Source organism: Kitasatospora sp. NPDC057936, assembly GCF_042887525.1.
Lineage (GTDB): Bacteria > Actinomycetota > Actinomycetes > Streptomycetales > Streptomycetaceae > Kitasatospora.
On sequence record NZ_JBHVPD010000002.1, the window covers coordinates 125,085 to 181,554 of the forward strand.

50 protein-coding genes (1 of these 50 running past the window's edge) are annotated in these 56,470 nt (G+C 73.7%); 24 read left to right on the plus strand and 26 right to left on the minus strand.

From position 1 onward, the window contains the following. Nucleotides 1-294: 294 nt before the first annotated feature. Nucleotides 295-1,311, minus strand: coding sequence for a medium chain dehydrogenase/reductase family protein (locus ACFVU9_RS01715; RefSeq protein WP_380447350.1), 1,017 nt, complete (start codon nt 1,309-1,311; stop codon nt 295-297). A gap of 193 nt (nt 1,312-1,504) precedes the next feature. Between ACFVU9_RS01715 and ACFVU9_RS01720 the strand changes: the two genes are divergently transcribed. The 6 genes from ACFVU9_RS01720 to ACFVU9_RS01745 all read left to right on the plus strand — a co-directional run bounded on the left by ACFVU9_RS01720 (nt 1,505) and on the right by ACFVU9_RS01745 (nt 6,435). Further along, nucleotides 1,505-2,083 (plus strand): helix-turn-helix domain-containing protein, encoded by a 579-nt coding sequence (locus tag ACFVU9_RS01720; protein WP_380447352.1) that lies wholly within the window; start codon nt 1,505-1,507, stop codon nt 2,081-2,083. After that, complete coding sequence (locus tag ACFVU9_RS01725) at nt 2,080-3,387, plus strand: MFS transporter (RefSeq protein ID WP_387588887.1); 1,308 nt, start codon at nt 2,080-2,082, stop codon at nt 3,385-3,387. Before ACFVU9_RS01720 ends, ACFVU9_RS01725 begins: the two co-directional genes overlap by 4 nt. 13 nt (nt 3,388-3,400) lie before the next feature. Beyond that, nucleotides 3,401-4,126: a class I SAM-dependent methyltransferase gene (locus ACFVU9_RS01730; protein WP_387588889.1), complete on the plus strand. Its 726-nt coding sequence runs from the start codon at nt 3,401-3,403 to the stop codon at nt 4,124-4,126. A gap of 131 nt (nt 4,127-4,257) precedes the next feature. Continuing rightward, the gene (locus ACFVU9_RS01735) at nt 4,258-4,731 is read left to right on the plus strand and encodes a carboxymuconolactone decarboxylase family protein (RefSeq protein ID WP_380491915.1); all 474 of its coding nucleotides are present in this window, start codon (nt 4,258-4,260) and stop codon (nt 4,729-4,731) included. Between the two features lie 48 nt (nt 4,732-4,779). Further along, on the plus strand, nt 4,780-5,703 hold the full coding sequence (locus ACFVU9_RS01740) for an RNA polymerase sigma-70 factor (protein ID WP_387588891.1): 924 nt from the start codon (nt 4,780-4,782) through the stop codon (nt 5,701-5,703). Nucleotides 5,704-5,964: 261 nt separating this feature from the next. After that, nucleotides 5,965-6,435, plus strand: a complete 471-nt coding sequence (locus tag ACFVU9_RS01745; RefSeq protein WP_380445715.1) for a nuclear transport factor 2 family protein — start codon at nt 5,965-5,967, stop codon at nt 6,433-6,435. Here the strand turns inward: ACFVU9_RS01745 and ACFVU9_RS01750 are convergent. Further along, on the minus strand, nt 6,416-6,727 hold the full coding sequence (locus ACFVU9_RS01750; protein WP_387589009.1) for a DUF6928 family protein: 312 nt from the start codon (nt 6,725-6,727) through the stop codon (nt 6,416-6,418). The genes ACFVU9_RS01745 and ACFVU9_RS01750 overlap by 20 nt on opposite strands. A gap of 442 nt (nt 6,728-7,169) precedes the next feature. Here ACFVU9_RS01750 and ACFVU9_RS01755 point away from each other — a divergent pair, with 442 nt between their 5' ends. After that, complete coding sequence (locus tag ACFVU9_RS01755; RefSeq protein WP_387588893.1) at nt 7,170-8,642, plus strand: helix-turn-helix domain-containing protein; 1,473 nt, start codon at nt 7,170-7,172, stop codon at nt 8,640-8,642. Between the two features lie 42 nt (nt 8,643-8,684). Here the strand turns inward: ACFVU9_RS01755 and ACFVU9_RS01760 are convergent, their stop codons facing one another. From ACFVU9_RS01760 to ACFVU9_RS01780, 5 genes are all read right to left on the minus strand, one after another. Next, complete coding sequence (locus ACFVU9_RS01760) at nt 8,685-9,329, minus strand: hypothetical protein (RefSeq protein ID WP_387588895.1); 645 nt, start codon at nt 9,327-9,329, stop codon at nt 8,685-8,687. A 59-nt stretch (nt 9,330-9,388) separates the two neighbouring features. Beyond that, complete coding sequence (locus ACFVU9_RS01765) at nt 9,389-10,765, minus strand: DUF58 domain-containing protein (protein WP_387588897.1); 1,377 nt, start codon at nt 10,763-10,765, stop codon at nt 9,389-9,391. Further along, entirely contained in the window at nt 10,762-11,808 is a 1,047-nt protein-coding gene (locus ACFVU9_RS01770) for an AAA family ATPase (protein WP_387588899.1), read from the minus strand. Before ACFVU9_RS01770 ends, ACFVU9_RS01765 begins: the two co-directional genes overlap by 4 nt. A gap of 95 nt (nt 11,809-11,903) precedes the next feature. Beyond that, nucleotides 11,904-12,434, minus strand: a complete 531-nt coding sequence (locus ACFVU9_RS01775; RefSeq protein WP_380501330.1) for a hypothetical protein — start codon at nt 12,432-12,434, stop codon at nt 11,904-11,906. Next, nucleotides 12,431-13,498, minus strand: a complete 1,068-nt coding sequence (locus ACFVU9_RS01780) for a DUF4129 domain-containing protein (RefSeq protein ID WP_387588901.1) — start codon at nt 13,496-13,498, stop codon at nt 12,431-12,433. Before ACFVU9_RS01780 ends, ACFVU9_RS01775 begins: the two co-directional genes overlap by 4 nt. A gap of 414 nt (nt 13,499-13,912) precedes the next feature. Between ACFVU9_RS01780 and ACFVU9_RS01785 the strand changes: the two genes are divergently transcribed. Next, the gene (locus ACFVU9_RS01785) at nt 13,913-14,350 is read left to right on the plus strand and encodes a universal stress protein (RefSeq protein WP_380445723.1); all 438 of its coding nucleotides are present in this window, start codon (nt 13,913-13,915) and stop codon (nt 14,348-14,350) included. A 32-nt stretch (nt 14,351-14,382) separates the two neighbouring features. On the opposite strand, the gene ACFVU9_RS01790 is transcribed toward ACFVU9_RS01785, so the two are convergent. Continuing rightward, complete coding sequence (locus ACFVU9_RS01790) at nt 14,383-15,081, minus strand: hypothetical protein (RefSeq protein ID WP_387588903.1); 699 nt, start codon at nt 15,079-15,081, stop codon at nt 14,383-14,385. 139 nt (nt 15,082-15,220) lie between these two features. On the opposite strand from ACFVU9_RS01790, the gene ACFVU9_RS01795 reads away from it, so the two are divergent. Continuing rightward, nucleotides 15,221-15,523 (plus strand): hypothetical protein, encoded by a 303-nt coding sequence (locus ACFVU9_RS01795; RefSeq protein ID WP_387588905.1) that lies wholly within the window; start codon nt 15,221-15,223, stop codon nt 15,521-15,523. Nucleotides 15,524-15,750: 227 nt separating this feature from the next. Further along, a complete protein-coding gene (locus ACFVU9_RS01800; RefSeq protein ID WP_380445726.1) occupies nt 15,751-16,989 on the plus strand; it encodes an AI-2E family transporter in 1,239 nt (412 codons plus the stop codon). On the opposite strand, the gene ACFVU9_RS01805 is transcribed toward ACFVU9_RS01800, so the two are convergent. The 5 genes from ACFVU9_RS01805 to ACFVU9_RS01825 all read right to left on the minus strand — a co-directional run bounded on the left by ACFVU9_RS01805 (nt 16,876) and on the right by ACFVU9_RS01825 (nt 22,341). After that, nucleotides 16,876-17,214 carry a hypothetical protein gene (locus ACFVU9_RS01805; RefSeq protein ID WP_380445727.1) on the minus strand — a complete coding sequence of 113 codons (339 nt, stop codon included), beginning with the start codon at nt 17,212-17,214 and terminating at the stop codon, nt 16,876-16,878. The two genes, ACFVU9_RS01800 and ACFVU9_RS01805, sit on opposite strands and share 114 nt — an antisense overlap. A 371-nt stretch (nt 17,215-17,585) precedes the next feature. Next, complete coding sequence (locus ACFVU9_RS01810) at nt 17,586-18,416, minus strand: alpha/beta fold hydrolase (protein WP_387588907.1); 831 nt, start codon at nt 18,414-18,416, stop codon at nt 17,586-17,588. A 162-nt stretch (nt 18,417-18,578) separates the two neighbouring features. After that, on the minus strand, nt 18,579-19,364 hold the full coding sequence (locus ACFVU9_RS01815; protein ID WP_387588909.1) for an HAD family acid phosphatase: 786 nt from the start codon (nt 19,362-19,364) through the stop codon (nt 18,579-18,581). 1,274 nt (nt 19,365-20,638) lie between these two features. Next, entirely contained in the window at nt 20,639-21,214 is a 576-nt protein-coding gene (locus ACFVU9_RS01820) for an HD family hydrolase (protein ID WP_387588911.1), read from the minus strand. Further along, on the minus strand, nt 21,211-22,341 hold the full coding sequence (locus ACFVU9_RS01825; RefSeq protein WP_387588913.1) for a helix-turn-helix domain-containing protein: 1,131 nt from the start codon (nt 22,339-22,341) through the stop codon (nt 21,211-21,213). The genes ACFVU9_RS01820 and ACFVU9_RS01825 overlap by 4 nt, the downstream gene beginning before the upstream one ends. Before the next feature lie 319 nt (nt 22,342-22,660). Here ACFVU9_RS01825 and ACFVU9_RS01830 point away from each other — a divergent pair, with 319 nt between their 5' ends. From ACFVU9_RS01830 to ACFVU9_RS01845, 4 genes are all read left to right on the plus strand, one after another. Continuing rightward, entirely contained in the window at nt 22,661-22,837 is a 177-nt protein-coding gene (locus ACFVU9_RS01830) for a hypothetical protein (RefSeq protein WP_380445734.1), read from the plus strand. A 116-nt stretch (nt 22,838-22,953) separates the two neighbouring features. Then, a complete protein-coding gene (locus ACFVU9_RS01835) occupies nt 22,954-23,880 on the plus strand; it encodes a hypothetical protein (protein ID WP_380445735.1) in 927 nt (308 codons plus the stop codon). 35 nt (nt 23,881-23,915) lie between these two features. Then, nucleotides 23,916-25,157 carry a tetratricopeptide repeat protein gene (locus tag ACFVU9_RS01840; RefSeq protein ID WP_387588916.1) on the plus strand — a complete coding sequence of 414 codons (1,242 nt, stop codon included), beginning with the start codon at nt 23,916-23,918 and terminating at the stop codon, nt 25,155-25,157. 227 nt (nt 25,158-25,384) lie between these two features. Beyond that, on the plus strand, nt 25,385-28,729 hold the full coding sequence (locus ACFVU9_RS01845) for an AAA domain-containing protein (RefSeq protein ID WP_387588918.1): 3,345 nt from the start codon (nt 25,385-25,387) through the stop codon (nt 28,727-28,729). A gap of 79 nt (nt 28,730-28,808) precedes the next feature. Here the strand turns inward: ACFVU9_RS01845 and ACFVU9_RS01850 are convergent, their stop codons facing one another. Next, on the minus strand, nt 28,809-29,213 hold the full coding sequence (locus ACFVU9_RS01850; RefSeq protein WP_380445739.1) for an SgcJ/EcaC family oxidoreductase: 405 nt from the start codon (nt 29,211-29,213) through the stop codon (nt 28,809-28,811). An 86-nt stretch (nt 29,214-29,299) separates the two neighbouring features. Between ACFVU9_RS01850 and ACFVU9_RS01855 the strand changes: the two genes are divergently transcribed. Further along, complete coding sequence (locus tag ACFVU9_RS01855) at nt 29,300-29,827, plus strand: GNAT family N-acetyltransferase (protein WP_380445741.1); 528 nt, start codon at nt 29,300-29,302, stop codon at nt 29,825-29,827. Nucleotides 29,828-29,937: 110 nt separating this feature from the next. Here ACFVU9_RS01855 and ACFVU9_RS01860 read toward each other — a convergent pair whose 3' ends face one another. Then, complete coding sequence (locus ACFVU9_RS01860; RefSeq protein ID WP_380501312.1) at nt 29,938-31,080, minus strand: LLM class flavin-dependent oxidoreductase; 1,143 nt, start codon at nt 31,078-31,080, stop codon at nt 29,938-29,940. Between the two features lie 486 nt (nt 31,081-31,566). Here ACFVU9_RS01860 and ACFVU9_RS01865 point away from each other — a divergent pair, with 486 nt between their 5' ends. From ACFVU9_RS01865 to ACFVU9_RS01880, 4 genes are all read left to right on the plus strand, one after another. Beyond that, nucleotides 31,567-32,451 carry an ABC transporter substrate-binding protein gene (locus tag ACFVU9_RS01865; protein ID WP_387588921.1) on the plus strand — a complete coding sequence of 295 codons (885 nt, stop codon included), beginning with the start codon at nt 31,567-31,569 and terminating at the stop codon, nt 32,449-32,451. 42 nt (nt 32,452-32,493) lie between these two features. Next, entirely contained in the window at nt 32,494-33,303 is an 810-nt protein-coding gene (locus tag ACFVU9_RS01870; RefSeq protein WP_387588923.1) for an amino acid ABC transporter permease, read from the plus strand. Next, nucleotides 33,296-34,051: an amino acid ABC transporter ATP-binding protein gene (locus tag ACFVU9_RS01875; protein WP_380445746.1), complete on the plus strand. Its 756-nt coding sequence runs from the start codon at nt 33,296-33,298 to the stop codon at nt 34,049-34,051. Before ACFVU9_RS01870 ends, ACFVU9_RS01875 begins: the two co-directional genes overlap by 8 nt. Nucleotides 34,052-34,114: 63 nt before the next feature. Further along, a complete protein-coding gene (locus ACFVU9_RS01880; RefSeq protein ID WP_380501306.1) occupies nt 34,115-34,798 on the plus strand; it encodes an esterase/lipase family protein in 684 nt (227 codons plus the stop codon). A gap of 21 nt (nt 34,799-34,819) precedes the next feature. On the opposite strand, the gene ACFVU9_RS01885 is transcribed toward ACFVU9_RS01880, so the two are convergent. Together ACFVU9_RS01885 and ACFVU9_RS01890 are read right to left on the minus strand one after the other, a co-directional pair. Next, nucleotides 34,820-36,004, minus strand: coding sequence for an erythromycin esterase family protein (locus ACFVU9_RS01885; protein ID WP_387588925.1), 1,185 nt, complete (start codon nt 36,002-36,004; stop codon nt 34,820-34,822). A 43-nt stretch (nt 36,005-36,047) separates the two neighbouring features. Continuing rightward, complete coding sequence (locus tag ACFVU9_RS01890) at nt 36,048-36,977, minus strand: NADP-dependent oxidoreductase (RefSeq protein ID WP_387589011.1); 930 nt, start codon at nt 36,975-36,977, stop codon at nt 36,048-36,050. Nucleotides 36,978-37,056: 79 nt separating this feature from the next. On the opposite strand from ACFVU9_RS01890, the gene ACFVU9_RS01895 reads away from it, so the two are divergent. Beyond that, nucleotides 37,057-37,707, plus strand: a complete 651-nt coding sequence (locus tag ACFVU9_RS01895; protein WP_387588927.1) for a TetR/AcrR family transcriptional regulator — start codon at nt 37,057-37,059, stop codon at nt 37,705-37,707. A gap of 16 nt (nt 37,708-37,723) precedes the next feature. Here ACFVU9_RS01895 and ACFVU9_RS01900 read toward each other — a convergent pair whose 3' ends face one another. After that, nucleotides 37,724-39,016: an MFS transporter gene (locus ACFVU9_RS01900; protein ID WP_387588929.1), complete on the minus strand. Its 1,293-nt coding sequence runs from the start codon at nt 39,014-39,016 to the stop codon at nt 37,724-37,726. A 212-nt stretch (nt 39,017-39,228) separates the two neighbouring features. On the opposite strand from ACFVU9_RS01900, the gene ACFVU9_RS01905 reads away from it, so the two are divergent. The 3 genes from ACFVU9_RS01905 (at nt 39,229) to ACFVU9_RS01915 (ending at nt 43,624) form a co-directional block, all read left to right on the plus strand. Beyond that, nucleotides 39,229-39,681, plus strand: a complete 453-nt coding sequence (locus ACFVU9_RS01905; RefSeq protein WP_380501298.1) for a hypothetical protein — start codon at nt 39,229-39,231, stop codon at nt 39,679-39,681. Between the two features lie 227 nt (nt 39,682-39,908). After that, nucleotides 39,909-40,475: an RICIN domain-containing protein gene (locus ACFVU9_RS01910; protein WP_380501296.1), complete on the plus strand. Its 567-nt coding sequence runs from the start codon at nt 39,909-39,911 to the stop codon at nt 40,473-40,475. 155 nt (nt 40,476-40,630) lie between these two features. Beyond that, nucleotides 40,631-43,624 (plus strand): BTAD domain-containing putative transcriptional regulator, encoded by a 2,994-nt coding sequence (locus tag ACFVU9_RS01915; RefSeq protein ID WP_387588932.1) that lies wholly within the window; start codon nt 40,631-40,633, stop codon nt 43,622-43,624. 267 nt (nt 43,625-43,891) lie between these two features. On the opposite strand, the gene ACFVU9_RS01920 is transcribed toward ACFVU9_RS01915, so the two are convergent. Together ACFVU9_RS01920 and ACFVU9_RS01925 are read right to left on the minus strand one after the other, a co-directional pair. Further along, nucleotides 43,892-45,181, minus strand: coding sequence for a nucleotidyl transferase AbiEii/AbiGii toxin family protein (locus ACFVU9_RS01920; RefSeq protein WP_387588934.1), 1,290 nt, complete (start codon nt 45,179-45,181; stop codon nt 43,892-43,894). Then, the gene (locus ACFVU9_RS01925) at nt 45,178-45,927 is read right to left on the minus strand and encodes a hypothetical protein (RefSeq protein WP_380448950.1); all 750 of its coding nucleotides are present in this window, start codon (nt 45,925-45,927) and stop codon (nt 45,178-45,180) included. The genes ACFVU9_RS01920 and ACFVU9_RS01925 overlap by 4 nt, the downstream gene beginning before the upstream one ends. A gap of 222 nt (nt 45,928-46,149) precedes the next feature. On the opposite strand from ACFVU9_RS01925, the gene ACFVU9_RS01930 reads away from it, so the two are divergent. Further along, nucleotides 46,150-46,656, plus strand: coding sequence for an SRPBCC family protein (locus ACFVU9_RS01930; protein ID WP_380448948.1), 507 nt, complete (start codon nt 46,150-46,152; stop codon nt 46,654-46,656). An 81-nt stretch (nt 46,657-46,737) separates the two neighbouring features. Here the strand turns inward: ACFVU9_RS01930 and ACFVU9_RS01935 are convergent, their stop codons facing one another. From ACFVU9_RS01935 to ACFVU9_RS01960, 6 genes are all read right to left on the minus strand, one after another. Further along, nucleotides 46,738-48,141: a hypothetical protein gene (locus ACFVU9_RS01935; protein ID WP_387588936.1), complete on the minus strand. Its 1,404-nt coding sequence runs from the start codon at nt 48,139-48,141 to the stop codon at nt 46,738-46,740. A 249-nt stretch (nt 48,142-48,390) separates the two neighbouring features. Beyond that, nucleotides 48,391-48,717: a DUF3040 domain-containing protein gene (locus ACFVU9_RS01940; protein WP_380448944.1), complete on the minus strand. Its 327-nt coding sequence runs from the start codon at nt 48,715-48,717 to the stop codon at nt 48,391-48,393. A 146-nt stretch (nt 48,718-48,863) separates the two neighbouring features. Further along, nucleotides 48,864-49,769 carry a hypothetical protein gene (locus ACFVU9_RS01945; protein ID WP_387588938.1) on the minus strand — a complete coding sequence of 302 codons (906 nt, stop codon included), beginning with the start codon at nt 49,767-49,769 and terminating at the stop codon, nt 48,864-48,866. 416 nt (nt 49,770-50,185) lie between these two features. Next, nucleotides 50,186-54,385 (minus strand): SAV_2336 N-terminal domain-related protein, encoded by a 4,200-nt coding sequence (locus ACFVU9_RS01950; protein WP_387588940.1) that lies wholly within the window; start codon nt 54,383-54,385, stop codon nt 50,186-50,188. 7 nt (nt 54,386-54,392) lie between these two features. Continuing rightward, nucleotides 54,393-55,451, minus strand: a complete 1,059-nt coding sequence (locus tag ACFVU9_RS01955; protein WP_380501282.1) for an AAA family ATPase — start codon at nt 55,449-55,451, stop codon at nt 54,393-54,395. After that, nucleotides 55,448-56,470, minus strand: the 3' portion of a protein-coding gene (locus tag ACFVU9_RS01960; protein WP_380501468.1) for a hypothetical protein. It continues 693 nt past the right edge of the window; only the last 1,023 of its 1,716 coding nucleotides appear in the window; its start codon lies beyond the right edge, outside the window; it ends in the stop codon at nt 55,448-55,450. The genes ACFVU9_RS01955 and ACFVU9_RS01960 overlap by 4 nt, the downstream gene beginning before the upstream one ends.

The following is a 56,470-nucleotide window of genomic DNA, read 5'->3' on the forward strand; positions in this document are numbered from 1 at the left end:
GGGGGGGGCGGGGGGGGTTGGCCGCCGGGCTGGCGGTCGGGGCGCGGGCGGTGGGGCCGGGCGGCACGGCCGCCGCCACGCGGGCCCGCGCGGCGGCGGCCAGGGCCAGGCGGCGGCCCCGGGCCGCGGGGGTGTTCGTCGTGCTGGTGCTGGTGCTGGTCGTCATGGCTCTCCGGCCTTCCGTACGTCCTGCGGTCGTTGTGGGGACGACAGTGCACGGCGCCGGTCAGCCGCTCGGCAGAGCGGCGGCAAAGGCGGGTAAGAACTCGCCGCCCGGCCGGATCCTGCGGGCGGTCAGGGCGTCAGCACGATCTTGCCGGTGACGGTGCCGGACTCCGCGAGGCGCAGCGCCTCCGCGGCCCGGGTGAGCGGGAGGCGGGCGGCGATCGGGGCGGAGACCTCGCCGTTGTGCAGGGCGGTGAGCACCTGGGTGAGGTCGGTGCGCAGGCGGGCCCGGAAGCGGTCCTTGGCGAGGGCGCGGCCGGCCCAGATGTTGTAGAAGTGGGCCCGGCGTCCGTTGGGCAGGCTGTTCCAGAGCCAGGTGCGGGCGAGGATCTTCAGGACGGGCCACTGCTTGGAGCCGGTGTCGTCGCGGGTGGAGGCGCTGCCGTAGGCGACGAGGGTGCCGCCGGCGGCCAGGAGGTGCCAGGAGTCGATCACGCTGCGGCCGCCGACGTGGTCGAAGACGGCGTCGACGCCGCCCGGCGCGAGTTCCCGGACGCGGGCCGGGACGTCACCGGAGCGGTAGTCGACGGGGATGACGCCGCGTTCCCGCAGGGCGTCGTGGTGCCGGGCGGAGGCCGTGCCGATCACCGTGACGCCCGCCGCCAGGGCGAGCTGGACGAGGACGGAGCCGACCCCGCCGCTCGCGCCGTGCACGAGGATCGTCTGGCCGGCCCGCACCCGCGCCTGACGGTGCAGCATCTGCCAGGCGGTGATGCCGTTGACGACGACGGTCTCCGCCTCGTCGGCGGCGAGCCCCTCGGGGACCTCGACGGCGTCGGCCGCGTCGAGCACGACGTGGCTGGACCAGCCGCCGGTCTTCACCAGAGCAGCCACCCGCCGGCCGGCGAGGCGCGGGTCGACGTCCTCGCCGGTGGTCAGGACGCGGCCCACGAGGTCGTAGCCGGGGACGAACGGGAAGGGCGGCTGGTCGTAGTACCGCCCCCGCCGCATCTGCTGCTCGGCGAACGAGACGCCGCTCGCCTCCACCGCCACCACGACCTGTCCGCGACCGGCCTCGGGCACCCGGCCTTCCCGGATCTCCAGTCCCTCCGGCGCCACGATGCCCGGCAGAACGACCTGGATCATGCGGTCGGTCTCCATGCTGACCGCCCCCTTTCGTAGAGCTTGTTGCCTTCGTTAGAAGTTATAACTCTCGACGGAAGTGAGAGTCAAGAAGAAGAGTGAGAGGTTCTAACTCTGCGATCGAACGGGGATGTTGCAGAGAATTCTCTGCAGATGGACCTATGCAGAGAGTTCTCTGCACCCTAGAGTGATCACCATGACCGACCAGCCCCGCCGCCGGATCGACGCCACGAGCCTGCGCGGCCTCGCCCACCCCCTGCGGATGCGCCTCCTCGACGAGCTGCGCACCAACGGGCCCGCCACCTCCGCCCGCCTCGCCGAGCGGCTCGGCGAGAACACCGGCACCGTCAGCTGGCACCTGCGCCACCTCGCCGAACACGGCTTCATCGAGGAGGAGACGGACCGCGGCACCCGGCGCGAGCGCTGGTGGCGGGCCGTGCGCAGCCGCAACGTCCTCAACACCACCGACTTCGACCGCGACCCCGCCACCAAGGGCGCCCTCGACGTCTACCTGGGCGAGATGCTCCGCGAGCAGTTCCGGCGCGTCGCGGACGCCATGGCCGCCGAGCTGCCCGAGGAGTGGCGCGGCGTCGGCACCGTCTCCGGCTGGTCGAACCTGCGCCTCACGCCCGCCCAGCTGCGCGCCCTCAACGCCGACCTGATGGCCGTGATCGACCGTCACACCCCCGACCCGGACGCCGAGCCCGACCCCGCGGCCCGTCCGGTGATCCTCCAGATCCAGTCCCTGCCCCGCAAGGAGTCCGACCCGTCATGAGCGACGCCGCCGTCCCGACCGAGCGCCCCACCACCGGGCTGCTGCGCCGCCACCACGACTTCCGGCTGTTATGGACAGGCGAGACCGCCAACAAGTTCGGCTCCGCCGTCACCGGCCTGGCCATGCCGCTCATCGCGGTCACCACCCTGCACGCCTCCACCCTGGAGGTCGGCGTCCTGAGCGCGGCCGGCTGGCTGCCCTGGCTGCTGATCGGCCTGCCCGTCGGAGCGTGGGTCGACCGGATGCGCAGCCGCCCGATCATGCTGGCCGCCTCCGCCGTCTCGCTGGTCCTCTTCGCGACCGTCCCGCTGGCGGCTCGCGCCGGGATCCTGACGATGGCCCAGCTCATCGCCGTGGCGCTCGCCACCGGCGTGGCCACGGTGTTCTTCCAGACCGCGTACACCGCCTACCTCCCCAAGCTCCTCTCCCCCGCCGACCAGGCCGAGGGCAACGCCAAGCTGCACGGCAGCGCCTCCGCCGCGAGCATCACCGGCCTCGGCGCGGGCGGGCTGATCGCCCAGCTCACCGGGCCCGTCAACGGCGTGCTCGCCAACAGCGTCACCTTCGTGCTCTCGCTGGTGTGCACCGGACGGATCCGGCACCGCGAACCCGTCAAGGCGGCACGGGAGAGGCGCCCGCTGCGCCAGGAGATCGGCGAGGGGCTGCGTCTGGTGTCCGGGGACGTCTGGTTCCGCACGTTCACGCTGTTCGGAGCCGCCGCGAACCTGACGCTGACGGGCTACCAGTCGATCCAGGTGGTCTTCCTGGTCCGGGACGTGGGACTGCCGGAGGGCGCCGTCGGCGCGCTGGTCGCGGCCGCGTCGACCGGAGGCATCGTGGGCGCCGCGGTGGCCCGCCGGGTCGCCGCCCGGATGGGCACGGCGCGGGCGATGCTCTTCTTCGAGCTGGTGCTGCCGGCCCTCACCCTCCTCGTCCCGCTCACCACGCCCGGCGCCGGCCTGGCGCTGTTCGTCCTCGGCGGGTTCGGAGCCTCGGCCGGTGTCGTCGCCGGAAACATCATCAAGTCGACCTTCCAGCAGCAGTACTGCCCCCCGGAGCTCCTCGGACGGCTCTCCGCGAGCGCCGCGATGCTCAACTACGGCACGATCCCGGTGGGCGCGCTGCTCGGCGGCCTGCTCGGCACCTGGCTCGGCGTGCGGCCCACCATGTGGCTGCTGACCGCCGGCGTGCCGCTGTCGGCGCTGATCCTCTGGTTCTCGCCGGTGCGCAAGCACCGTGACCTGCCGACCGAACGGCCGGTGCAGCCGGCCGGGTCCGGTGCCACGGCCGCCATCCCGGCCTGAAAGGACGTGCAGCATGACGGATGCATCCTTCGCCCATCCCCGGCTGGCCGCGATCTACGACCCGCTCGACCCCGACCGCACCGATCTCGACGCCTACGTCCGGATCGCGGAGGAGTTCGGGGCCCGCCGGGTCCTCGACATCGGCTGCGGGACGGGGGTGTTCCCCCTCCTGCTCGCCGACCAGGGGGTCGAGGTCGTCGGCGTCGAGCCCGCCGGGGCGTCCCTCGACGTGGCGCGGGCGAAGCCGGGCGCCGAGCGGGTGCGCTGGATCCACGGCGACGCGACGGCATTGCCGCCCCTGCGGGTCGACCTCGTGACGATGACGGCGAACGTCGCCCAGGCCATCGCCGACCCGGAGGCCTGGCGGCAGACCCTGCGGGGCGCGTACGAGGCGCTGCGGCCCGGCGGGCACCTGGTCTTCGAGACCCGCGACCCGGCCCGCCGCGCCTGGGAGGAGTGGAACCGCGCGTCCTCGTTCGGGACGACCGAGGTCCCGGGCGTCGGCGCCGTCGAGACGTGGGTGGAACTCCTTGGCGTGGACGGGCCGTTGGTGACGTTCCGGTGGACGTACGCGTTCGCCTCGGACGGACGGGTGCTGACCTCGGACTCCACGCTGCGCTTCCACGAGCGGCACGAGGTCGAACGGGACCTGGCCGAGCTCGGCTTCGAGCTGCAGGAGGTCCGTGACGCGCCCGACCGGCCGGGCAGGGAGCTCGTCTTCCTCGCGCGTCGCCCGTGATCCCGGGCCGGGGCCGAGTCTGAGACGCGGGTCACAGTCCGCCTCGCAGTCCGCCGTGTCACAACACGGCGGGCTGTCCCGTCTCAGGGTGTAGCCACGCACGATCACCCCCGATCACGGAGGAGCACCCCATGGACGCCCGACTCGACTACTTCGCCAACGCGACCGTCGGCAAGAGCTTCAAGCACATCATGGCGGCGGGCAGGAGCATCAAGGAGTCGTCGCTGCCGCCCGCCACCCAGGAGCTCGTCGCCCTGCGGATCAGCCAGATCAACGGCTGCGCGGTCTGCGTCGACATGCACACCAAGGACGCCGCCGCGGCCGGCGAGAGCGCGGTACGGCTCAACCTGGTGGCGGTGTGGCGCGAGGCCACCGTCTACACCGAGGCCGAGCGCGCCGCCCTGGCCCTCGCCGAGGCGGGCACCCGGGTCGCGGACGCGGCCGGCGGAGTGGCCGACGACGTGTGGGCCCGCGCCGCCGAGCACTACGACGGGGACCAGATCGCCGCGCTGGTGCTCCTCGTCTCGTTCATGAACATGGTCAACCGGCTCAACGTCATCACGCAGCAGCCGGCTGGGAGCTACGAGGCCGGACAGTTCCACTGACGGGACGGACCAGGCGACGAACGAGGCAACGGACGAGGGGAGACCGACATGAGCAGGGTCGACGACTTCGAGGAGCTGCGGCCGCTGCTGTTCTCGATCGCCTACCGGATCCTCGGCAGCGTGAGCGAGGCCGAGGACGCCGTGCAGGAGACGTGGCTGCGCTTCGACGCCGCCGCGGCGCAGCCCGTCTCCGCCAAGGCCTACCTGTCGGCCGCCGTCACCCGGATCTCCATCGACGTCCTGCGGTCCGCGCGGGTGCGGCGCGAGGCGTACGTCGGGCCGTGGATCCCCGAACCGCTGCTCAGCGATCCGTACCAGGACCCGGCGCGGGCGGCCGAGTTGGCGGACTCCGTGTCGATGGCGGCGCTGCTGCTCCTGGAGCGCCTCAGTCCGCTGGAGCGGGCGGTGTTCGTGCTGCGGGAGGTGTTCGCCTTCGGGTTCGACGACATCGCGGCGGCGGTGGGGCGCTCGGAGGCGGCCTGCCGGCAGCTGGTGGTGCGGGCACGGCGGCACATGGCGGAGGGGCGCCCCCGGTTCGCGGCGGACCGCCAGGAGCGGCAGGAGCTCGCGACGCGGTTCTTCGACGCGCTGACGGACGGCGACGTGGGCGCGCTGAGCGCCCTGCTCGCCGCCGACGTCCAACTGGTCGGGGACGGCGGCGGCAAGGCGCCGCAGCTGGCCAACGCCGTCGTCGGGGCGGACAACGTGGCCCGGGTGCTGGCCGCGTTCTTCCCGCTGCTGCGGCGGATCGACGCGACGTGCGCGCCGCAGGAGGTCAACGGGCAGCCCGGCGCGGTCGTCCGCGACCGGGACGGCCGGGTGCTCCACGCGATGACGCTCGACGTGCTCGACGGGCAGGTCCAGGCCGTCCGGGTCGTGATCAACCCCGACAAGCTCGGCCACCTCGGACCGGTGGCCGACGCCTGGGCCGTCACCCGGGAGCTGCAGGCCGTCCGTCGGCAGCGGGACTGACCGGGGCGGTGGTGGGGCGGCCCCCCCCGGCGGGGGGGCCCCCCCCCCGCCCGGGCCGCCCCGGGGCCCCCCCCCCCGCCCCCGGTCGGGGCGCCCGCCCGGCGGGCGCGGGTGCTGCGGGGGGGTGGGGGGCGCGCCCCCCACGCGGGCGGCGCCCCCCCACCGCGGCGCGGCCGGCCCGGCTGCCCGCCGACCGGAAACCCGCGCGGACGCCCGACTAGCCTGTGCAGCGAAGATCGTCCGCCGTACGAGGGGGAGCCCATGACCGCACTCACCGACCCGGCCCTCGCCCACCGGGCCATCGAGAACCTGATCGCCCGCTACGCCGAGCTCGTCGACGACGGCGACTTCGCCGGACTCGGCGACCTCCTCGCCCACGCCACCTTCACCGGCAGCGGCGAACCGGTGAGCGGGCGCGCGGCGATCGAGCGGCGGTTCCGTGACACGGTGATCCTCTACCCCGACGGCACACCGCGCACCCAGCACGTCACCACGAACACCGCCATCGACCTCGACGGCCCCACCGCTACGGCTCGCTCCTACGTCACCGTCCTCCAAGCCGCCCCGGGCCTCCCCCTCCAGACCATCGCCGCCGGCCGCTACCACGACCGCTTCGAACACACCGAAGGCCAGTGGCACTTCACCGAACGACGCGTCCGCATCACCCTCCTCGGCGACCTGACCCACCACCTCCACCAGGCGAAACGGGGAACTACGGAGCCCCCTGCCTGACCCAGTTGCCATCCGCCCCCACCACGTAGGTACGCCGCGGCCCCATGGCCGCGACCCTGGCCCGCAGCTCGGCCTCCACCACCGCGGGATCCGGAGCACCCGGATCCCGCACGAGGAAACCGTGCAGCCCGACAGCGTCGGCATCCACGTCGTCGGGCGCCGGCAGCCCCTCCAGGACGAACCCGCAGAGCGCGCGCAACGCGTCCTCGCCCATCTCCAGCGGGTGGAACGGCAGCGGGTACGGTCTGTCGTCCCTGTCCGGCCACGGAATGCCGGCGGCGGCTAGTTCCAGCCGGTGTCGGAGCCGGAGGTGTCGTGCTCGTCGGGCGATGCGGTCGTGGTGGCGGTGTGCGGCGTGTACGTCGTTGTGATCATCTCTCGTCCTTTCTCGAATGAAGGCGCGGTCGGCCCACGCAGGCACCCTTTGGACGGAAACGGGAAAACCAATCGGGCGTCATTGTCCACCCGCCGCTCCCGCCCTGACATTCCGGCCAAGGGGAATCGAGCCTCCCCGTGCGGCCGGTCTTCGACTCCTCGCCTCGCCCGGCCTCGGTAAGGAATCTACGGCCGCGGGCAAGGGGGCAACAGTGCCTTTCTGCACAGTTGAAGGCTTCGTACGGTGCCGAAGTGCACAGTGTTCCCGCCGTCCCCCGAATTACCACCGCGTGTATTCTGCGGAGTGACGTACCGAACGTTCCGGGGGGAATGGCATGAAGGTCGACAACACTCGGGTTTTGACCGGGGCTCGACAGGCCGAACGGGCGGACGACATCCTCGCGCTGTACCGCGCCGCCCGCAAGGGCGGGACGGCGCAGGTGCTCCGCCGGCTGGCCCACCGCACCGGGACGGTCGCCTTCCTGCTGAACCGGTCGGGCACCCCGGCCAGTCCGGCCGCGCCGCCGCCGGGGAGCGCCGCGCACGGGCTCTGCCTGCGCGGGGCGCGCGAGATCGCCGGCCGGAGGCTGCGGTCCGTCGCCGTCGACGACGGCGCCCTCACCGGCCTCGTACTGACCCTCGACGACACCGGGGAGACGCCCCTCCTCGCCGTGGTGGCGCCGCGCCCGGCCCCGCCCGGGCTGCCGGCCCTTGTCGCGGACGCCGCGTCCGTGCTCGGCCTCGCGTGGCAGGCGGAGGACGTCCGCCGCCGTCAGCGCCGGCTGCGCGCGGCCGACGACCGGGTCCGGGAGGCGGTCCTCCAGCTGCTGATGAACGGTCAGACCGCCACGGCGCGCCAGATCTCCGGCGCTCTGCAACCCGCGCTGCCCGAAGTGGTGCAGGTGTACGTCGTCGAGGGTCGGCGCGGTGCGCGCGACGAGGTGGCGCACCGGCTCGCCGCGTCGGGCGGCGGCGCGTGGGCCGTGCCGTGCCCCGTCTACAGCGACCACATGATCGTCCTCGCACCCGCGGCGCCCTCCCTCCCGGCCTGGGCCACCGCCCGGCCCGCGGCGGCGCACCCCTGCCGGATCGGGGTCAGCAACGCCGTACCCCTGCGGGAGACCGTCACGGGCTACGCGCAGGCGTTCCACGCGCTGGCCGCCGCGCGCCACCGCCCCGACCGGGTCGCGACCTTCGCCTCCGACCAGGACCTCCCGCTCACCATCGGGACGGCCGCGGCGGTGTGGGCGGACACCTTCCTGTCGCCCCTCCGGCTCCACCGCCCCAGGCGCCTCCAGGACCCGGACGGCGCCGAGCTGTTGGCCACCGCCTCCTCCTGGCTACGGTTCTCCTCCGGCGCGGCGGCCCACCTGAGGATCCACCGCAACACCCTGGCCGCCCGCCTGGCGTCCGTCCAGGAGCTGCTCCAGCTGGACCTGGCCCGGCTCGCCAACCGGTCCGCCCTGGCGCTCGCCCTGCACGCGGCCCCGGCCACTCCCCACTGCGCCGACGACGCCCCGGGCGACGACCGACCCGCACCCGCCCTCGACGACCTCCTCGCCCTGCCCCGCGTCGAGGCCTGGGCCGAGCAGCAGCTCCGGCCGCTCCACGGACCCGACGCCCCGACGGCCGTGGCGCAGACGCTCGCCACCTGGCTGCACCTGGACGCCCGCCTCGTGCCGACGGCCGAGGCGCTGTCCGTCTCGCCCTCGGCCGTCCGCAAACGCCTGGCCAGGGCCGAGGAGTTGCTGCAGCGCTCGCTGGTCCGCTCCCCCACGTCCGTCCACGACCTCTGGCTCGCCGAGCGGGCCCTCGAACTGGCCGAGCACTGACCCTGGTGCCGTGGCACCGGCGGGCGTCGGCACGCACCGGGCTCACCCCCGGGCGGCCGGCTCGGAGGTCGCGTCCTCGGGCTTCCCGGACGCGGCGGTCCCGTCCTCGGCGGTCTCGGACGCGGCGGTTTCGGACGACGCGGACGGGCGCAGCCCGAGGCCCACGCCCCAGGCCGCGGCCGCCACGCCCAGCAGCGCGATCGGGCGCGCCCACTCCCCCGCCCCGGTCGGCGCGAAGGCGACCGGCAGCACCAGCAGCGACGCCGCGACGGCGGCACAGGCCGCGGCCGGGCGGACGGTCCGGCGCTGCGGGCCGAACGCGTCGAGGAGCAGCAGGTAGGCCGCGAGGAGGACGGTCACCGCGAGCGCCTGCCACACCCGCGGCTCGCACAGAGCGGCGAGCACCACCGCACCGACGGCGAGGAGGGTCGTGCGGGACGCGGCGAGGCGCGCGGGCCAGGTCGCCGGCCGGCTCGGCGGATCGTCCTGCGGCGGCGCGGCCCAGAGCGCGAGGCCGGTGGCGACGACGGCCGCCGCGGGCCCGAACCGGTCGGTCGCGCCACCGCTGCGGGGGAGGCCGACCGCGGCGAGGGCCAGGGCGGCGCCGGTGCCCCGCAGGACGGCCCGTTCGAGCCGCGGGGCCCACCGGACGGCGCCGGGCGGGGGTGCCGCTTCCGTCGCACTCACGGGCGGTGCCGGAGTCGTCGAGGCCGTCGGAGTCGTCACGGTCGTCGGGGTCGTCGGGGTCATCGGGCCGCTCCCGTGATCGTGCGACGCAGCAGCGGCGCGAGTGCCAGGTCGAGCGTCTCGCCCGGCGTGTGGCGGGCCACCGGGATGCCGCGCCCGCGCAGCGTCGAGCGCATCGCCTCGCGTTCGGCGTGCCACAGGCGCAGGGCGAGGGCGTCGGTCTCGTCGTCCGGGCGCGCGGCCGGTTCGCCGGCCGGGACCTCGACCACGACCAGCGGGTTGCCGCGTTCGCGCACCTGGCCGAGCACGTCGAGGATCCGCTGGTCGGCGAGCGGAGTGAACGCGTACACCAGGGCGTGGCCGGGCAGGACCGGCAGCGGGATGCGGGGTACGGCGGCGCCGCGCTGGGGGCGGTCCTGACGGACCTCCAGCACGCTCTCCACCATGCGGTAGAACTGCCGGTCCCCGCTGCCCGCGTTGAGCCAGCGCAGCGTCCCGCCGACCGCGACGAGGCCGATCCGGTCGTGCCGGCGCAGGTAGGAGCGGGTCAGTCCGGTGGCGGCGCGCAGCGTCTCGTCGAGGCTGCGCAGTCCGGTCGTGGCGTCGCGGAAGTCGGCCAGGGTGTCCAGCAGGACGACCGCGTCGGCGGCGCGCTCGGCGGTGAACTGGTTGATCTGGACGGCGTCGCGGCGGGTCGTCGACGGCCAGTGGATGCGCCGCTGCCGTTCGCCCGGCACGTGCGGGCGCACGCCGATCACCTCGGTGCCGGTGCCCTCGTGCGCGGTGGTGTGCTCGCCGATCCGCTCCGGCAGCCGGACCGGGATCGGGGTGAGGCGGGCCGCGCTGGGCACCGGGAACACGTCCACCGTGCCGAGGTCGGTGCGCACGGTGCGCCGGGTCAGGCCGCCCGCGTCGTGGACGTCGACGTCGATCACGCCGAGCTGCCAGCGGCCCCAGCTGTCGGCGTGGACGACCAGGTCCACGCCGGTCGCGGTGACGCTGAGGGCGTCCAGCGTGACGCCGGGGCCGAGCGCCAGGGTGGGGTCGAGCCGGCCGGTCCGTCCGTCGTGCCGGACGGTGACGTGCACGGTGACGGGCTCGCCCTCGAAGCAACGGCGCGGCTCGGCGGTGCTGTCCGCGGACAGCGCGGTCGGCCGGGTGCGCCCCGGGGCGGCGAGGGCGAGCAGGACGGCGGGCCCGGCCGCCAGGGCGAGCAGCCACGCGTGGCCGGTGAGCAGCGCGGCGACGGCCGCGGCGGTGGCCACGGTGAGCAGGCGCAGCGTCTGCTCACCGGCGCGCCAGTGCGGCGGGGGCGGGCTGCTCGGCAGGCCGTCGACCAGCCGCGCGCCGACGGGCCGGGCGCCAACGGGCCTGCCGCTGGCGGCCCCGGAGGCGGACCGGGTGGCGGATTCCCCCGGATGCGGTGCGCGGTTCACGAAGTGGCCGCGCGGGGCAGGGTCTGCGGCGCCGGCACGGCGTCGACCAGTCGCCGCACGACGTCGTCGGCCTCGATCTGGCGCACCCACAACTCCGGTGCGAGGGTGATGCGGTGGGCGAGCGCGGGGACGGCGAGCGCCTTGACGTCCTCCGGGGTCAGGTAGTCGCGGCCCTCCAGCATCGCCCGTGCCCGGGCCAGCTGGATCAGCGCGAGGCCGCCGCGGGGCGAGGCGCCGACCTGGATCTGCTGGTCGTTGCGGGTCGCGTCGACCAGCGCGATGACGTAGTCGACCAGGTCGTCGTCGACCTCGACCCGCTCCACCGCCGCGCGCATGGCCAGCAGTTCCGACGGGCTGCTCACGGTGTTCAGCACCGCCTCCGGCGCCGCGCGGTCGAGCCGGGCGCGCAGCATCGCAGCCTCCGTGACGGTGGGGAGGTAGCCCATCCGCACACGGAGCAGGAAGCGGTCGAGCTGCGCCTCGGGGAGCGCGTACGTGCCCTCGTACTCGATCGGGTTGGCGGTGGCGATCACCAGGAAGGGGTGCGGCAGGCGGCGGGTCTCGCCGTCGACGGACACCTGGCCCTCGGCCATCGCCTCCAGCAGCGCGGCCTGGGTCTTCGGCGGGGTGCGGTTGATCTCGTCGGCGAGCAGGAGCTGGGTGAACAGCGGGCCGGGGCGGAACACCATCTCGCCGGTGTTCCGGTCGTAGAAGGGGGCGCCGGTGACGTCCGAGGGCAGCAGGTCGGGGGTGAACTGGATCCGGCGGAAGTCCAGGCCGAGGGTGGTCGCGAACGAGCGCGCCAGCAGGGTCTTGCCGAGTCCGGGCAGGTCCTCGATCAGGACGTGGCCGCCGGCCAGGGCGCCGAGCATGACCAGGCGCAGCGCCTCCGGCTTGCCGACGACGGCCCGTTCGATCTCCGCGAGCACCGCGAGGGCGCGGTCGCCGGCCTCCTTCGGGGTCAGCACCGGTATCGCCACCGCCGGTTCGGCCGGGGTGTGCGCGCCGTCGAGTGCGGCGGGGGCCTGAGGTAGGACGGACATGGCTCTCCTGCAAGACTGTTCGTGGATGGTGGGATGCGAAGGATCCGGCGCGGGGTGCGGCGCCGTCAACGTGCCTCAGGGGGACGGCTGGACCGTCACAGGGACTCCAGCCGGTCGACGAGGGCGCGCAGGACCGGGGCCGGGACGGTCGCGGCCGGGGCCGGCGCCTCGGGATCGACCCAGGGCCAGAGCCGGGGGCCGACCAGTTCGGCGGCCCGGTCGCGATCGGCCGGCAGCCGCAGGCCGTGGGCCTCCGACAGCCGTACGGCGTAGAGCCGTTGGAGGCGGGTGCGCAGCGGCCTGCAGTCGCCCTGGGGGTCGGTGGCCTGGCCGACGGTCCAGCGCCAGTCGCCGAGGCCGGGCTCGTGCGCCTCCATCAGCCGGGGCCGGCGGCGCAGGATCGTCTCCAGGGCGCCCGCGCCGGCCACGTACCGGGCGGTGACGAGGGCGGTGACGGTCAGCAGGACGGCGCCGGCCCCGGCCCCGGGCAGGCCGCCGACCAGGGCGAGGAGCGGTTCGGCGAGGACGGCGGTCACGGTCAGCTCGATCAGGCTGTGCCGGACGGAGCCGGGCGCGGCGAACCCGTCGGCCGGGTCTCCGGGTGTCCGCGTCTGCGGGATTCTCATCGGCCGTGTCCTGTCGATCCTGTCGGGCCTGCCGGGCCTGCCGCGCCGGCGGGCGTCGGCTCCGGCGGCTCCGTCGGCTCCGGCGGCTCCGGCGGCTCCGGCGGCTCCGGCCGCGCGGGTGTGCCCTCGGTGAGTGCGGCTGCGAGCGCCGCGCCGATGGTGTCCAGGGCCGCCCGGGCCCGGCGCACGTGGCCGTCGTCCATCGGGTGCGTCGAGTACCTGGCCTCCCGGTACAGCGCGGTGAGCGCGTGTGCCTGGCCTGGGTCGATGCTCTGGTGGGACAGCGCACGTTCCACCAGTTCCGTCGGGCTGTCGGAGTCGCGCCGGGACACGCCGGCGGCGGCGAGCGAGCCTTCCATGGCGACGAAGCAGGCGATCACGGCCGCCCGCGCGTCGTCACCGGTCAGCGCCGTGCGGGCGGACACGACGGCCTCGGCGAGGACGTCCTCCGGGGACGGCGGCGGCGCGGCGGGCAGCAGCACCTGGGCCTTCCGGCGGCGCAGGCGCCCGCGCTGACGCAGCAGCAGGACGATCACGGCCACGAGCACGACGGCCATCGCCACCCCCAACACCGCGAACAGAAGCCCGGGCAGGAGCATGAGCGCGCCGTCGTCCGTCTCCTTCGACGGAGGCGGCGGTGTCGCAGTGGAGGTCGGCAGCAGTTGCGGCGGCAGCTGCGGCGTGAAGCCGTGGTCGCCGCCCGTGCGGCTGTTGAGGACCAGCATCAGCGCCGGCACCCCGAGGGCGGCCAGCGGCAGCAACACCATCGCCGCCTCCCGCAGGCGCTCGGTCCGCGGCGTCGGCCCGATGAGGGTCCGGACCTCCTCCCGGAACCGCACCGCGAACCGGCCGATCAGCACCGCCCAGCCGATCCCGAGCAGGACCACGAAACCGATGGTGCGCACCGGCCCGGCCGTGGCCGTGCCGAGCAGCCCGCCGTCGGACCGCAGCGCCGCCGCGGCCGTCAGCAGGCCGACGACGACCAGCAGGACGCCCGTCAGCCTGGTGTCCCCCTGGGCCCGGTCGCTCCGCCGACGTCCCGTCAACGGCGTTTCGCCGTCCATGCGCCCCCCGATTCCCCCACAGTTCGGTCGACGACGCGCATCGTACAACGCCGCTCACCGACCGCCGCGCCGACCGGGCGCCCGTCGTCCACGACGACAACCCCCACCGTTCCGTTCCTTCCGTCCCCCGTCACCGCCCACCACCGTTCGTGCGCGGGCGCCGTCAAGATCGTGTCAAGGGCGCGGTCGCCGCACACTGCCAGAACCCGGCAGTCTTCGGTCCCCTCCCGTATCCGGATTCGATCACCCGCCGGGCCACCGCACCGTCGTCACCCGGGTGCCGGGCCGTACTGGCGGCGGCGTGCGGAGGCACGCACCGTGGTGCGTGGGGCAACGACGGACAGCGCAGCGACGGACCGGGCAACGACAGACCGGGCAACGACAGACCGGGCAACGACCGACAGGACGGTACAGATGAACGCGAACGACTCCGTTCCCCGCGTCGTGGTCGGCGTCGACGGCTCGCAGCCGTCGCGCGCCGCGCTGCGCTGGGCGGTCCGGCACGCCGAGCTGATCGGCGGGGTCGTCGACGCGGTGGGCGCGTGGGAGCCGCCGAGCCACTTCGGCTGGTCCGCGCCCGTGGTCGACACGTCCTTCGACCGGGACCTCGCCGAGCGGCGGTTCCACGACGAGCTGGACGAGGTGCTCGGCGTGGACGTGCCGGTGCAGATCCGGCGGACGATGGTGATGGGCGACCCCTCCGACGTGCTCCTGGACGCGGCACGCGGCGCCGAACTGCTGGTCGTCGGCAGCCATGGCCACAGCGGCTTCACCCGGGCCCTGCTCGGCTCGGTGAGCACGCGCTGCGCCCAGCACGCCGCCTGCCCGGTGGTCATCATCCGCCCGCAGTAGCGCAGCCCGCAGTAGAGCACCTGCCCCGTGGTTCAGCGGCTGTTCGCATCGTCGGCGGCGAAGTCGACCCGGGTGCCCGGGGTGACGGGCAGCGCCTCGATCCCGTCGTCAGCCAGGATCAGCGCGGCCGCCTCGGCCGAGCACCCGACGTACGTGGACAGCAGGTCGTAGTCGCTGGTGACCACCCAGCTCCGGTCCTCCGGCCACCAGAACTCGGGCCCGGTGATCTCCTCGTAGTCCGCATCGAGCCCGACCTCGGCCGCCACGAAGGGCCGCGAGGAGTCCAGCCCGGCCAGCGACGAACGCCTGACCAGCGGCTCCGGCGCGCCCCACAGCAGGGCCGCCAGGTCGTAGGCGAAGAGGACGGGCTGCTCACCCGTCACCCGGCCGAGGCAGCGCGCCAGCGCCCGGCGGGTCCCGACGTCGGGCTGCCCCGAATCCGCCAGCCACCGGACGTCGGCGTCGGGGCCGTCGGCGTCCTGCAGCAGCGGTCCGTGGCTCATCTCGGCGTGGAACGGCCGGCCCGCCGCCTCGGCCCGCTCCCGCCAGGACCGGGTGCGGCCCGACCCGTCCGAGGCGTCGAACCGGTGGAACACCCGCAGGTACGCGCCGAACCCGCCCGGCACGAGCTCGCCCACGACGTGTCCCGCGCGCTGCCCGGGCCGCTCCAGGGCAGCCTGCAGCCAGGCCAGCTCGGTCCCGTCGTAGCTCCACGTGTGCGTCTCGGTCATGCGCCCATCCTGTCCTGCCCGCCGACGCGGGCGTGCGGCGCCCCCTCGAAGCCGCCTGCCTTGCAGGGCCCGGGTGCCAGGGCGACGCTGGACGTGGCGGACAGCCACCCTCCCTGCCGCTGAGACGAGGAGCCCTGACGTGAGCTTCATCCAGATCATCGAGTACAAGACGACCCGCATCGACGAGTTCAACGCCCTGCTCGACAACTGGGTCGAGAAGAACGCGGGCAACCGCATAGCGACCCGGTCCCTGCAGACCCGTGACCGCGACCAGGAGAACGTCTACCTGAACATCGTCGAGTTCCCCTCGTACGAACAGGCGATGGAGAACTCCGCCCGCCCGGAGACGACGGAGTTCGCCGCCCGGCTCGCGACGCTGTGCGACGGACCGCCGGTGTTCCGCAACCTCGACGTGCTGAACGAATGGACCTTCCAGGACTGAAACCCTCCGTGGACGCGTCCCGCTCTCGGAGACCGGCGCCCGAGCTGCGGCGAACGGGTGGTCCGGGGCGCTGATCCGGCGGGCGTCGGCGTTGCACGCGGGGCGGGGGCGCCGGTCGGGCGGTAGACCTGGGGCCGCCACGGCGCCGGGCGCAGCCGATGCCGGTGCGCCCGCCGGGGCAACCGAGAGGACCGGACGGAGCCCGGCCGACGTCAGGGAGGCGGTCCGTGGGAGTGAACGGTGCCCGACCGCCCCGGCGTCCCACGCCGCTCGGCAGCCGCCGGCCCCGGGTGGCGCCGCCCCGGGCCCTGCCGTCGGCCTCCGGGGACGGCGTCCCGCCCGGGCTGCGGACCGCCGCCGGGTACGCGTGGCGGCTGGTCCTGCTGGGCGTCACGGCCTACCTCGTCGTGACCGTCCTCGCCCAGCTCGAAGTGCCCGTGGTCGCGGTGTTCGTGGCGCTGGTCATCACGTCCGTCCTGCGGCCGCTCGTCGACCTCATCGCCCGGGTGCTCCCGCGTTCCCTGGCCGTGCTGCTCGCCTTCGTGTGCGCCGCCGTGGTCATGGGCGGGGTCCTGGCGCTCGTCGGCACGACCGTCGCCGACGAGTGGAGCCGGCTCGGCGCCGAGCTGCGCGGCGGCCTCGGCCGGATCGACCACTGGCTGACCGGCGCGCCCTTCCACCTCCGGCCCGGCACCGTCACCGACCTCCGCGCGAAGATCGGCGAGTGGATCACCGCCCATCGCTCGGCGCTCGTCAACACCGCGCTCAGCGGCGCCAGCCGGGCCGTCGAGTTCGTCACCGGGCTCGCGCTCGCGGTGTTCTGCTCGGTGTTCTTCCTGCACTCCGGCCACCGGATGTGGTCCTGGGCGCAGCACCAACTCCCCGGCCGGGCCCAGCCGGTGTGGGCGCGGGCCGGGCGCGCGGCCTGGCGCACCTTCGCCGGGTACACCCGCGGAGTGCTGATCGTGGCGGCCGTCAACGCCGTTCTGGTGGGCATCGCACTCGCCGTCCTGCGGGTGCCGCTGGTGCTGCCGCTGATGGTCCTGGAGTTCGTCGCGGCGCTCGTGCCGCTGATCGGCTCGCCGATCGCGCTGGCCGTCGCCGCGCTGGTGGCCCTGGCGGCGCGCGGTCCGGTGGTCGCGCTGCTGGTGCTCGCGCTGATCGTCGTCATCGGTCAGATCGAGGGCCACCTGCTGCACCCGCTCGTGATGAGCTGGTCGGTGCGGATCCACCCGGTGGCGGTGGCGCTGTCGGTGATCGGCGGCGCCGTCCTGGCGGGTGTGCTGGGCGCGGTGGTCGCGGTGCCGGTGGTGTCGGTCGCGTGGGCCGTGGTGGGCGAGCTCCGGGACCGGTCAGCGGCCGGGCCGTCGCGAGCCGGTGCGCCACCGCCACGCGATGAGCCGCGCCGCCGACAGGACGAACGTCGGCACCCACACCAGGGAGAAGGCGGCCAGGACGTCGGGTGAGTTCGCGTCCGCGCTCACCAGGGCCAGGCCCGCCGAGAGTGCCAGCAGCACCGACAGGACCGAGGCCGGCACGCGCACGACCGCCCGCAGCGCGCGGACGAGCAGCCAGCCCGGCCCGCGCCGCATCGTGCGCAGGGCGCGGTCGAGGCGGCCGTCCGCCCGCAGCTCCTTCTCGATCTCCGCCAGGATCCGCAGCTCCCGGTGGGAGAGCCCCTGCCCGTCCATCGCCGCCACCTCCGAGCACGTGCCCCCACCACACGGTTGCCCGTTCGCGAGGCTCCCTAACACCGATCGGCCGGGACGGCACGTGCCAGGTCGGGACGCACGTCCGGGACGCCCCGCACCGGGTATCGGTCGGGTGCCGATCCGACCACCACGAGGAGCGGCACCGACGGTACGGCGACGAGCGCCACGGCGGCCCGATTCCCGGATCGCGGCGGCAGCGGACCACAACTCACCCGGGCCGTAGGTCCGTTCACCCACGGCCGGGCCGGCCCGAGGTCGCCGGTGCCCGGCGCGCGCCCCCGGACGCAACGGTGGTGCGCCCCCTGGGCGTGTCCGGCCACGACCACCCCAGGGGGCGCGCGTCGGCAGCCTCAGGTGTGGGCCTCGATGAAGCCGGTCAGGTTCTGCACGTACTCGGCGGGATGGGTGACGTGCGGGATGTGCCCGGCCCCGACCAGCTGCCGCACCTGCGCCTGGGGCAGCGCCTCGGCGAGCCGGGCGATGATGACCGGGAACCAGGGCGGGCTCACCGTGCCCATGGTCAGCAGGGCCGGGCCCCGGTAGCCGGACAGCCCGCCGAGGTCGAGGGACGACCACCCGGGGTCGTCCTGCTCGTCGAGGAAGGTCGGGGCGTTCGTCAGGAAGGTCTCCCGGACGACCTCCGGGAACCCGTCCCACGCCCCCGGGCCGATGGCGACCTCCTCCACGAACTGGTGGGCGCCCTCGAAGGTCTCACCGGCGCGCAGGTGTGCGAGAACGGAGTCGACCTTCACCTGCATGTCCCGCATCCGCGTGTCCTGCGAAACCGGCCCGCGTTCCGCGTCCGGCGTCACGATCCCCATCAGCGGCGGCTCGTGGGCGACGAGGCTCCGGAACAGCCCGGGGCGCCGCGCGGCCAGGCCCAGCGCCGTCGACGCCCCGAAGGAGTTCCCCGCGACGTGGGCCGGCGCGAGGCCGAGCTCCTCGACCAGCGCCGCGAGGTCGTCCTCGTCCTCCGTCCGGGAGCCCTGCCCCGGTGGCCGCTCGCTCCGGCTGTGCCCCCGCCGGTCGTAGACCAGCACCCGGTACCGCTCGGCGAGGGCCGGCAGGACGGGCACCCAGTTGAAGTGGTCGCCCCAGGAGCCGTGGACCAGGACGAGCGGGTCGCCGTCCCCCGCCAGCTCGTAGTAGAGATCGACGCCGTTGACCCTGGCCCTTGGCATGCGACGGCTCCTCACCTGCTCGCCCGCTCGTCCGCGCACTTGCTCGCCCGCTCACGTGCTCGCCTGCCGGCCTACCGGCCTGCGGAACGACGGTTTCCCGTCCATTCAGACATCGCGACGCGCGGGCGGCAATACGGAGGACGGCCCGGCCGGCTCCGCGCCCTACGGCAGGTAGTACATCGGGTTCGGCAGCTTGAAGCCCTTGTCCGCGTGCCCGCCGGACAGGTCGCTCTGCTGGTCCCCGAAGTTGCCGACGATCTCGTAGCCCAGGTCCTCGATGTGGGCGCGGGTGCCGGACTTGTACTCGATCACCGAGCACTTCGCCCCGCAGGCCAGGTACGGCGCGGGCGAGGCCGTGTTCTTCAGGAACAGGTGCGCCTCGTCCGCCACCGGGTACCCGACGGCCGCGAGGTTGGCGGCGGTGGCGGCGCGCTGGGCCTCCGGGCGGCCGGTGATGTAGAAGACCGTGTAGCCCTGCTGCTGGGCCCAGGTCGCCAGGTCGTTCATGCCGAACACGGCCGGCATGGTCTTCGTGGCGATGTACTGGGCGTTGCTCGCCGGGTTGTAGACGAAGGTCGTTTCGAGCTCGTAGTTGTACGTCGACAGCGTGGTGTCGTCGACGTCGAGCACGATGGCCTTCCTGCCGTCGCGGTCGTACTTGATCTGCTGCGCCAGGTACTTCCGGGCCTTGGTCTCGACGCCCTTGACCTGGGCGGCATAGTTGCTGTCCGGAGAGGGCCAGTGCTCCCCGTTGGCGTCGACGGTGTCCCCGTAGTACGCCTTGATCCTGGCCACCTCGTCCGTCATGTTGGTGATCTGACGGTCCGTCCGGGGCGCGGCGGCATCGGCCGCGGCCAGCCCGCCGCCGGCCACCACCGCGCCGACGACGACGCCGACGGCGAGGGTGGGAACCTTCCGCGCACGGGACGTCAGGGTGCTCTCGGGCATGAGGGTCTGCTCCTTCTCCCGCAGGCCGGGAGGGCGCGACTCGCCCGTCGAACCGGCGTGGGGTCTGCGTGATCCACGAACCGTAGGGGCGATCAACCCCACAGGTCAAGGAGTGTCTACGCGCATGGTCTACGCGCGATGCGACCGGGCCGCGACGGCCCTGCGCCGAGACGCCGTGACGTCGCGTACCGCGCCCCCGAACTCGGAGCGCACGGCGGCGGTGGCGGACTTCAGCGCCGCCGACGCCTTCTGCATCCGAGGTGGACGTTGATGCGACGAACTTCAGGCCCTTACCTGCGTGCTTGCGCTCAGCCTCGGCCTTCAGGTCGGCGAAGTCCAGGGTGGTCAAAGGGGGATGCCTCCAGGCGGTTTGACATATCTGACGGAAGGCCATGAAGCTACTGCCGAGAGGTTGGCACCTCTCGGTACGTCGCAACCCCGGGTGCAAGGGAATACACCCGGGGTTACCCCCCGCATAGCCGCCTGAGTACCGGTGTACTGACAGCGGCTGGGCGGGGGTTGACGCTCAACCCGCACCGGAAAGCCTCGACTTCACTAGCTTGAGCGAGTTTTCCGAGCACCTGCACCGGCAGGTCTCGATTCATCTACCGCTTGCGGTAGGTCGGGTCGAGCCTGCCTAAAAACAGGGACCTCCCCCGATCTGCCCTATCAAAGGGAGTTGTCGGTGAGAGTCCCTGAGTGGCTGGTTGCTCTCGGTACAGGCGTTGCGGGCCTTCGGTTCGTGCTGCTTCGGGTTATCCCGCGGCTCAGCGAGGCGGCAGTTGTCGCGATCCGCGCCGTTCGCAGGGTCCAGCGTGAGCTTCGCGGCGACGACGAGTCGCCCGGAGGGGGCGACAGGCTGCCAGGTCCTGGAGGCCGGCGGCCAGGTCGAACACGGGGGTGACCGACGAGCCGGCCGAGCGCGAGCGCGCCGAGCGGGCCCGCACCGGAGCAGACATCGACCTCACGCGCCCCGCCGGGCACCCTCCAGCCGGGGTACGGCTACCGGCTCCGGGCCGTGGCCGGCATCGAGCTGTCCATCGCCGTCCCACTCCCGCCGCCGGAGGAAGAGGAGAAGTGCCGGGTGACACCAAACCCGCACCGCTGACGGAGACAAGCCCAAAACCCCAGCACCCCGCCTCCAGATCGAGGCGGGGGTGCGAGCGACGCGGCCAGCGCCTACAGGCCAAGCCGAGCGCGGATAGCGTCCATGCCGTCTGCCATGGCGATGAACTCACTTTGCCGAGCGGGCTGCTTATCGCCCGGCGGCGGCGTCACCCGAGGTAGACCCTCTGCCACTCCAAGGACGTCATTGTCAGTGCGGCCTCAGCAAGGGTGCGAGCTGACTCGGTCTTGAGGCTGCCGAGGCTGCTGTCGATCCACGGCTGAACGTTCTGATACCCCTGCTCGCGGTACTCCACGGCCTGAATCAGGCACTCCAGCTTGTCCGCATCGTGGGCGACGATGACTTCCGGGCTCTCGGCGTTTTCGTACTCCTCCACGATCGCCTGAACCCCGGCGACGACGGCAGGGTGAGCCGCGCTGACCTGGTCGGCTGTCACGCGTTCGTTCGAGGCGGCGGTGAGGTAGCGGCGGCCGATGTGCGGGATATCGCCGACCCGGGTCTCCTGGGTGTCGTGGAAGAGGCACAGCAGGGCGACCTTGGCGGGGTCGGCGCCCTCCATCATCGCGAGCACCGCGCCGACGACACCCGTCCGGAACGAGTGCTCGGCAATCGTCTCGGGGTCCTTGACCCCAGCGATCCACCAGCCGGAGCGCTTCGCCCGCTTGAGCATGCCCGCCTCGAACAGGTAGCCCGCGGTGCCCTTCGCCTGCCTGTCGTCCGTCATCGCTGTCCTTCGCTGTTGGGTCGGTTGTTGCCATAGCCGCCTACCCGCAGACCGTAGTGCACAGACTCCAGCTCGCGGCGGGACTGCTGTGAAAGACCGTCACTTTCGAGCAGCGTGCGCACTCGTGCGGCCAGATCGCGGGCTGTACGGGGGTCTGCGTCGGCCAGGCCGCGTCGGCCGAGCATGAGTGCCCAGATCGAATGAACGTACAGGTCGGTGTACTCGCCTGCGCGGTCCAGCCGGACGGCGAACTGACGCAGCAGTGAGGAAGCGTCCCACTCCGGCCGTTCGTGCTCGGCCATAAAGTCATCGCTGGTCTGGGGACGTGAGTCAAGCCCGAGCCAGTGAGCCCAGTAGTTCAGGTTTGCGTTTTCGAAGTCGTCGTTGTCGGTGATTGAGCGGGCAATGAAGTCCCGGAGCAACTCGGGATCTCCCTGCCGCGCCAGTGCCGCCGCGACCGACCGAGCCTCGGCCCAGCGGGGTGACCACCCTGAGCCGGCCGAGGGAATCCGGCCTCGACGCTGCATCCCGCCGAACCACTCGACCACATCGCGGGCCCGGTCATAGGAGGACAGGTACCAGACTTGTCTGCGGAGCAACGCGGTTTCCTCACCCCCGGCTTCCACCAGGTCGGCAGTGTGCCGGAGGTTGTCGAAGAATCGCGAGCGCACGTCCTGCCCGAGGAGCGGCGCAGTGGAGACCGGCCCGCGTCGGGCGGCAGGGATGTTCAACTCCGAGGCCACAGCACCGGGCAGAACCCCGCTGACAGCCCACCCGATCATGTGCGTGGTGTCCCGGGTAAGCACCCACCCGGCCAACGGATGCTCCAGAACCTCGGACCTCGTAGGCCGTGACCGCAGTATCTCGCCGAGAACGAAGTCCGCGTCCATCGCGAGGCTGATCAGACCCACCAGACCAGCCGGCGCGCCCAGAAGGATCAGCTTCCGGCGCAGCACCACCAGATTCCCTGCCCTGGTGGAGGAGAGCGGCCGACGGCCGGACTCCCAGCCCTGGACGGTGCTCTTGTCGACCCCTAGGTCCATGGCCAACTCGTCTTGAGTCTTCGGGATCTGCTCCCGGATGACCTTGAACAGGAAGCCAGAGATCACCCCTTCGGGGAGCCGCACGGCCTCGGACTGACTGCCAGTCAGCGGTTCGATACCTCTCGGTGGTGTCCGAGCAGCCATTCCAGGCCCCCCTTGGCCTCGATCGTCCGGGTAACTCGTACTGGCAGTCCGTCGAACCGTCGATTCACTGGCCGTAACTTCATGACTACGGCATCGCAGTGGCAGCGGAAGCCTAGTACCAACTCGGTCTCCCGCGAACAACAGCGATGCCAGGCCGCCCAGCCCACACAATCGGGCGGCCCTGCCGATCACCTGCAAGATCTCGGAAAGACTGCTCACCCACCCCGGCGAGCAGAAGCCAACCCGATTGGAGAGGCACATGAGCACCGCCACCCTCAAGCCCGGTGACCCGGAGGTCACCAACCTCACCCGCCAGCTGGACCACAGCGTCCCCGACGGCGACTTCGCCCCGCAGACGGGCGTCGAGACCCTGACCCGCCGCCTGGACCACAGGGTCCCCGACGGCGACTTCGCCCCGGTGGGCACCGAGGCCTGACCTCAGCCCCAACCGGTGCCGGCTAGTTGACTGCACAGGCGGGTCGGCGACGGGTACTCACCCCCGCCGACCCGCCGCTCTCGGCCGCACACACCCCAGATCAAGGAGAGTCCACATTGAAGTCCGCCATCGCTGACCGCGTCCCCGCCGGCTCCTTCTTCGACCTCGACCGCAAGGACCCGGACCTGATCCGGCTCCGCGAGGAGGGTGCGGAGACGGCGCTGCCGTTCGCCCTGATGGAGCGCCTGGTGAAAACTGGCACCCCCTATGCCGAGCACGCCCGATCCCTGCGCAGCGAACCCGTCACCGTGGCCGGGGCTACGTTCGACTGGTTCCACGCCGAACTCCCCGCCGAGATCGCCAACGAGATCAACTTGGCGGACTACCGGATCGCCGAACACACCGGCGAGCGCCGCACGGTCCTCGTCCAAGCGCTGGACCGCCTCTCGCTGGTCCACCCCGAAGGTTTCGACCGCGTACGCGAGTTCGTCCGGGGCCTGCTGTGGGTGGGTCTCAAGCCCGGTGCCCGAGTATCGTCACTGACGAGCTCCAGCGACCCCGCGCTCCCGTACGTCATCGTGTTCTCGGACAAGGCGGCACGCCACATCCCGCCGAACACCGTCAGCGAGCAGCCCTCCCACCTCTACCTGGCAGAGAACCTGCTACATGAGGGCACCCACCAGTCGATCAGCTTCCACGTCCTCCAGCACCAGGTCTTCGCCGACGGCTACTCGTCCAAGACCTCTCCCAAGATCGAGATCAGGTGGCGGGCCGGTCAGGGAGACGACCGCAACCAGTACTGGGAGATCGACCGGGCCTTCCACGCGACCTGCGTCTACAACCAGCTGCTCCGGTTCCGCCAGACCGAACTGCGCCGCGACGACCTCACTCGCGCCGAGCGCGCGAACTTCCAGAGCGCCTACGACGAGGGACTGCCGGCCGTGCGCTACCTCATGCGCGAACTCGAACTGCTCACCGCGCACTTCACCCCGCACGGGCGGGAGCTGCTGGCCGACCTGCGCCACCAGACCGACCACCTGTAGTGCCACGCTGAGCACACCCGAACGACGGAGGTCACGTGCTGGATCACCTCATCACCCATGACGACAGCCTGCGGATGGTCCCCACCGACCGGAACGAGCTGACCGCCGCGGTCGGCCAACTCCACGAGGAACTGCGGTCCTTGTCCGAGGGGACCGACCCCGCCCGTACCCGGGTTCTGACCAGATGGATCGGCATCGCTCAGATGTGCCTGGGCAACCACGACGAGGCCCGCACGTTCCTCCGGCAGTCGCTCGACATCGTCGCGACGATCGGCAACAGCAGGGCCGTCGTCGCCACCGGGCTCAACCTCGGCGACGCGCACCGCTACGCCGGGGACGCCCAGAGCGCGGACGCGCTCTACCGCAGTGCCCTGAACACCGCCCGAAGCCAGCACCCGGAACTCCTCGACTACGCGCTCCAGCACACCGGCAAGCACCTGATGGAGCGCGGAGACCTCGCGGGCGCGCAGGGCCACCTGCAAGAAGCGCTGCGGCTGCGGATCGCCAAAGGGGATGCCGAGCTGGTCGAGTCCACACAGGCCGCACTCGACCGGGTCGAGCTGCTGATCAGCCAGACCGGCGCAGCGGCGGCCAGTCCCCCCGCACCCGGCCAATGGAGCCGCCAGTGGACCGCCTGGCTCCAGTCCCGGACCACGGCACGAACGTCGTCCCAGTGGGCACTCGATCTCCCGGCGCTCCGGAACGCCGTGGCCGGGCTCACCGCGCACCAACGGGTACACCCGCGCCACCTGCGCGACGAGTCGTTCCCGTCGGTGCTGCTCGCCGCGATGGAGGAGGAGGCCGAGAAGGCCGTCGCCGCCAACGGATACCTCCACAACGGCAAGTGGAATGCCGCCGTCGGTGACGCCGCCAACCACTTCGCCGAACAGGTCGATCTCGCCACAGTCGTCGCGCGGTCCACCGGCCTGGACGTCGAGCCGCCGCACACCGCCGTCTACATCGCCTATGAGGAAGGACAGCACCTCGACTTCCACCTGGACGAGTTCGGCTTCGGCGAGGCCAACCTGCTCCTGTGCCTCAAGCACGATCGTCCCACCGGCGCGTCCCGGGTCAGCACCACCGTGTTCATCAACGCCGACGGCTACCTCGAATGCGAGCTCGCCGCAGGCGACTGCGTCGTGTTCGACGGCGCACTCACGCCGCACGGCCGGACCCCCCTCAGCGCCGGGGAGGCCATCACGCTCATCAGCTTCGGCTTCCGCGCCCGCGATTCGGCCCCTCGGACGCTCACGGGTCTCCCGCCGATCCCGGTGTAACGACGGGCCGTCGACGTCGAGGAACAGCAGCGGACGCTGCGCGGTGTCGGTCACGTCGGCACGATAGTGCGGGCCGCCCACCGTCCTACGCCGACCGTCGTTCGTCACCGCCGGGCCGACGGGCGGACTGCCGCCGTACCCCGAGGTGTCCCGCGGTGCCCCGGCATTCCGTAGGCTGATCGTCGCCGATGAGCAGGTGAGCAACCAGGAGCTGCGGGGGGAATGCCATGACGGCGGAGCGTCGGCGTAGGGCGGCGGTGGTCGGGTACTGGCGGGCGGTGGAGCTCTTCAGCCCGCAGAAGGTACCGGCCGCGTCCCTTCGCGAGCGGGTGTACGAGGTCTCACCGGATCGGCCGCTGCCCTGGCAGGACGGCCATCCGCTGCGCCGGTTGCCGCTGGAACCGGGCTTCACCTGGCAGCACGTCGTCTACGGCGGGGTCTTCCCGTTGAGCGCGGTGCGGGACGCCCTCCTGGAGGTCTTCGGCGAGGACGACGAGGACCACGACGGGCGCATGGCCGGCGAGAGCGCGCTGTTCGCCCTGACCGTCAACGACGAGGGCCGGCTGCTCCTCGACTCCCCGATCTTCTCCACCTGTGCCTGGGCGACCGGACGCGCCCGCCGCCCGGGGCCCGGCCGGCCGGGCTGGCTGGACGGTTTCGACGGGGAGGCCCAGTCCTGGCACGCACGGGCCGGTGAACTCGGCGAGGACCCGGTACCGGTGCTCGCGGCGGACGGCACTCCGGCCGCGGAGGCGCTCACCGCAGCGCGGGCCCTCCTCGCAGAGGGAACCGATGGACCGGACGACGGCGCGGACGGGTCGGAGAGCCCGGTCGGCACCCGTCACATCACGGCGGCGGACCTGCTCGGCTTCGCCTCCGACCTCGCCGACGACTGGTCCGTGGCGAAGGACCTGGCGCCGTTCGCCGTCCGGGTCAGGAGCGTGCAGGTCCGGTCCGACCGCGCCGACGACGTGGACCAGCAGGACTTCCTCAACAGCTTCATCGCCGCCGACCTCGACCGCGTCACCCGCGACCTGGCGCTGAACGATCCCGGCCATGCTCTGGGGACCTACCTCGCGCCCGCCGCGGCCTTCCGCCCGGAGCACCGGATCGACCTCCGCCACCAGCCGGAGCAGGCGCTCCTCCGGGTGAGTCCCGCCGCGGCCCCGCCCGGCCGCTGGCCGGCCAGTACGAAGTACCCGCTGGCGCTCAGCCAGCAGTTCGCCGTCAACCTCGTCGGGGGCGAACTCACCGACTCCGCCGGGGTCTTCGCCGTGAACGGCCCACCCGGCACCGGCAAGACGACGATGCTGCGCGACATCGTCGCCCACCTCGTCGTGGAGCGCGCGACACGGCTGGCGCGGCTCCGGCTGCCGTCAGCCGCGTTCGGCGACACGACGCACCAGTGGAAGTCCGGGGAGTACTCCCGCACCGTCAGGGAGCTGCGCCCGGAGCTCACGGGATTCGAGATGGTCGTCGCCTCCGCCAACAACGGCGCCGTCGAGAACATCTCCACCGAGATCCCCTCGCTGGGGGCCGTCCACGAGGACTGGCACGCCCAGGCCGACTACTTCGCCGAGCAGGCCACCCGCCTGCTCAAGGGCGAGCCCGCCTGGGGTGCCATCGCGGCGAGGCTGGGCAGCAAGAGGAACCGCGGCGAGTTCGTCTCCCGCTTCTGGTGGGGCCAGGAGAAGGCGTCCGACACCCGACCCGACAACGGCAACAGCACTGGCACCGGCACCGGCACCGGACCCGATGGTGGCCCGCGGGCCGCCGCCCGCCCGTCCGCCGGCCGGACCGCACGGCGTGACGGCTGGATCGACACCGGGCGCGGCCTGCAGCACCTGTTGGCCGAGTACGCCGCCTCCCCCCAGAGCGGCGTGTGGCGCGCGGCCGTCGACCGGTTCCGCAGCGCGCTGGCCACCGTCGAACGGCTCGGCGCCGAGCGTGCGGAGGCCGCCGAGGCCCTGTCCGGCCTGCCCGCCGCGCGGGCCGCGGCCGAGGCCGCCGCCCGCGCCGTCCGGACCACGGCCGAGGACCTGCGACACCGTCAGGAGGACCTTGCCGGAGCCGCCCGGGCGGCAGCCGAGGCACAGCGGCGCCTGGAGGACTGCGAGCGCGAGCGGCAGGCCCACTTCGAGCGGCGCCCCGGGTTCACCGTCAGCCTCTTCACCGCCGGCCGGGCGGCTCGCGACTGGCACGCGGGCGACGCGCCGCTGGCCGAGCGCGAGCAGGCCGCCCGGCTCGCCGCCGACGGGGCCAGGGATGCCGAACAGCGGGCAGGATCGGCCGCACACCTGGCCGAGACCGCGCTGCACCACCACCGCGTGGAGCATGCCGACGCCGTCGAGCGGGCCGAGCGGCTGGAGTCCACTCTCGCGACGGCCCGCGCGCGCTGGGGCGATCGTGTGCCCTCCCCCGAGCTGTTGGCCGAGTCCGAGCGCCGCGAGCTCTCGTCCCCGTGGGCCGACGAGGAGATCACGGCCGCGAGGACCGAGGTGTTCTTCGCGGCGATGGAGGTCCACAAGGCCTTCCTCCGGTGCACCGCGAAGACGATGCGCGCCAACCTCAGGGCCGCCATGGATGTGGTCTCCGGAGCCGCTCCGAAGACCGTGCCCGAGGAGGCCCGCCGCGCCGCGTGGCAGAGCCTCTTCCTGGTCGTTCCCCTGGTGTCGACCACGTTCGCCTCGCTCGACCGGGTCTTCTCCGGCCTCGGCCGCGAGTCCCTCGGCTGGCTCTTCATCGACGAGGCGGGGCAGGCCACCCCGCAGATGGCGGTCGGAGGACTCTGGCGGGCGCGGCGGGCCGTGGTCGTGGGCGACCCGCTCCAGTTGGAGCCCGTCGTCGTCCTGCCCTGGACGGCCCAGCAGGCGCTGCGCCGCGACTTCGGCGTGGACGAGGAGTGGGCGCCGAGCCGCACGTCCGTCCAGCGGGTCGCCGACCGCGCCAACCGGTACGGCACGACGCTGCCCGCCGAACTCCCGGACGGCTCCACCGAGGTGTGGGTCGGCGCGCCGCTCCGCGTCCACCGCCGTTGCGACGACCCGATGTTCGCGGTCAGCAATGCCATCGCCTACGACGGCCTGATGGTCCACGGCACCCCTGATCGCGGGGCGTTCCCGTACGCGGGCAGCTCGTGGGTCGACGTCGCCTCCCCGCAGGCCGAGGGCCACTGGATCCCGGAGGAGGGGCGGGCCCTGCGGCAGATCGTCGAGAAGCTCCTCGACCGCGGGGTCTCCGCCGACGACATCTTCGTCATCAGCCCGTTCCGCGACGTCGTCGCCGGCGCGCAGCGCGTCACCCGCGGCCTGCTGGACCGTACGCGCGTCGGCACCGTCCACACGACGCAGGGCAAGGAGTCGGACGTCGTCATCCTGGTGCTCGGCACCGATCCGCGGCACCCCGGGGCACGCGGCTGGGCCGCCTCCCGGCCCAATCTCCTCAACGTCGCGGTCAGCCGCGCGCGCCGCCGTCTGTTCGTCATCGGCAACCGGGACGCCTGGCGCGACCAGCGCTTCTTCAACACTCTGGCCGACGCCCTGCCCACCCATGTGTGGCACCCGCCGCGGTGACCTCCGCAGGAAGCCTCCGTACACGAGCGGGCGCGCCCCGGTCCCGACCCCCGTGCGGGGCCGGGGTGCACCCGGCCGTCTACCCCGCGTGAACCGCAGTGTTCTGGCAGGCGTGCAGGAGCCACCGTCCGTCGGCGCCGCGTGTCATGACATAGAGCGGGCTGCCCTCGGAATCGCCGTCGGCCGACCGGTACACCTGGCGCACCTTGACGGCGGCGACGTCCGGGCGCAGGAACCGCACGTGCGCCACCTCGTACGTCACCTGCCCGTCCCAGTCGTCGGCGGGCAGCACCGCGCGGGTGAACCCGGCGATCGCCTCGCGCCCGAGCAGGACCCTGCCGTGCGCGGTGGTCCACAGGGCGTCGGGGTGGAAGAGGGCCAGGAAGCCGTCCACGTCCTTGGCCCGCTGGGTGCGCTCGACGGTGGCGACGACGTCGGCGATGGCTTTGACATCGGGGTTCTCGGTACTCGTTTCGTGACTCATGCGCACCACCCTCGCCCTTCAAGTGGGCTTGAGGTCAAGGGAAACCTGCCTGCGGACGGCGGATCGACGGGAGTACGGTTCCGCGCATGGGTCCTCACCAGTCGCTCCCCCGCGACCTGTCCGCCGTCGCGTCGACCATCGCCGTGCCCGTGAGCGTGCGGGACCTCCGCCCGGAGGACCTGCCCGCGTGCACGTGGTCCGGATCGGCCCTCCATCTCCGCAGCGTGGAACGGGAGTTGCTGCGCGCGGCGGCGGGCGAAGTCGACTACCTGGCCGTCTGCACGCCCGTGGACATCCCGGTGGCCATCGGCGGCGTCGACTACCGGGCCGCTGCGGGCGCCGGCACGATCTGGCAGCTCGCGGTGCTCCCCGCCCTCCAGTCCCGCGGCCTGGGCACGCTCCTGATCCGCGCCGCCGAACAGCGCATCAGGGACCGCGGCCTCCGCCGGGCCGAACTCGGCGTCGAGGAGGACAATCCCCGGGCCCGCGCCCTGTACGAGCGCCTGGGCTACGTCGCCTACGGGCGCGAGACCGACGCCTGGGACGAGGAAGCGCCCGACGGATCGGTCCGCCGCCACGAGACGATGTGCGTCCTGATGCGCCGGGAGCTGTGACGCCCCCCTGGCTTTCCCATGGACCACTGCGCCAGGGCGTGCGGAACCACAGATCCGCTACGAACGTCGACGAGCCCCGGCGACGGCGGCGAGGTGCGCTGGATAGCGCGTCACACCACGCCGGGCAGGGGTCCGACCAGCCCGCGGGACTGGAGCACCGGGCGGACGCCCTCACCGAACCAGTAGGCCTCCTCCAGGTGTGGGTACCCGGAGAGGACGAAGTGGTCGACGCCGAGGGCGTGGTACTCCTCGATCCGGTCGGCGACCTGTTCGTGGCTGCCGACGAGAGCGGTGCCCGCGCCGCCCCGGACCAGGCCGACGCCGGCCCACAGGTTCGGGTGGATCTCCAACTCGGCACGGGAGCCCCGGTGGAGGGCCAGCATCCGCTGCTGGCCCACCGACTCGCTGCGGCCCAGCAGGTGTTGGGCCCGCGCGACCTCGGCGTCGCCGATGCCGTCCAGGAGCCGCTCGGCCTCCTGCCAGGCGTGGCGGGAGGAGTCGCGCGAGATGGTGTGCAGGCGGATGCCGAAGCGGATCTCCCGGCCCTCGGCCTGCGCGAGTCCGCGGATCCAGTCGATCTTCTCCTTGACCTGCGCGGGCGGCTCGCCCCACGTCAGGTAGACGTCGGCGTGCCTGGCGGCGACCGGCCCCGCGGCGGGCGAGGAGCCGCCGAAGAAGACCGGGACGGCCGGCGTCGGCGGCACGGGCACGTGGGCACCGGCCACCCGGTAGTGGGTGCCCGCGAAGTCGAACGGCGTCCCGCTCCAGGCGCCGCGCACCACGGTGAGGAACTCGTCGGTCCTGGCGTAGCGGCCGTCGTGGTCGAGGTGGTCGCCGAAGCGGGCCTGCTCGTCGGCGTCCCCGCCGGTGACGACGTTGAGCAGCAGCCGGCCGCGGGTGGCCCGCTGGTAGGTGGCGGCCATCTGGGCGGCGAGGGTGGGCGAGATCAAGCCGGGGCGGAAGGCGACGAGGAACTTCAGGCGCTCGGTCTCGTGGGCGAGGAAGGCCGTGGTGAGCCAGGCGTCCTCGCACCAGGTGCCGGTCGGGGTGAGCACCGCCTCGAAGCCCAGCCGGTCGGCGGCCTTGGCGATCTGCGCGAGGTACTCGACGTCCGGCCGGCGCACGGCGGCGGCCGCCCGGCCGGGGACGGCGTTCGCCGCGGCACCGTCGAGGTTGCTGGCGTAGGCGTGGCGGTCGACCAGGCCGCGGCCGTCGCCGCCGGTCGGCAGGAACCAGTGGAGGTGAACGTTCACGGTGGATGCTCCGGAGTGGTTCGGGGGGGCGCAGCGGGATGGTGTCGTCGTCCGGCGCACGGCAGGAGCGCGCCTCGACTGTGCACGGACGCAGAAGGCCGACTACAGGCGACGGCTGCCGATGGGCTCGGCCGGATCGGGCCGTGGAGGCAGGCGGGCGGGGCGCTCTCAGCAGGCGAGACAGGCAGCGGAACAGACCCGGAGGAGGTCGATGTGACCGCGGGTCGTCAGGGCGACGGAGCGCTGCTGCATGCCGTGGAAGCTAGCCGGACTGCGCCGGCGGCGTCAACGGGTGCCCGGAGGGCGGCCCGGGGAGCTTTCATACCGCCGCAACACCTCGGCAACGATCATGGCGGATATTGATCAGGTCAATCGTTCGACCGACGCGGTGAGGCCCGCGACCGGCCCGACCGGGCCGGGACCGCCGTCTCGGCACCGCTCACCGACGGTCGCCTCCTTCACCGCCACCGCCTTTCTGGAGCCACCATGCGCCCGCGCCGGGTCCTCGTCGCCGCCCTCGCTGCCCTCGCCTCCCTCGTGCCCCTCACCGCGTGCAGCAGCAGCGCGTCGTCCGACGCCAAGTCCGCCGACAACCCGTACCAGCTCACCGAGCCGGGGACGCTCCACGTCGGAACGCTCTCGGACGCGCCGCCGAACGTCTACCTCAAGGACGGCAAGTTCACCGGCTTCGACAACGACCTCTTCGCCGCCGTCGCCGCCAAGGTCGGCCTGAAGGTCCAGTTCGCCTCGACCGACTTCTCGGCCCTCCTGTCCCAGGTCGCCAACCACAAGTTCGACGTGGGCAGTTCGTCCATCACCGTCACCGAGGCGCGCAAGAAGACGGTGGCCTTCACGAACGGCTACGACTTCGGCTACTTCGGGCTCGACGTGCCCGCGGGTTCGTCCGTCACGAGCTTCGACCAGCTGACGGGCAAGCGGGTCGTCGTCGTGCAGGGGACCGTCCAGGACGACTACGCCACCAAGCGCAACCTCAACCCGGTGCGCGTCCCCGACTACAACAGCGCCCTCAACCAGCTGAAGACCGGCACCGCCGAGGCCTGGATCTCCCCCGCCGAGATCGGCGAGAAGAGCGCCAACGACAGCGGCGGCAAGGTGCTGCTCGTCCAGAAGCAGCTCAGCCCCTCGCCGACCGCCTTCGCCGTTGCGCCGGACCGGCCGCAGCTGCTCGCCGCCCTGAACAAGGGCCTCGACGAGGTCATCGCGGACGGCACCTGGAACCGCCTCCAGGACCAGTACTACCCGGGCCGCGCCGTGCCCGACGGTTTCCACCCCGGCAGCGGGACGGCGTCCGGTGGCGCGACGGCGGGCCAGTCGACGCCGGCCGCCCCGACCGCGTCCGCGACGCCCTGACCCCCAGCCGATCCGGCCCTACTCTCGAATCAGGAGATCGACGTGGACCAGCTGGGCACGCTGGCGGAGACGTTCTTCAACTGGGGATCGATGCGCGAGGCGATCTCCGACCTGCTCACCACCGGCGTCCCCAACACGCTGATCCTCGCGGCGACTTCGGCCGCCATCGGCACCGTCCTCGGCCTGCTGCTGGCCGTGGCCGGGATCTCCCGGACCCGCTGGCTGCGCTGGCCGGCCCGCGCCTACACCGACGTGTTCCGCGGCCTCCCCGCCGCGGTCACCATCCTGCTTATCGGCGTGGGGCTGGCCCCGCAGGGACTTCGCATCTGGGGGCCCGACCCGTACCCGCTGGGGATCCTCGCGCTCTCGCTGATCGCCGCCGCCTACTTCGGCGAGATCTTCCGCTCGGGCATCCAGAGCGTGGAGGCGGGCCAGCTGGAGGCCGCCCGCGCGCTCGGCTTCCGGTACAGCGCCGCGATGCGGCTGATCATCGTCCCGCTCGGGATCAGGCGGGTCCTGCCCGCGTGGGTCAACCAGCTCATCGCGCTCATCAAGGACTCCAGCCTGATCTACTTCCTCGGGCTCACCGCCGGGCAGCGGGACCTGTTCCGGATCGGCCAGGACGCCGCCGCCACCACGGGCAACGAGTCCGCGCTCGTCCTCGCCGGGCTGTTCTACCTCCTGCTCACCGTGCCGCTGACGCACCTGGTCAACGTGATCGACCGCCGTCTGCGGAACGGCCGCCGGGTCACCGAACCGGCACCCGCTGAGACACCCACCGAGGCACCTGCCCGGGAAGCACGTCGGGAGCCACTGTCTACCACCGCGCCCGAGGGAGCGACCCGTGCCTGACGAGCGACCCACCCCCGCGTTCTCCCCGGTCAGCCTGGCCACCCGCGACCTCCACCTGTCCCTCGGCGGCAACCCCGTCCTGCGCGGCGTCGACCTGGACGTCCCCCGGGGGAACACCCTCTGCGTGATCGGGCCGTCCGGCTCCGGCAAGTCGACGCTGCTGCGCGCCGTCAACCGCCTGGTCGAGCCCGACCGCGGCGACGTCCTGCTGGACGGCGAGAGCGTGCTGCGCCGCGACCCCGACCGGCTGCGCCGCCAAGTCGGCATGGTGTTCCAGCAGTTCAACCTCTTCCCGCACATGAGCGTCCTGCGCAACCTGACCCTCCCCCTGCGCAAGCTCAAGGGCCTCTCCCGCGACGCCGCCACCGAGGCCGCCCTCCGCCAGCTCGACCTGGTCGGGCTGCGCCACAAGGCCGACGCCCGCCCGGGCCGGCTCTCCGGCGGACAACAACAGCGGGTCGCCATCGCCCGCGCCCTGGTGATGGACCCCCAGGTCATGCTCTTCGACGAGGCCACCTCCGCGCTGGATCCGGAACTGGTCAAGGGCGTCCTCTCGTTGATGGCGGACCTCGGCCGCGCGGGCATGACGATGGTGGTCGTCACGCACGAGATGGGCTTCGCCCGCGAGGCCGCCGACGGCGTCGCCTTCATGGACGGCGGCGTCGTGGTCGAGTCCGGCCCGCCCGAGGCGGTCTTCGGCGCGCCGCAGAGCCCGCGGCTGAGGACGTTCCTCTCGGACGTACTGTGACGTAACATCGTTGGCCTGCAGTGGAGTTGTGTCACCCCGCCGACGTTCACCGGAGGACACGCCATGCGCCGCGCCGCCACCGCCCTCACCGCCGCCGTGTCCGTGCTCCTGCTCGCGGCACCCGGGGTCGCCCCGTCGGCCCACGCCGGCCCGGCGACCCCGGTCGTCCTCGTCCACGGGCGCAACGCGGACCCGGGCGTGTGGCGGGCCACGATCGCCGGCCTGGAGGCGAAGGGCTTCCCAGCCGACCGGATCTTCGCCTGGTCGTACGACACCTCCCGGTCCACGAACGAGGTCCTGGCCGGCCGGCTCTCCGCCTACGTCGACCAGGTGCTCCAGAAGACCGGCGCGGCCAGGGTCGACATCGTCGCGCACAGTCTGGGCAGCCTGCCGAGCCGCTGGTACGTCGAGTTCGGCGACGGCGCACGCACGGTCGCGAACTGGATCTCCCTGGCCGGCCCCAACCACGGCACCGGCCTCGCCTGGCTCTGCGCCGCGTGGGACCAGGGCTGCCGCGACATGACGCCCGGCTCGTACGTCGTCACCAACCTGAACCGGGACGACGAGACGCCCGGCCCCGTCCACTACTGGACCTTCTGGTCCCCCTGCGACGAGCAGATCCTCCCCAACGCGAGCACCCCGCTGAACGGCGCCGCCAACACCGAGACGTCATGCCTCAAGCACAACGACTTCCTCACCGACCCCGCCGTGATCGACGCCGTCGCCGGGATCCTGGCCGCCGGGTAGGCCCCTCCGTCCAGGCCGGGCTCACGGCAGCCAGTGCACCGGGGAGACCTCGCGGATGTGGACGAGGACGTCGAAGGCCCCGGCCAGGGAGGCGACGGCCAGGTGTTCGGCGGCGTCGCGCTCCGGGGTGTAGACACCGCTGACGACGCGGGCCTTCGCCGGTCCGTCCCACTGCGCGCGCACGTCCTCGTCGCGCAGGTCCAGCCAGCGCGCGGGCAGGCCCGTCTCACCGAGCCTCGCGTCGACGAAGTCCGCGGCCGGGCCCGGGATGACGGCGACGCCGAGGTCCCCGTGGTGGAAGCCGATCGCCACGGAGACGTACCGCCGGCCGTAGCGCTCGCGCAGCAGGCTGCCGACGCCGGCCTGCGAGCCGCGCTCGGCCGCCAGGCCCACCACGGCCTCGCCCGCCGAGGTGTGCGCGATACCGTCCCAGTAGACGGTGCGCGCACCGGTCCGGCCCTGGGCCTCGGCGACGGCCTCGGCCCACACCTCGGCCTCGCCCGCGTAGTTGCCGCGCCCGGCGACGCTGCGCTCGTGGTACTCCACGATCAGCCGCATCCTCGCGGCCGCGTCGTCGGCACCTGGAGTGGACTCGACCAACTCGAGTGCGTCACGGGCGTGTTCGACGAACGGCCGTCCGGGATGGACGCCGCGCGCCCGCTGCACGTGCTCCTCGATCTCGTGGACGGTGCGGATGGGATCCAGGTGGGCCGCCACCTCCGCGAGCCGCTCCGGCGCCACCAACCGCACGTGCTCCAGGACGGCGTCGTAGTCGGCGGGCCCCGCCTGGAGCGGCTTCACACCGAAGATCCGGACCGGATCGTCCGCGTGGTCCCGGTTGAACGCCCGGATCCACTCCAGGGCGGCGACCATCTCGGCGGTGCGCCACGGGCGCCAGGCACCCGCCAGCGCGGACACGGCCGAGCCCTCGCCTCCGCCCACGTACGCGTCGAGGGCCGCGGCGGCGCCCGCGTCGTCCTGGACGGCCAGCGCGCGGAAGCCGTGGTCCCGGACGAGCCGGCGGAACAGTTGGTCCCGCACCCCGAAGGTCTCGCGGGAGAAGCGCGTGGACTCCCCGATGCCGACCACCGTCGCTCCGTCGGCCAGTCGGCCGGCGATCTCGTCGAGCACGGTGTCGGCCAGCGGGAGGGAGTCGGTGTACTGAGGGTCGGTCAGGTCGTGGATGACTGCGGTGTTCTTCGGCATGTCGTGCAGTCTCGTACCTGAAGTCGACTTGAAGTCAAGCGACTCAATCGGCGGGAACGGACACAGCGCGCGAGTCGCCTCGGACGACCAGGACCCGGCGCCCGCGCGTGTGCCCGGCCCGGCTGTCCGCGTGCGCGGCGGCGGCCTCGGCGAGGGTGTACGCCTTGTCGACCGGGATGTGGAGCAATCCCCGCGAGATGAGGTCGACGGCCTCGGCGAGCGCGTCGGGCACGCTCCCGGCCACGCCGGAGAAGCGGACGCCGAGCCCGGGTGCGGTGAGGTCGGCGATGGAGACCACCTTCCGCGCGTCCCCGGTCAGTTCGACGAGTTCACGGATCACGCCGGAACCGGACAGGTCGAGGGCCGCGTCGACCCGGCCGAACCGCCGCACCCGCTCGACCCAGCCCGGGCCGTACGTCGTGGCGGCGGCGCCCAGGCCGCGCAGGTAGTCCTGGTTCGCGGCGCCGGCCGTGCCGATGACCGCGATGCCGCGGTCGCGGGCGATCTGCAGCACCGCCGATCCGACTCCGCCGGACGCGCCGCAGACCAGCAGCGTCTGCCCGGGCCGCACGCCGACCTCGCGGATGATGCGCAGCGCGGTCTCGACCACGGAGGGGTAGCCCGCCGCCTCCTCGAACGTCAGCCCTTCGGGCATCCGGGCCCAGGCGGACAGGACGGCGAACTCGGCGTAGGTGTCGACCCCTTCGCCGAACACGTGGTCGCCGACCTCGACGTCGTCGACGCCCTCGCCGACCTCGTCCACCACCCCGGCGGCGTCCAGCCCGACGCCGGACGGCAGGCGGGTCGGATGGGCCCCCAGGACCTGGCCCTCGCGGATCCTCCAGTCGACGGGGTTCACGCCCGCCGCCCGCACGGCGATGCGTATCCGGCCGGGGCCCGCGTGGGGCTCCTCGGCGTCCACCAGGTGCAGGACCTCCGGGCCGCCGAACTCGTCGAAGCTCACCTTCTTCATGTTCTTCATGCGGCCGACCGTAACACTAACGGTTAGGCTTTTGGAACTGTTTCATTTTCATGCCTGATAGCATCACGACATGACCGAGCCAGCCGAGCCGACTGCTCAGACCGGGCAGACCGGGCGCCGGGAGCGCAAGAAGGCCGCGACCCGTCAGAAGATCGCCGACACCGCCCTGCGACTCTTCCTGGATCGCGGCTACGACGCGGTCGGCATCCGCGAGGTCGCCGCCGAGGCCGACGTCGCCGTCACCACGGTCTTCTCCCACTTCGCCTCGAAAGAGGCCCTGGTGTTCGAGCAGGACGAGGACTTCGAGCAGCGCCTCACCAAGGCGGTCACCGACCGCTCGCCCGACGAGGCGCTCGTCCCCGCGCTGCGTCGCGAGATCCACGCCATGGTGCGGCACTGCACGGCGGACGGCGCCGCCCCGATCTGGCGCATGATCGACGAGTCACCCGCCCTGCGGGCGTACGAGGAGTCGATGAGGCTGCGTCATGCGGATTCGCTGGCAACGGCCATCGCCGCCCAGTCCCGGTCGCGGCCGCAGCCCGGGCCGGTGCCGACCGCGACGGCCTGCCGGGCCATCGCGAGGTTCGTGATCGGCGCCTTTTCGCTGGCCCGCGAGGCCGCCGACCCGGAGGCCGTGGTGGACGAGGTCTTCCGGATGATCGAGGCCGCTTGGGCGGTCACCGCCACCGGAAGACCGCCGGGGGATCTTGCCCGGCTCTGAAAGGCCGTGGTTCCGGTCAGTCGAGCAGCAGGGACGGGAAGGCCCGCAGCGTCCGCACGTCCTCCGTCGCGATCAGCGGCAGGCAGGAGAGCAGGCCGATCCCGGCGATCGTCCACAGTGTCAGGCGCGTGCCGAGGACGGACCCGAGGTAGCCGCCCGCCAGGGCCCCGACCGGGCGGGTGCCCCAGATGGCGAACCGGACGGAGGCGTTCATCCGGCCCTGCAGGCCGGTGGGCGTGATGGCCTGGCGCAGGCTCACCTGGCTGATGTTGTAGACGGTGATGCCGCACGCCATGATGCCGGTCGCGACACTCAGCGTGAGCACCGCGCGGGCCGGCGCCGCCGTCGCGAGCACGAGCACGGCGATCCCCGACATCGACTTCGCCGCGACCAGGACCGGACCGAGCCCGACGAGCCTGATGAGCCGGCTGCTGAGCGCGGCCCCCAGCAGCGCACCGCAGTTGCCCACGCTCAGGGCCAGCCCGAGCTCCCCCGGCGACAGCCCGAGGTCGCGCAGGGCGTACGCGGTCAGGACCGCCCCCAGCGCGCCGCCCAGCCCGACGAGGTTGCTGATGCCCGTCGCCAGCGCCAGGGACCGCAGGGTCCGGTGACGGAAGACGAACCGCAGTCCCTCGGCGATCTGGCTGCGCATCGAGGCCCTGACCGCGGGCTGCGGCGCCTGCGTCCGGGGAATCCGGATGAGGCAGAGCAGCAGAGCGGACACCAGGTAACTCACGGAGTTGACGACCAGGACCAGCGGCGCGGTGACCACCTGCAGCAGCAGACCACCGATGCTGGGCCCCGCCAACTCCGCCGTCGAGCGGGAGAATTCGAGCCTGCTGTTGCCGTCCGGGGTCTGCTCCCGCGCCACGACCGTCGGCAGGAAGGCCTGGTCGGCGATGTCGAAGAACACCGTACAGAGCCCGATGGCGAACCCCACCGCACAGAGCAGCGGCACACTCAGCACCCCCGCGAGGTGTCCGACCGGCAGCACGACGATCGCCACGGCCCGGCCGACGTCCGCCACGACCATCACGCGTCGGCGGTTCCACCGGTCGAGCAGCGCGCCCGCCGGCAGGCCGACCAGGAGGAACGGGAGGGTCTCCATCGCCGAGACGAGCCCGAGCTGGCCGGTCGACGCGGAGAGCGTCGTCAGCGCGAGCACCGGAATGACGAAGAACGTGATCCGCGTCCCGAACTCGCTCACGGTGTGCGCCGACCACAGGACCTGGAAGTCGCGCTGCCGCCACACACTGACCAGCCGCGCGGCGGGGGCCGCCAGAGCCGGATCGGAGCCGACGCTCGCCATGTCCACGTTCCCTCGCTTCTGGTCGGTGACCGGCTCCCCCGCGCGGCAAGTCTCCGGAGAGTAACAACGCCACTACGGCGAGCTCCGACACCGGACCGAAGGGGTCGGTCGGGTACGGCCGTACGGGCGACGGCGGCAGGGGTGTACCGCCCACCGCTCGGCGAGTACGTACGGCCGGACTACCATGATCCGCAACAGGGGGAGGGGCGGACGTGGAACCGACGACACGCAAGCGCTGGCTGGCCGTGATGGGGCTGATCGGGCTCGGGGCCGGGGGCTACTACACGTGGTGGGACCAGTTCTCCCACCACGAGCTTCCGTACACGCGACGCGACGCCTCGGTCCTCGGCCGGATCAATGCCGGCGGCGGCCTCAACGCGTCGAACCCGACCGTCCTGGCGGACGACCGCACGATCACCGTGGATGTCGGCTGGGGCGGTTGCGACTACAAGCCCGACCTGGTGGCACGGGAGACGGCGGACCAGGTCACGCTGCTGTTGAGCCGCCGGGACGCCTCGGGCCCGGACGTCGGCTGCGAGGACGGCGGATACGCGCAGGTCAAGACCGTGCTTCACCAACCGCTCGGGACACGGACATTGACCGACGCCGTCACCGGCCGGCCCGTCCCGATCGCCCACCCCCAGTCGCAGCCCCCGACGACCTGACGTCTGCACGGCCCGACCGGACTTGCCCATCCTTGATCGATTCTTGGCCCGGCGTTCACCCGCACCCGCGTACGATTCACGCGCGTCGGCGGTGCGGACACCCGTCCGCACCGTAGGGGGAACGGAACGCCGGTGTCGTACCGGGGCCGGGCCGACGCGGATCGGGGGCGCGTGCGCGTCCGCCCGCCTCCCCTGCTCCTGCTCCTCGTGCAAGGGACCGGTCCTTCTTGACCATCCGCAACGCCCTCCCCCGCGCCCGTACGGCCGCAGTCGCCGCCGGTGCCGCCCTCACGCTGGCCGCCGCCGTGCCGGCCACCCCCGCGTCCGCCGTCGGCGGCAGCTTCGGCAACCCGACGACCAGCACCCTGGTCAACGTCAACTCCGGCAAGTGCCTGGAGATCGCCGACTGGCGCACCGACAACGGCGCCCCCGCCCGCCAGTGGGACTGCACCGGCGGCGCCAACCAGATCTGGGACTACGTGCCCGACAGCGGTGGCTTCGAGCTGGTGAACCGGAACTCCGGCAAGTGCCTGGAGATCGCCGACTGGCGCACCGACGACGGCGCCCCGGCCCGCCAGTGGGACTGCTCCTGGGGCGGCAACCAGCACTGGAACTACGTCGGCACCCTCGGCGACCGGGGCGAGCTCGGCATCGCCAACTTCAACTCCGCCAAGCTGCTGGAGATCGCCGACTGGCGCACCGACGACGGCGCCCCCGCCCGCCAGTGGCAGGGCAGCTACGGCGGCGTCGCCCAGGGCAACCAGGCCTGGCTCACCGCCATCAAGCGGTACTGACCGGCACGGGTTCCCGGGGACGGACGTCCCCGGGAACCCGCAGGCGGCACCCGGCACCTGCGCACAGATCCTTCCCTTGCGAACCAGGCGCCGCGCCAGCGAGGATGGGCGCCCGGGGCAGCATCCGACGCTGCGTCAGATTGTGGGGACCGCCCGTGCGGCCAGGTAGTGATCCGGATCGGCCGAGCTTCGCGCTGCTCGGCGACCTCCGCGTGCGGCGCGCCGGTGCGGACGTGGCGCTGGGCGGCCCGCGGCAGCGGTCCGTGCTGGCCGCCCTGCTGCTGCGGCCGAACACGGTCGTCCCGATGGAGGAGCTGGTCGCCGGACTGTGGGGCGAACGGCCGTCCGGTGCGCCGGACGTCACCCTGCGGACCTACGTGTGGCGGTTGCGGAACCTGCTGGAGCCCGTCCGCGACTCGCCGAGGGTGTTGCTGTCCCAGGCGCGCGGGTACCGCCTGGCGGTCGAACCGGACCGCGTGGACCTGTGGCGGGTCGGGCGTCTCAAGGAGCAGGCCGGGAAGTGTTCCGCCGAGCGGCCCGCGGATGCCCGGGACATGCTGACCGAGGCACTGGCCCAGTGGCGCGGTGAGCCGCTCGCCGGCCTGCCCGGGCCGCTCATGCGCCGCGAGCGCGAACGGCTGTCGCAGTTGCGCCTCGCCCTGCGCGAGGAGCGGCTCGCCCTCGACGTGGCGCTCGACGGCCCCTCCGGCTGCCTGCCGGAGCTGGAGGCGCTGGCCGCCGACCACCCGTTCCGCGAGCGCCTGCACGGGCTGCTCATCCGCGCGCTGCAACGGCAGGGCCGGATGTCCGAGGCGCGCGCGGTCTACGACGCGCTCCGATTACGGCTCGTGGAACACCTGGGCCTCGAACCGGGGCCCGAACTCTCGGCCCTGTGCCACGAACTCGATGCGGACTCCCCCGCCGGGTCGAGGACCGCTCCCGCACCCAGCCGGCCCGTTCAGCTGGACCAACTACCGCCGCCCCCAGCCCAGTTCACCGGGCGGCAGGAGCACATCGCCCGGATCGGACGGGCGCTGACCGAACGCACCGGCCCCGGCCTGCGGCTGGTGACCGTCACCGGCATGGGCGGCGTCGGAAAGACGGCCCTCGCCGTACGGGCCGCCCACACCGTACGCCCCGGCTTCCCGGACGGCCGGCTGTACGCGGACCTGCGCGGCGCCGACCTGGTGCCCGCGAGCGCGTCGGACATCCTCGCGGACTTCCTCACCGCGCTGGGCGTCCGGGAGGCCGCCGTCCCGAAGGACCTCGCGGGCAGGTCCGCCCTATTCCGCACCGCCACCGCCGGACGACGGCTGCTCATCCTCCTCGACAACGCGCGCGACGACGCGCAGATCCAGCCCCTCCTGCCCGGATCGCCGGACTGCGCGGTCGTCGTCACCAGCCGCGCGGTGCTCAACAGCGTGCCGTCGGTGCTGCACATCGCGCTGGACGTGTTCAGCGAGCGCGAGGCGCTCGGGCTGCTCGACGCGGTGATCGGCAGGGCGCGCCGGTCCGCGCAGAGCGTCCAGGCCGCGCTGCTCGTCGAGGCCTGCGGCCGGCTCCCTCTGGCCGTACGGATCGCGGCGGCCCGGCTCGCCGCCGAGCCCGACCAGCCGATCGCCGACCTCGTGCGGCACCTGGCCGATCACGGGATCGGTGCGCTCCGCACGGGAGACGTCGAGATCGAGCAGGTCTTTGCGGTCGGCTACCGGCTGCTTCCGCCGCCCCTGGCAACGGCGTTCAGAATGCTCGCCTGGGTGGAACCCGACATCGGCCTGGCCGCCGCGGCCGCAGTCCTCGGCCTGACGGAGGACCAGGCGGAGCGCCTCGCGGAGGCACTGGTCGACCAGGCCCTGCTGGAGTCGATCGGCGCCGGGCGCTACCGCTACCACGACCTCGTGCGCGCCTTCGCCCGCCGGACCTCGCTGCGGACCGGCGAGCACGAACGGGCCGCCGCCCACGAGCGGCTGCTGGCGCTCCTGCTCGGCTGCGCCCGTACGGCCTTCGCGCTCGCGGTGCCCGGAGACCCGGTCGCCGACGTCTTCGGCTCGCCGCGCCCGCCGTCGGCCGCCGTCCGGGGCTTCACCGACCCGGCGGACGCCCGCCGATGGGCGCGGGCCGAGATCCCCGGTGCCGTGGCGCTCGCGGCCGCCGTCGCGACGGTGCCCCTGCTCCCGGTGGCCGCCCTGCGCGCGGCCATCGACCTACTGATCGCCCTCACCCCGCTCGGCCTCGGCGCCCTGGGCGGCCGGGCCGAGGAGGCGGCCCGCCTGCTCGTCGACGCGGCGGTCGCGTGCGGCGACCACGACCGCGACCACGCCGGCACGGCGGAGGGCCGGTCGCGCTTCCTCCTCTGCACGATCCTGCTGGCCCGCGCCCGGCTCGACGAGGCCGACGCCCAGGCCCGACTGGCCGCCCGGGCCTGCCGGGAGGCGGGCGACCGGGCCATCCTCCGGCAGGCCCTCAACGATCAGGGCCTCATCGCCCAGGCCGAGGGCCGCCACGAGGAGGCGATCACGGCCTTCGACGAGGCGGCCGCCCTCGCCCGACAACTCGGGCACCGCTCCGGCGAGGTGGCGAGCAGCGCGAACGCGGCCCTCTCCCGGATCCGCAGCGGTGACGCCGCCGGGGCGGCATCGGCCTGCCGCGGCATCCTCGCGACACCGGGCGCGGCGGCCGACCCCGCGATGACCGCTTACGTGCACTACGTCCTCGGCCTCGCCTACCAGGAGTCGGCGCGACTCGACGACGCCGCGGCACACCTGCGCTCCTGCATCGACGGCGCGAGCCTCACCGGAGACCTCGACCGCGAGTCGGCCGCCCGGAGCCGCCTGGCCGACGTGTTGCGCCTGCTCGGGCGGGCCGACGAGGCCGTCCACCAGGCGCAGCGGGCCCTGGACCTCGCGGACGAAGGTGGGCGACAGCGCGAACGCGCCCTCGCCCACCTGGTCCTGGCCCACGCGCTGACCGCCCGCGGCGACCACGGCGCGGCCCGGGGTCACGAGGCGAGCGCGCGCCTGCTGCTCGGCCGGCTGGGTCCTCGGGCGACGGCCGACGCGCAACCGCTCCTCACCGCGCTGGCGACCGCCGCCGGAACCCTTACGGCTGCGGGTCGGGAGAAGGAAGGAGCCCCGTCCCGTTCCAGATGATGTGGCCCGCCGCGCAGTGCACGACGGCGGACCCGTCGCAGGCCGGGGCCGGCGAGGTCGGCCGTACGGGATCCCCCATGCCCACGGCGAGGGCTCCCAGCACCGAGAGTGAAACAGCCGCGCCGGTGACAGCCGTGCGGACCATGGTCGTTCGAAACACCGATGACGCTCCTTGCTCAGGTATGACAGGGCGTCCGAACGCTCGCAGGGGCGGATATACAACGCGTCAACACCCTGACGATTCACCGCACTGCACCGGCCACCGGTTTACGGAGCGGTGGGGGCCGCTCGGTCGGTGGCGAGGCGGGTGTAGGTCTCCTGGAGCTTCTTGAGGCGCGGGTCCGCCGGGTCGTCCAGGTGGGTGATCACGGCCTGGTGGGCGCGCTCAAGGTCGCCGTCCAGCAACTCGGAGGCCACCATCAGGAGGCGTTCCGGCCGGGTGCGGCGTTCGCTCAGGTGCCGGAGGACCGCGTCGAGGCCCTCGCGGGCCATGAGCTCCCGCAGGCCGTCCACCACGGGGGCCATCCACAGCGCGCGCAGGGCGTACTCGCCGCGTCCGGCGAAGGTGGGGGCGAGGGAGGCGAGCAGTTCGGCCGGGTACGCCTCGACCGCTTCGGTGAAGGCGGGGTGGTCCTTCGCGAACTCGTCCCAGTCGACGTCGAGTTCGGCGATCGCGTCCGGGAGCACCGGCCACCACGCCCAGTTCTCCTCCGAGCGCAGGAAGACGTCGCGCAGCAGCTCGTACGGGACCCGGGCCGTGCGGGCGAGCAGGACCGCGTCGTGGAGGTCCTTGCCCTGCGGGTGGTTGTCCGAGATCAGCCAGAGGATCTTCCAGCCCAGCGAGAGCTCCGGCGTGGCGGCGACCAGCGGGCCGTCGACGCCGGGGAGTTCGACCTGCCGCGGCTCGGCCGGCAGGTGCTCGGTGAAGACGAAGTCCAGCTGGACGGTGCCCTCGGGCACGCCCGGCGCCGTCCACGGCAGGACCAGGCGCCGGCCCGGCACGCGGCTGTACGTCCAGATCTCGTCGGCGACCGCCCGGTCCGCGTGCAGCCGCACGCCGCACGCGCCCGCCCCGGACGACGACGACTCGTCGGCGGAGGCGGCGAGTTCGTCGAGCATGCGGCCCGTCCGCTCGTCCTCCAGCTGCCACTCCACGGGCCGCACCACGAAGTCCAGGTCGCCCGGCTCGCGCGCCTCATCGCCGTACCAGGCGCGCAGCAGCACGCTGCCCCGCAGCACCAGGTGTTCGGCCCAGGCGGAGCGGGCGACGGCGGACAGCACCGCGTTCAGCGCCTCGCGCCGGGCCGCCAGCCAGCGCGCGGCCACCGCGGGGTCGGCGAAGGCGGGCTCGCTGGGGCGCAGCGCGCGGGCGTAGCCGGCCAGGGCAGGGTCGAAGACCGGCTGCTGGGTGACGGTCTCGTCGTCGATCGGCCGGAGGCTCCTGGGCAGGTCCTGCTCGGCGCGGACCTCCTCGGACGGCGGCTGCTTCGGCAGCACCACGTCCTCCCAGGGCCCGTACGGCAGGTCCTCCCACGTCGCGGTGCGGTCCTCGGTCATCGTGCTGCTCCTTCCGCGCGCCGCGGGGCGACCCGGCCCCCGGCGGCCCTTCCACCAGTGCTCCGGCCCTCGGTGCACTGCTCTTGAGTGATCCAGCCGCTGTCCAGCGCCTCGTCGCTGTCGACGGCGACGAACTCCCGCTCCACCGAGACGACCTCGCGCCCGTCGACCGCCAGCTCGCCCAGCAGCGCGTCCAGCCGCCGCCCGGCCGTGGCCAGCCCCACCAAGCGGCAGCGCTGCGTGACGAACTGCTCCCGCAGCCCGTCCGCGCGCACCCGGCGGGCGTTGCGCGACAGGTGCGCGCCGTGCCGCACGGCGAGCGCGGCCAGCCGGACGGTGTCCTCGCCGGGGACGAGCAGCAGCTTGACGTGGTGCTCGAAGTACCGCCCGGGCCCGTGCTGCGCGGCCTCGCCGTCCGTCGCGGGGACGCCGTCGGCCCAGGGCGTGGCCTCGACCTTGGCCCGCAGGACGGCGAAGCCCGCGTCGGTCAGGCGCCGCGCCGTGCGGGCGGCCGCGGCGGCGACCTCGTCGAGCGTGCCGGAGGCGCGGAGGTTGAGCATCGGCTGCGACACGGCGGCGCCGCGGGCGAGCAGGATGTGCGTGTACGTCAGGCCGTTGGCCGCGGCCCACTCGGCGAGCGCGTCGACGGCGCCCGGCTCCACGGTGAGGTGCACCTCGAACTCCCCGCTCAGCGCGGGTGGAGGCAGGGGTCGGGCCAGGCCCAGGTCAGGATGGGTGACGAGCATGGGAGCATCCTGGCAGGCCTCTCTGACAACCCGTCCCCGGGGCCCTCGCAGCGACGCACGGAAGCAGTTCGAACCCCAACGGGCCCGCCCCGCAGGCCAACCGCGGACGGCAGCGGGACGGGCCGTCCGCGCGAAACCGGTTACCGATCGGTAGAGCCGCGCCGCCCGGCAGCACTAGGGTGGCCGACGTCGCAACGGTGCGGCAGGGGAAGAAGGACGACGATGGTGCGGTTGGTGGACGGCCCGACGGTCGAACTGGACGTGTACGTCGCGGCGCCGTGCGCGAGGGTCTGGGCCCTGGTCAGCGACATCACCGTGCCGACCAGGTTCGGCGGGGAGCTGTACGAGGCCGAGTGGCTCGACGGCGCCACCGGGCCGGCCGTCGGCGCGACCTTCGTCGGCCGCAACCGCAACGAGCTCCTCGGGCAGTGGGAGACCGTCTCGCGGATCGCCGACCACCGGCCGGAGCGGGCGTTCGGCTGGGACGTCCGCGGCTTCAAGGGCGGCTTCGACCGGCCGGTGGCCCGCTGGCGGCTCGACCTCGAACCCGAGGGCGACGGCACCCGGCTCCGGCACTCCGTCACCCTCGGCGCGGGCAGCTCGTACCTGAGCCGGGCCATCGCCGCCGAGCCCGGGCGCGAGGAGGAGATCATGGCGCTCAGGCTGGGCATGCTGCGGCAGGGCATGCGGACGACCCTGGACGGGATCAGACGCCTCGCGGAGGCGTGAGCACCCGCCGGACCGGAGGCGTGAGCACCCGCCGGACCGGAGGCGTGAGCGCCGGCCGGAGCGGAGGCCCCGGCGCCCGGGTCACAGGTACACCGGGTGCGGCCGCCCGGAGCCCGCGACGTTGTGGCGCTCCCCGTGGCTGGCGCGGGCGAAGGCGGAGACCAGACGGCCGTCGACCGCGCCCAGCGCCACGTCGTGGCGGGGGGCCGGCCCGTCCACGACACCGTGGAGGTGGGGGCTGGTCACGTACTCCTGGACGAGCCACCCCTCGGCGCCCGCGAGGCCGACGGCCGCCTCCCAGGCCGACCCCTCGGCGGTCTCCCGGCCGATCACCACACCGTGGCCGCGGGTGTCCAACGGCCGCTTGAGGACGTAGCGTTCGCGGTCCCGGACGACGGCGCGGAGGGTCGCGGCGTCGCAGTGCGCGAGGTTGCGCGACCACGGGACGGCGGGGTGGACCCGCCGGTAGTCGGCGGGATCGAAGAGGTGCGCGAAGCGCGGGTCCGAGAGCACCGCGAGGCACAGCTTGTTGTCGCCGATCAGGCGTCCGCGCAGCCCGTTCTGCACGAACAGGCCGCCCTCGCGCACGGCCTCCAGGTACGGCGCCGCGCCGTCGCCCATCCGCAGCAGGTCCTGGATGCCGACCTTGGCGAACGCGTGCCGCACCGGTTCCCCGTGCAGGGTGACGCCGTGGCGCCCGTCGGCCACGAGTTCGCGCGGGTCCGCGTGGAGGACGCGGACCCCGAGGGCCCTCAGGGCGGTGTCGTAGTCGCGGGTGTCGGCCCGGTAACTGCCGTCCGGGCAGAGCAGGGCGACGGTCTCGGGGCGGGTGCCGGTGTGCTGCTCGGCGACGCGCACCAGCCAACTCCCCGGCCAGGCGGGGTCGTCGGCGGGCAGCGGGGGCGGCAGGCTGATGCCGTGCCGGTCCAGCAGCGGCCGCCAGGCCGTGCGGCCCCGGCCGGCGCCGGGCAGGCCGCCGGGGCAGTTGGCGTTGGTCTCCAACACCCTCAGCGTGCCGTCGGGTTGGGGCAGCAGGTCGATCCGCAGCAGGTGCACTCGCGTGTCGCGGGCGGCGGCCACGTGGTCGTGCAGGGCCTGAGGAACCGTCACGACCTCGCGCAGTCCGCGGTCGTGCTCCCAGGCGGCCACGACCGTCTCGATCACCCGGTGGTACGAGGCGACGAACGCGTCCAGCTCGCGGCGCAGGTGCGAACGCAGACGCAGCGGCAGCCCCTGCGCCTGCGGCTGCGCCCGCACGATCTCGAAGACCTGGGACTCGGCCAGCTCGCGCCCCTCGGACCTCCGCGCGATCGCGACGACCTCGCGGGTGAACTCCTCGTCCAGCCCGGGCCACGTGTACCCGTCGGCGCCGGCCTCCTCCGGATCGGGCACGAAGGCAGGGGGCGGCATGACGGTGGTCGCGGTGGTCGACCTGGCGGCGGCCTGCTCGACGTCGGGGCGGCCGGGGCCGGGGATCGGGTGCATGGACGGAGGTCCTTCCGGACGGGGGTGGAGGCGTGCGGCGGCCCCTCCGGCACGATGTGGTGGGCACGCACGTGATCCCGGAGTATCCAGCCCCCCGCGAACGACTCGGCGCACCGCACCGCCCGGTTCGCCGGATCGGGTGAGGCGGCCGAACACGCGCGGGATTCGCGGCGGCCGGAACGACCCGTCGTCAGCGGCCTCCGCTCCACCCGTCGTCGGCGGGTTCCCGAGCGCTGACGCGCCGGCCCATCAGCGCCCCCGCCGCCTGCGACGGCCGGCGACGACGCGTGCGGACAATAGGACGAGCACCGCCGCCCACACGAGGCCGACGGCCGTGAGGTCGACGGCCGAAGGGGCCTGCATGCTCGCGCGCAGGACGATGAACGACAGCGCCACCAGCACCATCAGCGCCGTCATGGGCACCTGCCCGGCCACCCGGGCCACCGGGAACCACGGCGACATCCGGGGCCTCATCGTGCTGAGCCGACGGTGCAGCCGCCCGTCCGTCGCCCGCAGCCCCGCCTCGATCTCCGCGAGCACCTGCCGCTCCTGCGCCGAGAGCGCACGCCCGTGCATCGCCGCCTCCTTCCCGCCCCCTGGACAACGGGTGGCAACGAGCCGTTTTCCCACTGCGGCGGTCTCCGACACGCCCGGAGGAGAAGCCGCGGCCGGCGCGCCGCCGCCGGGGCCCCGGCTCCCGGCCCCGGCGGCGCCCGCAGTGATCAGCCGCCGTAGACCTGGTCGGCGGGCGGCGCGGCGATCGGGTACGCCGAACCGATCTCGCTGACCACGGTCGTCATGGCGGGCTGGACCCCGGCGGGGGCGGTGCCGGCCGGCCCGGGCTGTCCCGGCAGCGCCGCGAGCTGCGCGGCGACGACGTACGGGTGGTCGGTGTCGGTGACCGCGAAGACGGCCCCGCTCTCCGCCTCGGCGAAGGTCAGACAGGCCTGGCCGTCGACGGTCACGGCGGGACCCGCGGTCACCGTGCCGACGTCGCTCAGGTCCGTCTTGGACCCGTCGCCGCCGGCATCGCAGACGTCGGCGTCCAGTGGGCTCGTGGGCGCGTCCGACGTCTGCTTGACCCACGTGCCGACCCGGTCCGCCGGCAGGTCCGGGGTCCAGTCCCGGGCGCCGGCGGCGTTGGACCTGACCCATTCGTCGGCCCCGATCAGGACGGCCTCCACCACCTCCGGCACGGCCGCCGCGCCGCCGTTCGGGGCGGGCGTCGCCGTCAGCGTGCCCGCGCAGCCGACGGGCGTGACGTGGACGTCCCAGACCCCCTCGGCGTACGAGACGGGGTTGCTGCCGATGGACGACAGCGCGTGTTCGACCGTCTTCTTCCGGTACGAGGTGACCTGGTCCGAGTTCGTCCCGGCCTCGGTGAGGATCTGCGCCGCGATCAACCCGCGCAGCCCGGCGGCCTTCGGGGTCGCGGCCGGGCCGCCGCGGGGCAGGACGAGGCCCTCGATGCCCGACCCGCCGGCCGGGCTCGGCGCGGCCGCGCCTCCGGCCGCCCCGGGGCCACCGGCCGGTGCCGGGAGCGGCGTGCCGGAGCACGCCGCGAGCAGGGCCAGGACTGCGGCGCCGCCCACGGCTCTGCCCAGCGCCCTGAGTGCGGTCTCCTTCATGGCGGCCATCCGTTCCCCTCAAGGTGGCGATTTTCCCGGCCGCTCCCTGCGCATCGCCCGGAATTCCGACGGCCGCGTCCAGGAAGGCGAACCCGGAAACCTCATACGTCACGGAGCTCTTGCATGCCGGGCACAGGAATCGGTTGCGGTTGCGAACCGGCGCCGTCCGTCGGCATGAACCGACCTGCCTCAGGCCTCGGCCTGGCGGATGCGCCCTGCGGGTCGCTCACTCTGCCACTCCTCGAAAGGACGCCGGAACCCTGCGCCAAGTGTCAGGGTTCCGGCGGATGTGCGCGCCCCTCTTGAGCCATCGATATCGTTCTGATACTCGGTCAGGAATTTCTCCTGACCCCTTTTCTGAAGAAACGTTTCTTCGCTAACACCGAATGACTGCTCCCGGTCAATTTCCGAATACCTCATCCGGCCCCGGTAAAGCGCGCGATCGGGCGCAGGCGGGGATGGTCGGGGCCGAGGCACTCACGGAGGTACTCGTGGGCGCTGCCGGCCAGGCGGGCGGCCTCCTCGCCCTCCCCCTTCGCCGCCAGTACCTGGGCCAGGCGCCAGCGGTTCTCTCCCAGGGCGGGGTGGGGGCGGCTCTCTCCGTGGACCCGGCGGTGCAGGACCGCCGCCTCGTCGAGTGCGGCCCCGGCCTCGTCGTGCCGCCCGAGGGCGGACAGCACCATGCCGTACATGTCGAGCGCGACGGCGAGGCGGTGGGGCTGCTTCTCCGCGCGTTCCCGGCGGTAGGCCAGGACCGCGTCGGCGACGGCCGCCATCTGCGCCAACTGCCTGACGCGTAACTGCTGGTAGGTCTCCGGACTGGCCTCCCAGCGGGACTTCAGCTGGTCGAGGTACTCGCGCATGACGTCCACCAGCGTCTCACTGGCGGCCATGATCACGTCGAGCCCCTCGACGTCCTGACCGGTCCCGGCCTTGCGGATCGCCGCGGCCAGGACCTCGCAGGCCGAGAGGCTGGGTCGGCCCTGGAGGAGGGAGAGCCGGGCGCGGTCCTGCCGGATCGCCACCTCCAGCACCTCCGCGCCGGCCGGCAGGTCCGAGCCGAAGCGGAGCAGCCCGGTCCAGGCGTGTTCGAGGTGGGTCTCGGCCACGTCCAGCTCGCCGGCCTCCAGCTCGGTGAGGCCGAGTTCGCGGTGGACCTCCGCCTCGACGAGGAGGTCGGACACGGCCGGGGTGCGGGCCGACCTGATTGTCTCGGCCGCCGCGGACAACTCGCTTCTGGACGAGTCCAGTCGGTACCGCTCCCGGTGGATGGCGGCGGCCAGTCGGCGGGCACGGACCGTCCCGCCCCCGGGCAGCGCGAGCGCCTCCTCGACGCTTTCGAGGGCCTGGTCGAACCGGCCCGCACCGTAGAGGACGCCGGCCATCAGCACCACCGCGTACACCGACGTACCCGGCGCTCCACGGACCAGCGTCCGGCGCTGACGCAGGTACGCCTCGGCGGCGTCGTAGTCGCCCTGGGCCGCACGGAACCTCGCCAGCCGGTAGAGGAGCTCGGCAGCCGGCTGCACCACGTCGCCCTCCAGTGCCGGGTGTTGGAGCACCGTGTGGGCGTGCGGGAGGAGAGCCGTGCAGGCGGCCCAGCCCTCGCGGGGCGTCGGGTCGGGCGGGAAGCCTTCGAGTACGGCGCGGAGGGCGGTGGTCGCCCACTCCTTCCGTTCGTCGGACGTCATCCGCGCCCGGACGGCGCGCTGCAGGCCGACCGCCATGTAAAAGGACAGCGAACCGCGGCCGTCCGGAACGAGCCGCAGCAACCGCGCGGCGGACACCTGCTCCAACGCGTCGGGCGAGAGCGACGCTCCCCTCCGGTGGGAGGCGCGCAGGCCGTGGTTGACCAGTTCCACGGATATCCCGGCAAGGTCCAGGAAGGCGCAGACCGCGAGGGCGTCCAGTGCCTCGCCGCCGAGTCCGGCGAGCAGCGGACCGTAGTCGACCGGTGGTTCGGGGGCCGGCCGGGCCGGTTCCCGGCCGGCCCCGGCCCTCGGCGCCACCGCGGTGTCGGTGGCCCGGGAGAGCACGTCGGGCAGGGCGGCGAGGTCGTCCTCCGCCGCCTTCGTGGAGGCCGCGGAGCGCGGCTCGGACCGCCGTTGGTAGGCGGGGAACTGGAGGACGTGTCCGTCCAGCACGGCGCGTTCGGTGGTCACCACGCGGGAGGTGATCAGGACGCTGCCGTAGCCGTCGGGCGGCCAGCAGTCACCCAGCAGCGTGCGCGGTGACGTACCGGCCATCCAGCGCTCGTGGTCGGGGAAGTCCCTGCCGAGGTCGTCGATGACGATCAGCCAGCCCGGGTGCTCGGTCAGCCACCGGTTCCGCTCGGTCGTGACGTCGCTTCCCGGCGGCGCGCCGTGCACGGCGGCCAGGCTGTCGAGGGACCGCGCGACCGTGTCGCGACTGCGGCCGTCCACCCACCACACCATCGTGTAGTCGGCGAGGTGGAGGTGCGCGTAGGCGAGCGCCACGGAGGTCTTGCCGGTGTGGTTCGGGCCTTGCAGCACGCAGAGCGAACGGCCGGCCGGCCGGACCGTACGGCGGGCTCCCGCCGCGGAGCCGTCGGGATGCAGGATGCGCTCGACCTGGACGAGCCGGCTCTCCCAGCCCGTCACGTCGGGCAGGTCGGGCGGAAGGTTGTTCCAGGCCGGCCGGGTCGCGTCGGGAGGGGGCACGGCGGTCTCCCCGCCCGCCGGCCTGCGCCGCTGCCACCAGCGCCGTTCCGGGCGGGGTTCGTCCGCACCGTTCAGGTCGGGGAACCACGCGGCGAATTCCATCGCCGCCCCGGGGATCACCATGGGCGACGCGTCCGGTTCCCGCTTCCGGGCCTGCTTCTTCGGCGTCGCTTCCGCCTGCGGCTCCACCGCCGCCCGCGCCCCCGCCGGCAGGCTCACCGCCAGCCGTTCCGCCAGTGCCCGGTCGGCGCCGCCGAGGCCGCGGAGCACCTCCACCGCCACCTCGGCGAACGGGACGCTCTCCGCCGGCAGTCCGGCTCCGGTGCCCGAGCCGGCGTCGGCGAGCGCCGCCAGGGCGCGGAAGTCGAGCGTGCCGCCGAACGCGCCCGCCACCGACTGGGACACCCCGGCCAGCACCCGCAGGACCTGGGCGGACTCGCTGCGCGTCAGCGTGCCGAGCAGCCGCTCCCGCACGCCCGGGCGGAAGTCGTACAGCACCGTCTCCGGGTCCTCGCCGGGCCGTACCGGGGAGCGCCGTTCGAGCAGGCCGGACAGGTAGATCTCGGCGAGGTGCATGGCGGAGGAGTCGCGGAGCATCGCCGCCTGCACGTGCCGCATGACCGGCAGGCTGAGGGGCGCCGCGGCCAGGAGGCCGGCGAGTTCGTACGCCGTCGGGGAGGCCTCCCGCCGGAAGCGGGCGAGCAGGTGGGCGGGCGGTTCGTCGGCGGGCGGCGACGGCTCGGGGCCGGTCACGTGCCCGTCCAGCGGCACGGCCAGGGCCGGCGTCCAGTCCGACGCCCGTCCGGACAGCATGCGCGCCCAGGGGGCGAGCCAGTCCGCCCGCAGTTCCAGGACGCCGGCCCAGGCCGTCCCGGGGGCGCCCCACCCGTCGTCCTCGGGCGCGTGGACGACCGTCGGCCGCTCACCCGGCCGGAGGCGGGCGCGGGCCGGGACGGGCCGTAGGGCCGTGCGGTGCCAGTGGCGGCGCGGCAGCACCTGGAGGACGGTGACCGGGGCGTGCCGGCTCCACCCGCGCATGGCCGCGGGCAGCGCGCCGCTGTGCCAGAGCGGGCCGACGCCGTCCGTGAGTAGCAGGATCACGCGGCGTCCGCGCGGGTCGGCGGTCAGGCCGAACTCCCGTCCCTGCGCGGTCGCGCCGCGCGGTGTCAGGGCGGGCGCCCCGTCGCGGTCGTGGACGGACCACACGCGTACGCGGTGGAACGCGCCGTGGCGGCGCAGCAGTGCGCCGAGGTCGTCGCCGAGGGCGGACCAGACGGCCATGGTCGGGCCGCCGTCGATGACGAGGTCGACGTCGAGCCAGCGTTCGGGGGCGCCGCGCCAGACCGGGAGGAGCAGCCCGGCCTGGCCGGAGGCGGAGACGGTGGCTTCCTCGTCGAGGACGAGTTCGCGGGTGGAGCGGACGGTGCGGCGCAGCGGGCGCAGGGCGCGGGAGAGGGCGAGGGTGCCGGTGAGTGCGGGCCGGGCGGGGCTGCGGACGGTCGCGGCGGGTGCGGCGCTCGCGGCGGGCGGGCCGGGTGCGGGCGGCAGGTGGAGGGGGATCACCGGCTCGGGCTCGGCGGGTCGGGGAGTGGGCGGACCCTGCGGAACGGGTTGCGGCGTCGTACCGCTCTCGGCCGCCGCCCGGTCCACCGCGGCCCGCAGCGCCGCGCTCCACGCCGCGGTGGCCTGCTCGTCCGCGGCCGGGTCGACGGCGGGCAGCGGCGGGAGCGCCAGCCCCGCGACCGGGCGGTCCTGCGGCGCGTCCGGCGGGGCGTCCGGGCGCAGCCCGCAGGCCCGCGCGAGCCAGAGCACGTCGGCCAGGTCGCGCGGGTCGGTGCTGCCCGCAGGCTCGGCGCCGTCGGCGGTCAGGAGGCGGCCGAGCTGGCGCAGGAGCTCCGGGGGGACGCGGGTGGCGGGCACCGGGGTGGCGGGCACGGTGGGGTCAGCGCTCCTCTAGCGAGCGCAGGAGGTCGCGGTCGAGCAGGCGCCGTCCGGCTTCGTCGTCCCACAGGCCGCGGGAGGCCATCAGGAGGGCGTTGAGCAGCTGGTCGTTGGCGAGGTCGGCGCCCTCCTCGTGCTGCTTGGCGAGGAAGCGGGCGATCAGTTGCTCGCGCACCGCGGCGGGGACGGCGGTCGGGCCGGCGAGGTGGGCGGCGACCATGCGGGCCAGCTTGTCGGGGCCCGGGCGGGGGATCTCCAGGCGCAGGCAGCGGCGGAGGAAGGCGGGCGGGAACTCGCGTTCCTCGTTGCTGGTGAGGACGACCAGCGGGAACTCCGTGCAGCGGACCCGGCCGCGGTGCAGCGGGGCCCAGCCCTCGTCGTCGGCGGTCATGACGCGGGCCTCCTCGTCGTCGAGGCGGCTGAGTTCGGGGATGACGAACTCGCCCTCCTCGAAGACGGTGAGCAGGTCGTTCGGCAGGTCGAGGTCGGCCTTGTCGATCTCGTCGACGAGCAGGACGCGCGGCCGGTCCCAGGGCAGCAGCGCGGTGCCGAGCGGGCCGAGCCGCAGGTAGGGGCCGATGCCGGGGGCGGGCCGGGAGCGGCCGTCGGCGTCGGCGGGGCGCAGTCCGGTGTCCTGGAGGCGGCCGATCGCGTCGTAGTGGTACTGGCCCTCCTGGAGGGTGGAGCGGCTGGTGATGGGCCAGTGCAGCACGGGGCCGAGGCGCAGCTCGTGCGCGACGCTGTGGGCGAGCGTGGACTTGCCGACTCCGGGCGGGCCGGTGACGAGCAGCGGGCGGCGCAGGTGCAGGGCCATGTTGACGAGGTGGATCTCCTTCTCGTCGGCCTGGTAGGCGGCGGCCTGGTGGGCGCGGCCGAGTTTGCGGGCGGCCAAGGCCTCGGCCATCTCGGGCGGCGCGGGCAGGTCGGCGACGTCGTCCTCGCGGCGGAAGGAGCGCCAGGGCGGGGCGTCGGGGAGGTCGCGGATGCCGTCGTGCGGGGAGCCGGTGGACCGGTAGATCCACCAGTCCGGGCCGCCGGTGTCGTCCGGGGCGGTGGTCATGCGTGTGGTCCTTCCGGCGACGGGGCGGTCGAGGAGACGGGGGCGGAGACCGAGGCGGGGACGGGAACGGGGGCGCGGAACGGGGCCGGGGCGAGCCAGGCGGCGTGCCCGGGCTCGTCCCAGAGCAGGGTGAGGTGGTGGCCGAGGTCGCTCCCGTCGTCCTCCCTGGCCGCGCGGCGGCGGCGCTGGACGTGGGTGGCCAGGGCGGGCAGCTGGGTGGCGGACAGCTCGGCCAGCAGCACGTTGATCTCGGCCGGGCTGCCGGTGTCGTCGCGCCGCCAGATCATGACCGGGATGCCCTCACGCACGGCGTCCTTGACGGCCTGGTGCCCGATCCCGCGCCGCTTCGGGTGGTAGGCGTACGGGAAGGACAGCGCGAGGATCGCGGTCTGCGGCCGGCTGTCCAGCCAGCGCCGGACGTCGCCCTTGGTACCGCCGAGGTGCAGGGCGCGCCCGGTGAGCTCGGCGTCGATCGGGGCGGTGCCGTCCGGGTGGACGATCCAGCCGGGCAGGTCGGCGACGGTGCCGGGGCCGCTGCTCTCCACCGTGGCCTCCAGGGCCCGCCACTTGTTCTTCCACGCGGTGTGCCAGAACGCGGACCTGATCCGGTCCAGCGAGCGCACCACGACCGGGAAATGCATGCCGACGCGGTAGCCGTCCTCGTCCATCGGCCAGAGTTCGGCGGGGTGGCCGAGCAGGGACCAGGGCAGCAGGAACTCCACCCGCAGGCCGTCGGCGTTCGCCGCCGCGGCGGCCAGGTCGCCCCAGGTGGTCAGGTGCCGGCTGCCGTGCTGCTCCAGCGCGGAGCGGGGCAGGGGTTCGTCGCCCGCCCGTTTGGAGATCAGGCGCCAGGGCTGCTCGTCGGTGCTGTAGAGGGCGGCCTCGAACTCGTAGACGGGCTCGGCGTCGGAGCCGACCGGCGAGACGTCGTCCAAGGTGATCTGCAGGACCAGCGGATGGTGCTGGGCGGGGCCCGCCGCCTCCCGGGTCTGCCGCGCCGGGGCGGCCAAGTCGCGTTC

Bases quoted from the DNA above. Each gene is read 5' to 3' on its own strand.
- ACFVU9_RS01815 (WP_387588909.1), bottom strand. From the start codon at position 19,364: ATGCCCGAGAGCACCCTGACGTCCCGTGCGCGGAAGGTTCCCACCCTC.
- ACFVU9_RS01890 (WP_387589011.1), bottom strand. From the start codon at position 36,977: ATGAAGAAGGTGAGCTTCGACGAGTTCGGCGGCCCGGAGGTCCTGCAC.
- ACFVU9_RS01920 (WP_387588934.1), bottom strand. From the start codon at position 45,181: ATGACCGAGGACCGCACCGCGACGTGGGAGGACCTGCCGTACGGGCCC.
- ACFVU9_RS01730 (WP_387588889.1), top strand. From the start codon at position 3,401: ATGACGGATGCATCCTTCGCCCATCCCCGGCTGGCCGCGATCTACGAC.
- ACFVU9_RS01930 (WP_380448948.1), top strand. From the start codon at position 46,150: ATGGTGCGGTTGGTGGACGGCCCGACGGTCGAACTGGACGTGTACGTC.
- ACFVU9_RS01790 (WP_387588903.1), bottom strand. From the start codon at position 15,081: ATGACCGAGACGCACACGTGGAGCTACGACGGGACCGAGCTGGCCTGG.
- ACFVU9_RS01845 (WP_387588918.1), top strand. From the start codon at position 25,385: ATGACGGCGGAGCGTCGGCGTAGGGCGGCGGTGGTCGGGTACTGGCGG.
- ACFVU9_RS01945 (WP_387588938.1), bottom strand. From the start codon at position 49,769: ATGAAGGAGACCGCACTCAGGGCGCTGGGCAGAGCCGTGGGCGGCGCC.
- ACFVU9_RS01940 (WP_380448944.1), bottom strand. From the start codon at position 48,717: ATGCACGGGCGTGCGCTCTCGGCGCAGGAGCGGCAGGTGCTCGCGGAG.
- ACFVU9_RS01770 (WP_387588899.1), bottom strand. From the start codon at position 11,808: ATGTCCGTCCTACCTCAGGCCCCCGCCGCACTCGACGGCGCGCACACC.
- ACFVU9_RS01830 (WP_380445734.1), top strand. From the start codon at position 22,661: ATGAGCACCGCCACCCTCAAGCCCGGTGACCCGGAGGTCACCAACCTC.
- ACFVU9_RS01820 (WP_387588911.1), bottom strand. From the start codon at position 21,214: ATGACGGACGACAGGCAGGCGAAGGGCACCGCGGGCTACCTGTTCGAG.
- ACFVU9_RS01925 (WP_380448950.1), bottom strand. From the start codon at position 45,927: ATGCTCGTCACCCATCCTGACCTGGGCCTGGCCCGACCCCTGCCTCCA.
- ACFVU9_RS01895 (WP_387588927.1), top strand. From the start codon at position 37,057: ATGACCGAGCCAGCCGAGCCGACTGCTCAGACCGGGCAGACCGGGCGC.
- ACFVU9_RS01805 (WP_380445727.1), bottom strand. From the start codon at position 17,214: ATGGACGGGCAGGGGCTCTCCCACCGGGAGCTGCGGATCCTGGCGGAG.
- ACFVU9_RS01935 (WP_387588936.1), bottom strand. From the start codon at position 48,141: ATGCACCCGATCCCCGGCCCCGGCCGCCCCGACGTCGAGCAGGCCGCC.
- ACFVU9_RS01720 (WP_380447352.1), top strand. From the start codon at position 1,505: ATGACCGACCAGCCCCGCCGCCGGATCGACGCCACGAGCCTGCGCGGC.
- ACFVU9_RS01725 (WP_387588887.1), top strand. From the start codon at position 2,080: ATGAGCGACGCCGCCGTCCCGACCGAGCGCCCCACCACCGGGCTGCTG.
- ACFVU9_RS01865 (WP_387588921.1), top strand. From the start codon at position 31,567: ATGCGCCCGCGCCGGGTCCTCGTCGCCGCCCTCGCTGCCCTCGCCTCC.
- ACFVU9_RS01855 (WP_380445741.1), top strand. From the start codon at position 29,300: ATGGGTCCTCACCAGTCGCTCCCCCGCGACCTGTCCGCCGTCGCGTCG.
- ACFVU9_RS01880 (WP_380501306.1), top strand. From the start codon at position 34,115: ATGCGCCGCGCCGCCACCGCCCTCACCGCCGCCGTGTCCGTGCTCCTG.
- ACFVU9_RS01900 (WP_387588929.1), bottom strand. From the start codon at position 39,016: ATGGCGAGCGTCGGCTCCGATCCGGCTCTGGCGGCCCCCGCCGCGCGG.
- ACFVU9_RS01775 (WP_380501330.1), bottom strand. From the start codon at position 12,434: ATGAGAATCCCGCAGACGCGGACACCCGGAGACCCGGCCGACGGGTTC.
- ACFVU9_RS01745 (WP_380445715.1), top strand. From the start codon at position 5,965: ATGACCGCACTCACCGACCCGGCCCTCGCCCACCGGGCCATCGAGAAC.
- ACFVU9_RS01780 (WP_387588901.1), bottom strand. From the start codon at position 13,498: ATGGACGGCGAAACGCCGTTGACGGGACGTCGGCGGAGCGACCGGGCC.
- ACFVU9_RS01715 (WP_380447350.1), bottom strand. From the start codon at position 1,311: ATGATCCAGGTCGTTCTGCCGGGCATCGTGGCGCCGGAGGGACTGGAG.
- ACFVU9_RS01785 (WP_380445723.1), top strand. From the start codon at position 13,913: ATGAACGCGAACGACTCCGTTCCCCGCGTCGTGGTCGGCGTCGACGGC.
- ACFVU9_RS01735 (WP_380491915.1), top strand. From the start codon at position 4,258: ATGGACGCCCGACTCGACTACTTCGCCAACGCGACCGTCGGCAAGAGC.
- ACFVU9_RS01850 (WP_380445739.1), bottom strand. From the start codon at position 29,213: ATGAGTCACGAAACGAGTACCGAGAACCCCGATGTCAAAGCCATCGCC.
- ACFVU9_RS01810 (WP_387588907.1), bottom strand. From the start codon at position 18,416: ATGCCAAGGGCCAGGGTCAACGGCGTCGATCTCTACTACGAGCTGGCG.
- ACFVU9_RS01955 (WP_380501282.1), bottom strand. From the start codon at position 55,451: ATGACCACCGCCCCGGACGACACCGGCGGCCCGGACTGGTGGATCTAC.
- ACFVU9_RS01885 (WP_387588925.1), bottom strand. From the start codon at position 36,004: ATGCCGAAGAACACCGCAGTCATCCACGACCTGACCGACCCTCAGTAC.
- ACFVU9_RS01740 (WP_387588891.1), top strand. From the start codon at position 4,780: ATGAGCAGGGTCGACGACTTCGAGGAGCTGCGGCCGCTGCTGTTCTCG.